Below are 57,671 nucleotides of genomic sequence, written 5' to 3' on the forward strand. Positions count from 1 at the left end.
TATTGGAGCACACCATGACGAGATTGAGATGAATTCGCTGCTCTCCCCCATCGTACAGGTTTGTGACGCGATTAGCGGAGCAAGGCCGGGAGCCAGAAGGCAGGTGCTGGATTCTTATATTCAGCGTCTAAAAGACCTTGAAGATATCGCTTTTGGATTTGGTGGCGTGAAGAAAGCTTATGCCATACAGGCCGGGCGAGAGCTAAGGGTAATTGTGGAAAGTGAAAAGGTAAATGATGATAAAGCATCCAATCTTTCTTTTGACATTTCCCAGAAAATCCAAACAGATATGACGTACCCCGGGCAGGTAAAAGTTACCGTAATCAGGGAAACCAGAGCTGTAAATATTGCAAAATAGGAGTCAGTAGAATAAATTAAAAAATCCCGCAGAATTTGCGGGATTTTTTGTTTTATAGTAGTTGTTCATAATTATGCTTTGTAGTCGGCATCATCATAGATGTTTTCATAAGAATTGCCTTTGGTTACAAAGAATTCTCCGGTAACATATCTAAAGTGGCGGTCCAGTGCAGCAATTTCTTTAAGATCGTCTTCATCAAGATTTACTCCCGTGCTTTGGAGGTTCTCCTTAATTCGCCCCTCGTTAGTACTTTTAGGGATCACAGCAGTTCCCCTGATTTCGCTCCATTTAATAAGAACCTGTCCTGCAGAAGCGCCGTGCTTCTTCGCGATTTTCCTGATGGTTTTATTTTCCAGCAAAGAAGGTTCATTTTCCGCCTTCATAGCATCTGCTCTATCCCCGCTGCCTAAGGGAGAGTAGGCTGTAACATTAATATTTTTGCTACTACAGTACTCCAATAATTCGTTTTGCTGCAGATAGGGGTGGAGTTCCACCTGGTTCATTTCTGGATGTTCACTGGTTTTTTCCATAAGGTCTTCCAGCTTCATGATGCTAAAATTAGAAACCCCAATATGTTTTACCAGTCCCTGTTTTTTGGCTTTAATCATAGCTTTCCAGGTTTCAATAATAGGCACTTCTTCCAAAGAGTAGTAATCTTCATCATTTTCAGGAAATCCTGTGCCTTTCTTAAATGCAACTGGCCAGTGAATCAAATAGAGGTCCAGGTAATCCAGTTGTAAATCTTTCAGGGTTTTCTTCAGGGCAGGAATAACGTCTTCCTCTTTATGAGAATCGTTCCAAAGTTTTGAAGTAATCCAAACCTCTTCACGTTTTATTTTTCCTTCTGAAAATATTTCTGAAAAAGCCTCGCCAATCTCAGCTTCATTACCATAAGTCGCTGCGCAGTCTATATGGCGGTAGCCACTGTTAAGGGCTGTTTTCACTGCTTCTCCCACTTTGCCTTTATCAGATTTCCATGTGCCGAGACCAATGGCAGGCATTTGGTCTCCGTTCTTAAATTTTAAATATTTCATAGTCGATTCAATTTTTCCGCAATTTACCAATAAAACAAGCCTTTTGAGAGAGAGCAGGCAGGTTTAGCAGAATTTTAATACCCTTCTCTTGGCTTAAGATCCTCTATACAATAATTTATGGTTTATTTCGAGCTATAAACTGCCACAACCACGGGGAATACCCTGAAATCATTTCTTTTGCCTTAGGGGTTGTTTTTCTAATTGGGCAGGTTAACGCAGAAGGAATGCCCTTTAAAGTTATGGCTTAAGCCTTTTAGGAATAAATGCTTACTTTGATTACTCCCTGTTAATTTTGGTGAAAATTACGCCTTTGGTACGGCCGTTGGAAGCCGAAAAACCAGATATTTCTCCCTTTTCGTTTCTTTTAAAGGAAACGCCGGAAATAGGAAAACTAGATCCAAAAGAATCTTTATCTGCCGGATATAACGGCATAGGTTCAGCGATTTGGTAATTGCGCAATACTAATTCCTCCTCTTCCATTTCTATGCTATACATGGTTTCAATTTCTTTGCTAAAGTAATGGCCGGTATATTCTTTGAGTGTTTCGGCGTCTGGTTTCCATTGGAGTTTTTTGGCCAGGTGTTTTCCATGTTGATTGAGCGTAAGGGAATCGGCAGTACCCTTATTGTTAATATGAAAATTAATTTCAGCATCTACTCCCTTCAGCTTAAATAAAGAATCAGAAACGGCATATAAATCCACTTCTCCCTGTCCCGTGGCCTGGGTATAAATGCGGTCCCCGTCTCTTGAAAAAGTAAGTATAAAGCCAGGTGCTTCAGCAAGTTCATACCTTCCTGTAAGATCGTCGAACCGGGCTACATCATAATCATAAGATCTTCCGGAGAACTCTTCTTTGTTATTTTCTTCCTCTTCTACTGCTTTCATGTAATCCGAAAAAAATGCGTCAGAAATTTGATAGGCCAGGTTTTCCGCAAAACCGGCATTATTGCTTTGGGTAACCACTGCCGCGTCTATTTCAGGAAAATACATGAGCATGGAACGATGGGCAACGTCTGCGCCTCCATGTTGAATTTGCTTTAATCCGCGGTAGTTGGTTATAAATAATCCCAGCCCATACTGGGTAGTATCGCCGTTTTTAAGCACAAATGGAGTGGTCATTTCTTTTATTATTTCTTTATTTCCCACCTTTGGATCTTTTAAATTTCTTATCCACTTAGCAAGGTCTTCCATAGTGGTATAAATTCCACCTGCACCCATAGCTCCACCTAAATCCTGTACTTCCTGAAAGTTTCCACCTTCTGCAATATTATACCCAACAGACCTGTTTTTTACCACTTCATACTGGTTTTTACGAACAAGGGTGTGATTCATATTTAAAGGCTTAAACACATTTTTTTCCATCCATACGGGAAAAGCTTCATTCGTAACGCGTTCTACCAAAGCTGCCAGAATAGCAAATCCGGTATTATTATAATTCCACTGTGCGCCAGGTTCATTTTGAAGTTCCGGCTGATTTTGAATGATTTTCAATATCATTTTTTGATCTAATGGGCTTGTTAGGTCTCTTCCGGTCATGGCGAGCGTGTTCAAAAATTCCCTGTAACCACTGGTGTGGGTAAGGAGATTGCGAATGCTGACCTTATGCTGAAATTCCGGAAATTCCGGAAAATATTTTCTAACATCGTCATCCAGGGAAAGTTTTCCCTGCTTTGCTAAAAGTTCTATGGCAAAAGCGGTAAATTGTTTGGAGGTGGATCCTATATTGGTAGGAGTATCTGTTGTAAAAGGTATATTGTAAGCAAGGTTTGCCATGCCATATCCTTCAGAAAAAATAATCTTACCATTTTTCATAAGCATTACGGCAGCCCCAGGTACATTTTTTCCACTAAATTCAGCCATTAGCTGGTCTACACGCTCTTCGGGCTTTATGGCAACTGGTTCTGCAGTTTCAATTTTAATTTCGTAAAGCCCTGTGGCTTCTTTAAAAGGTTTCACCTTAATTGTATAGTTTCCGGGACGTTTACTTTCAAATCTAAAATTTTCAGGACCACGGGCAGGGCCATCAAAAGATGCAATTTCCTTATTTTCGGGATTAATAACAGATACCACCACATCCAGTGTTTTCTGGTACACATGGCCGAACACGAACTGGGAAGAATCCAATTTTAAAATGTATTGATGTACGCCCTCAGGAGGAAGAGAATCCCGGTAAGACTGGCCTTTTGTAATTTCTTTAGCGAGTACGCTTTGTGCCTGCGTGCTGTTCAGCATAAGAAGAGCAATGAAAAGTATTACGTATTTTTTTATCATTATGATTTTTTTAGCTGGTTTAATTAAGATCTGGAAAAATAAAGCAGCGGTTGATGATTGTTTCTGAATATAGGACGCCATGGATTGCTGTAGGTTACAAAAAATATTCTTTTCCTTTCCTGCGTATGGAAATATCCAGGAAAAAAGTAGAATGCGGATTTTTTGAGAATTATAAAAAAGGCAATTTCATTTTATCGCGCCGTATGCAGCAAAACAAAGGTTTTTATGTAAAATCTCAATCTTGCTAAAACCTGTTCTTTTCATTAATTCCAGCTGATAATTTAAAGATCGGGGAGAATCTTCTTTTTCTATATATGCCATAACTTTCTCCCTGTATTCTTTTCCTCCGGATCTTTCCAGATACTCCCCATACAATTCCCAGGTGTAATTATTCAGGATTTCAGTTTCCTGTATAATTAAATCTGATATCATTAAACAGCCCCCAGGTTTGAGCAAGCGGTATAGTTTAGAGAAAGTAGTTTCCCAGTCATTATCATCTCTTAAATGATGTAGCACCGCACCGGCGAGGATAATATCAAAATGTCCTTCTTCTAGATCAATAGTTCTAATATCACCCTGTAGTATCTCAACCTTCACTGTAGTTTGTGGAGAAATTCTTTCAGAAGCTTTGTCCAGCATGGCTTTACTTAGATCTACGAGGGTGCAGTTTAACTCTGGCTTTTTAGAGAGCATCCTTAAAGTAAAATTTCCCGCGCCACAACCTACGTCGAGCAAATTTCTGGCATCAGGGCAAATTCGCGCTGCGGCTTCTGTAATAAGTTCCAGAGAAAGTTTCGCATCAATGGTAGAAACCTGGCCGGTATTTAGATTGGAAAAACGTTCCACGTCTTTATCAAACCTTTGCCGTATTTCATCTGTTGAAGATTTTTTCATGCTTTAATTTATTTCAGTAAAACTATTTATCTGGAGAGGGAATTTAAATCATTTATAAAGAGATAGGTGATTCAATATAAAAACTTCTTGCAATTCATTAACAGCTATTATGGCCTCATCTTCTAATATAGGAGGTATATTTCTTAATTTAAGTTACCTATGCAATAGGTTTTTCTTCTACAGCCAATAGAATTTAACTATCTTAAAAGTTATTGCATTGCTAAAAATTATCATAATTTTACTATAATTAATAATCAAATAAAACTACTAAAGATGGCGGAGAACATACACGAAAAGCCAGGCAATCATAAAGTCTGGGAGGTAAATGAATCCAGCAGATGTCCTTTTATGGGCGGATCCCTGAACTTTACTGCAGGCACCGGTACTTCAAATGAAGACTGGTGGCCAAACCAGTTAAACTTACGAATTCTGCGTCAGCATTCTTCCCTTTCCAATCCTATGGATAAGGACTTTAATTATGCAGAGGAATTCAAAAAGCTGGATTTAAAAGCAGTAAAAAAAGACCTTTTTGACCTGATGAATGATTCTCAGGAATGGTGGCCTGCAGATTACGGACATTACGGTCCGTTTTTTATACGTATGGCCTGGCACAGTGCAGGTACTTATCGTATAGGAGATGGTAGAGGTGGGGCCAGTTCCGGATCTCAACGTTTTGCACCACTTAACAGTTGGCCAGATAATGCAAACCTGGATAAAGCGAGATTGCTGCTTTGGCCTGTAAAACAAAAATATGGACGTAAAATTTCATGGGCAGATCTTATGATCCTGGCAGGAAACTGTGCTCTGGAATCTATGGGCCTGGAAACTTTTGGTTTTGCCGGTGGACGTGAAGATATTTGGGAGCCTGAAGAAGATATATACTGGGGTTCTGAAGGCGAGTGGTTAGGAAATAAAGAACGTTACGCTAGCGGGGACGATTTGGAAAATCCGCTTGCTGCTTCCCATATGGGCCTTATATATGTGAATCCTGAAGGGCCAAATGGAAATCCTGATCCTGTAGGTGCCGCACGTGATATTCGTGAAACCTTTGGGCGTATGGCAATGAATGATGAAGAAACCGTAGCTCTTATTGCCGGGGGACATACCTTCGGAAAAACGCACGGAGCCGCAGATGCTGTAGAATATGTAGGGGCAGAGCCTGCCGGAGCAAGTATAGAGGAAATGGGCCTTGGCTGGAAAAATTCCTTTGGAAGCGGTAAAGGGGAACACACCATTACCAGTGGAATTGAAGGTGCCTGGACAGATACACCAACCAAATGGAGCAATAAATTCTTTGAAAACCTTTTTAATTACGATTGGGAATGTGAAAAAGGTCCAGGAGGTGCTTATCAGTGGAAGCCAAAAGATGGTGCCGGTGCCGGTACAGTGCCAGATGCGCATAACCCTGATAAAAAGCATGCACCGTTTATGCTTACCACAGATCTTGCACTAAAAGAAGATCCTGCGTATGAAAAGATTTCTAGGCACTATTATGAAAACCCAGATGAGTTTGCTAAAGCATTTTCCAGAGCTTGGTATAAATTGACGCACCGCGATATGGGCCCCAAAGAAAGATATTTAGGTCCTGAAGTTCCAAAGGAAAAACTAATCTGGCAGGATCCTATTCCTGAAGTAGATCATAAATTAATTGATGATAAAGACGTAAAAGAGCTCAGGTCTAGGATTTTAGACTCAGGACTATCTGTTTCCCAGCTGGTTACCACCGCATGGGCATCAGCTTGCACCTTCCGGAATTCAGACAAGCGTGGAGGTGCCAATGGGGCACGTATTCGTCTGGAGCCTCAAAATTACTGGGAAGTGAACAATCCTCCGGAATTACAAAAAGTGATTATGAAACTGGAGGATATTCAGGAAGAATTTAATAAAGCCCAATCCGGAAATAAAAGAGTCTCTTTGGCAGATCTTATTGTACTGGGAGGATGTGTAGGTTTAAAGAAAGCTGCAAAAGATGCCGGTTTTGATATAGGCATACCATTTACTCCAGGCCGTGCCGATGCCCTTCAGGAAGATACAGATGTAGACGCATTTGCCGTACTTGAGCCTGTGGCAGATGGCTTTAGAAACTACGTAAATAAGCGCAGTGAATTTTCTACCCAGCCGGAAGAATTGTTGGTAGACCGCGCACAGTTAATGAACCTTACTCCTCCGGAAATGACTGTTCTTATAGGTGGTATGCGCGTTCTGCATACCAATTTTGATGGTTCAGATCTTGGAGTATTTACAGATCATCCAGGTACCTTAACCAATGATTTCTTTAAAAATCTTTTGGATATGGGAATTACCTGGAAAGCAAAATCTGAGGATCAACAGGAATTTGAAGGCCGTGACCGTAAGACAGGAGAAGTAAAGTGGAAAGGAACACGGGTAGACCTTATCTTTGGATCCAATTCAGAATTAAGAGCACTCGCTGAAGTTTATGGAACCAGCGATGGGCAGGAGAAATTCTTAAAAGACTTTGTTGCAGCATGGACAAAGGTTATGGAAAGTGACCGGTTTGACCTGAAGTAAACAGAGTTACATTGTAGTTGAAAAAGGTGAGTCTATCTAGGCCCACCTTTTTATTCTTATGTATATTCTAATAAAAAGCAGAAAATGCCAAGGTTATAATTTTATTTTAAATTTTTACAGATCTCTTGATATGGGTATGCCAGCTGAATAAAAATACCCATACTTTTAAATGCACCCGCATTTATCAAAAAGAAAAAGAGTAAGAAGGTACTGTACGTTTTAATTTGCAATCTGGCTGTTTTGTTGAGAATTTAAAGTTTGTTTTTTTGATACTCATTCAGAGTCATATAACTATTACAGGCCCAGTTTGAGCTGCTTTGCTAAAGAAAAAAAACAAACTTTTTTGTTAATATACCCGAACCTGGATGCAGTTATTTTGTACTTGAGGATTTTCTGTAACTACTTTACGGTAAGGCTAGAAATTTAAATATTCTGAAATTTAAGAGCAGAATAATAGTTTCTATTTTTTCAAATAGAAGCTTTCGTTAAGCTATTGGCTTTTGGACGTTAGAGATAAATTTTTTGATAGAAAAGGTTTGGCTAAGAAATTTCAAAGTGTTTAAGGAAAGAGAGGAAATTTTTCAAATTAAAAGAAGATCTTTTCAGGCTCATTAACTATCAAATTTAATTTGTATTAAGTTGAATAGGTATAGGCTAAACACTACACTCTGTTTATGGAAAATTCATATAGAATTCCCTCTAAAACCCACATTGGGCATGTACATCTAAGAGTAGCTAATCTGGACAAATCTCTGGAATTTTACCATGGACTTCTGGGTTTTGAAATTACTGAGAAAGTGGGGGAAGAAGCAGCTTTTCTTTCTGCAGGTGGTTATCACCACCACATAGGCCTTAACACGTGGAACAGTAAAGGCGCTCCAAAGGCTTCCCGCCACGGAGTGGGATTATATCATACCGCAATTGTTTTTCCGTCTAGAAAAGATCTGGCGAAGATACTTAACAGGTTATTAGAAAAAGATTACCCCTTATTGGGTGCCGCAGATCATGGTGTTTCTGAAGCTATATACCTGGATGACCCAGATGGCAATGGGGTGGAACTGTACTGGGACCGTCCACGTGAGGAATGGCCTCAAAAATTAGATGGTTCTGTGAAAATGTATACCCGCCCTCTTCACCTGCGGGATTTACTTAAGGAGTTAAGTTGATTTCTTTGTATGCCCTGGTTCAATGATAAAGCAGATCAAATTGCTTTCCCTAACCCCGGCTTCTTGGATTAACTGGAATATCTGAATGAGCCGTATACTGCCTCTAATTTTAATAAAAATCTACTTTTTTTGGAAGCGGGACATTCTTGATTTTTTTCCCAGCTATCGTAACAAAACTTAAAATAACATTTTGGTTATCAGCTAGTTAAATAAGTTTAACTTTTTTTGAAAGTAATTTCCATTGTTTTTAGAAACATAGGGTCTTCTTATAAGAGCTTAACTTTAATTTTTATATGTAAAATCTAAAATAGCGAAGCAGCAAAGGAATGAACAATAAATATAGTCAGATTTTAACCCAAAATGATTCTCAACCCGCCGCACAGGCGATGTTACATGCAATTGGATTAACAAAAGAAGATTTTAAAAAGCCCTTTGTAGGGGTGGCAAGTACCGGCTACGAAGGTAATCCCTGTAATATGCACCTAAACGACCTTGCAAAACTGGTTAAACAGGGATGCAACGAGAGCGAACTTGTCGGGTTGATTTTTAATACTATTGGGGTTAGTGACGGTATTTCCATGGGAACCCCGGGCATGCGGTATTCCCTCCCTTCCCGGGATATTATTGCAGATTCTATGGAAACTGTGGTAAATGCAATGTCTTACGATGGGATGGTAACCGTAGTGGGTTGTGATAAAAATATGCCCGGAGCTTTAATGGCGATGTTGCGTATTAACCGCCCGGCCATATTGGTGTATGGTGGTACTATAGCATCAGGATGCCATAAGGGTAAAAAACTGGATGTGGTTTCCGTTTTTGAGGCCTGGGGTTCTAAGGTTTCTGGCGATATTAGTGATGAAGATTATAACAGCGTGATTGAAAAAGCCTGTCCCGGCGCAGGTGCCTGCGGTGGGATGTACACGGCAAATACCATGGCTTCGGCAATAGAAGCTTTGGGAATGGCATTACCCTATAATTCTTCAAATCCTGCAGTGGGGGAAGAAAAGAGTACAGAAAGTGTAGCTGCCGGAAAGGCAATGCGCCTTTTAATTGAAAAAGATATAAAACCCCGGGATATTGTTAACAAGAAATCTATAGAGAATGCCATCAGGCTGTTGACCGTTCTAGGTGGTTCTACCAATGCGGTGCTGCATTTTCTGGCTATAGCAAAGACTGCGGAAGTGGATTTTACTTTAACCGATTTTGAAAAAATATGCGACAGCACCCCTTTTCTGGCAGATTTAAAACCAAGTGGAAAGTACGCCATGGAAGATGTGCACAGGGTGGGAGGAATACCTGCTGTTTTAAAATATATGCTGAAAAATGATATGCTTCATGGCGATTGCTTGACCGTAACAGGTAAAACTTTAGCTGAAAATTTAGCTGATTTACCAGATTTGGATGCTGGCCAGGATGTGATTAGGCCTTTGGATAATCCTATTAAAAAAACCGGACATATCAGGATTCTTTATGGCAATTTAGCTGAAGAAGGTTCCGTGGCGAAAATTACCGGAAAGGAAGGCCTTCAGTTTACCGGGAAAGCAAGAGTCTTCAATAGCGAATATGATGCGAATGATGGTATTTCTGAAGGAAAAGTAAAAAAAGGCGACGTGGTGGTTATTCGTTACGAAGGGCCAAAAGGAGGTCCCGGAATGCCAGAAATGCTTAAACCAACGGCTGCCATAATGGGAGCCAAACTGGGAAAAGATGTAGCCCTGATTACCGATGGAAGATTTTCCGGCGGAACTCATGGTTTTGTAGTGGGGCATATTACTCCTGAAGCCCAGGAAGGCGGATTAATTGCTTTTCTAAAAGACGGTGATGAGATTACCATTAATGCAGAAACTAATAAAATTGAAGTGGCACTTTCAGCAGAAGAGATTGCCGAAAGAAAGAAAAACTGGGCGGCTCCTGCCCTAAAATTTAAAAAAGGAGTGCTTTACAAATATGCGAGAACGGTTTCTTCGGCTTCACAAGGCTGTGTGACCGATGAATTTTAATATGGTGAATTATGGAAGTAAAAACAGCTAGTTTTGAAAAAAAGGCAACAGAAACCACTACCAGGGTTTCCGGGGCCGAGGCGGTAATAATGTGTTTGCTGGAAGAAGGAGTGGATACTATTTATGGATATCCTGGCGGCGCAATAATGCCGGTTTATGATGAATTGTATAAGTATCAGGATAAGCTGCATCACGTCCTCACCAGGCATGAACAGGGAGCTACACATGCCGCCCAGGGTTATGCCCGGGTAAGTGGAAAAGTAGGGGTTGCCGTGGCTACTTCCGGCCCGGGAGCCACCAATCTGGTCACCGGTATTGCCGATGCTCAAATAGATTCCACACCAATGGTTTGTATTACAGGCCAGGTAGGCTCACATTTATTGGGAAGCGATGCTTTTCAGGAAACCGATATTGTGGGGATTTCCACTCCTATTACTAAGTGGAATTACCAGATTACAAAGGCCGAGGAGATTCCGGAAGTGATGGCAAAAGCTTTTTATATCGCCAAATCGGGACGTCCCGGTCCGGTTTTAATAGATATTACTAAAGATGCACAATTTGCTGCATTAGAGTTTAGCTATAAAAAATGTTCAGGAATACGCAGTTATAAACCACTGCCGGAAGTGAATCTTGTGGAGGTTCAGGACGCTGCCGAGGCTATTAATAATGCCAAAAAACCCATGATTGTTTGGGGACAGGGAGTAATTCTTGGAGGCGCTGAAGCTTTGCTGAAGCAGGTGGTTGAAAAAGCAGGTATTCCCGCAGCGTGGACTATCCTGGGATTATCTGCCTTGCCTACCGAACATCCGTTAAACGTTGGAATGGTTGGGATGCACGGCAACTATGGTCCCAATATGCTTACTAATAAATGTGATGTGCTTATCGCAATCGGGATGAGGTTTGACGACAGGGTTACTGGGAATTTGGCACATTATGCAAAACAGGCTAAAGTGATCCATTTTGAAATAGATCCTGCCGAGATTAACAAAAATGTACATGCCGATATTCCTGTACTTGGCGATGTAAATGAAACTTTGAAGCTCCTGCTTGAGCTGTTGAAGCCTAATAAGCACGAAGCCTGGCATCAGCGGTTCAAAGACCATTATAAAATTGAGTACGATAAAATTATAAAAAACGATCTTAATGCTGAACGTGGAAAAATAGGGATGGCAGAGGTGATTGATGAAATTAATAAAAGCTCCAAAGGCGACGCCGTAATTGTTTCTGATGTTGGGCAGCACCAGATGGTCGCCTGCAGGTATTCAAAATTTAATCAAACCAGGAGCAATGTGACTTCCGGTGGATTGGGAACTATGGGCTTCGCACTTCCCGCGGCTATAGGTGCAAAAATGGGAGCTAAGAACCGCGATGTGGTGGCTATTATTGGAGATGGCGGTTACCAGATGACTATCCAGGAATTAGGTACTATTTTCCAGACTAAAGTGCCGGTGAAAATTGTGGTTTTAAACAATGGATTTTTAGGAATGGTAAGGCAATGGCAGCAATTGTTTTTTGATAAGCGATATGCTTCCACAGAAATGACAAACCCTGATTTTGTTGCTATAGCGAAAGGATATCATATTAAAGCAAATCAGGTGACCGAAAGGGCGCAATTAAAAGATGCTGTTAAGGAAATGATGGAATCTGAAGAAGCCTATTTCCTTGAAGTAAAAGTTGAACAGGAAGAAAACGTGTTCCCAATGATTCCAACCGGGGCATCAGTTTCAGAAATACTATTGGAGTAATGGAAAAGAAAACCTATACCGTATCTATTTATACGGAAAATAACCTTGGCTTATTAAGCAGGATTGCCGCAATTTTTCTGAAAAGGCATATTAATATAGAAAGTATTACGGCTTCCCAAAGTGAAGTGAACGATGTAATGCGTTTTATTATTATAGTTAATGTAACTGAAGAGCAGATAAAGAAAATCGTCGGGCAAATCGAAAAGCAGATTGAAGTAATAAAAGCTTTTTATCATACAGATAAGGAGACCATATTTCAAGAGACTGCACTTTATAAAATAAAATCAGAAGATTTTCTGGATGATCATAACATCCAGGATTTTATTAAAGAAACCAATGCCAGGATCGTAACAGTTACAAGGGAATTTTTTGTAATTGAAAAAACAGGAAAACGTCATGAAGTAGATCATCTGTATGGAATTTTGAAACCATACGGATTAATGCAGTTTGTAAGATCGGGCACCATTGCTGTAACAAAAAACGAAATGCCAATTTCAGGAATACTAGAAAAATTTAATACAACAAACTCAATATCATGACAAACTATTTTAACAGCCTTTCTTTACGTGAACAATTAGCCCAGCTGGGAACCTGCCGGTTTATGGCGCTGGACGAATTCAGTGACGGGGTGGCTGCCTTAAAAAACAAAAAAATAGTTATTGTGGGCTGTGGCGCCCAGGGACTTCACCAGGGTTTAAATATGCGGGACAGTGGTCTCGATATTTCTTATGCGCTTCGCGAAGGGGCAATTAAGGATAAGCGCCAGTCGTACAAAAATGCATCAGAAAATAATTTTAAAGTCGGTACCTATGAGGAAATGATTCCGCAGGCAGATTTGGTGATCAACCTTACCCCAGACAAGCAACATACCGCTGTGGTAAATGCCATTTTGCCTCATATTAAAAAAGACGCCGTCCTTTCTTATTCCCACGGATTTAATATCGTGGAAGAAGGAATGCAGGTGAGAGATGATATTACCGTAATTATGGTTGCTCCTAAATCTCCGGGCTCTGAAGTACGGGAAGAATATAAAAGAGGCTTTGGCGTACCAACACTTATCGCGGTCCATCCAGAAAATGATCCTCAGGACATTGGTTTTGAATGGGCTAAAGCCTATGCCGTGGCAACGGGAGGGCACAAAGCCGGCGTTTTGGCTTCTTCTTTTGTAGCTGAAGTAAAATCTGATTTAATGGGAGAGCAAACCATTTTGTGCGGAGTACTTCAAACCGGGTCTATTTTAACTTTTAACAAGATGGTTGCAGATGGAGTAGAAGCTTCTTACGCAGCAAAACTTATTCAGTATGGTTGGGAAACCATTACTGAAGCTTTAAAACATGGTGGAATTACCAATATGATGGACAGGCTTTCCAATCCTGCCAAAATTAGGGCTAATGAGATTTCTGAAGAATTAAAGGAGCAAATGCGCCCCCTTTTCAGAAAACATATGGACGATATCATTTCAGGGGCATTTAGCAGCCGCATGATGAAAGATTGGGCAAATGACGATAAAGAATTGCTGGAATGGCGGGCTGCTACAGAGAATACCGCTTTTGAAAAAACCGAGGCAACTTCCGAAGAAATTAAAGAACAGGAATATTTTGATAAGGGGGTGCTATTGGTTGCTTTTGTGAAATCTGGCGTAGAACTTGCCTTTGAAACCATGGTGGAAGCAGGAATTATAGCAGAATCTGCATATTATGAATCCCTTCATGAAACTCCTCTAATCGCCAATACTATTGCCCGTAAAAAATTATATGAAATGAACCGGGTAATCTCAGATACTGCCGAATATGGGTGTTATCTTTTTGATCATGCCGCCAAACCTCTTATCAAAGATTATGTAAATAATCTGGAACCGGAAGTGGCAGGAAAATCATATGGAACCCATTATACCGGGGTGGATAATCAGGAATTAATATCGGTTAATGATAGTATAAGGAATCATCCTGTGGAAAAAGTTGGTGGCGTACTCAGAAAGGCCATGACTGCAATGAAAAAAATATATCAATAATGGAGACTTTGCTGGCGAACAAGAAAACATATAAACCCACAATGGAAGCGGTGGAAAAAGCCGCGGAACGAATTTCAAAAGTGGTGGTGAAAACCCCGCTTGCAGATTCTTTTACTTATAGCAAAAGATACGATTCGCGTATTATGCTTAAAAGGGAAGATTTGCAACAGGTACGTTCGTATAAAATCCGGGGGGCTTATAACAAGATTTCAAGTTTGCCGCAGGACCAGCTGGACAAAGGAGTAATTTGCGCCAGTGCCGGAAACCATGCACAAGGGGTTGCCTTTGCCTGTAATAGATTACGGGCAAAAGGCATCATCTATATGCCCATTACCACACCGCGGCAAAAAGTGGAACAAACCCAGATGTTTGGTGGGCATTGGGTACAAGTGGTTTTAAAAGGAGACACTTTTGATGATTCCTATAAGAATGCGCTAAAGCACGGAGATAAATTTGGGCTTGTTTTTATTCATCCTTTTGATGACGAAAAGGTGATTGAAGGCCAGGCTACCATTGCCCTGGAAATCCTGGAACAGGCCGATGCCCCCATAGATTACGTTTTCGCTCCTCTTGGAGGTGGCGGATTGTTGGCAGGTATATCTTCGGTGTTTAAACAACTTTCTCCGAACACTAAAATAATAGGGGTGGAGCCGGAAGGTGCTGCTTCCATGACTTCTTCCTTAAAAGAAGGAAAAGTAATTGAACTTCCTCATATTGAACGTTTTGTAGACGGTGCCGCAGTTCAGAAAGTGGGCTCGAGGAATTTTGCAATTTGTAAGGAGAACCTGGATAAGATGGTTACCGTTCCGGAAGGTAAAATATGCCAGACCATTCTAGATCTTTACAATCAGGATGCGATTGTGGTAGAGCCGGCGGGTGCAATGGCTATTTGCGCCCTGGATTATTTTACTGAAGATATAAAAGGTAAAAATGTGGTTTGCATCGTGAGCGGCAGTAACAATGATATTACAAGGACTGCAGAAATCAAGGAACGGGCACTGCTTTATTCCGGATTGAAGCATTATTTTATTGTAAGTTTTCCGCAGAGAGCGGGTGCTTTAAAAGAATTTGTGGCTAAAGTCCTCGGGCCACATGACGATATTACCCATTTTGAATATTCTAAAAAACACCACCGGGAAAATGGTCCTGCCGTGGTGGGAATTGAATTAAAAGACCCTGCCGACTTTGGGCCGTTGGTAGAAAGGATGAAAAAAAAGAACTTTTATGGAGAGTATTTAAATGATAAACCAAATTTATTTCAATTTTTGGTCTGAAGGAGTTTGTGGGAATAAAAAAAAATGTATTTTTATATTATGATTTTGAAGCACAACATAATATTATCCGATTTTTGCCGCTGCCCGCGTATTTGCAGGTAAGCTAAAATCATTTATATTTTTAATATTATTGAAATCACTACATTGAAAAAATCAAGCGACATATTACTAATCAAAGTTTTCAGAATCACTTCTGAATTAACTCCCATGCGCCGCTTTTTCCCCCGCACGTAAGTGCGTATATTCCCTTATGGAACTTAGGTGAGTCCGGTTCCCCTTCAGAAAACAAAAATCGATTTAATTTTTTCTCAACTTAATTTCTTAGCACATGAAAATTGTCATTGCTAATAAATCTCATGCTTCTTACGCAGAGATTATTTGTACAACTATAGAAGAATCGGCTAAGGTACGCGGTACGGGTATCGCGCGCCGTACCCCGGAGTACATTATCAGCAAAATGGAAAAAGGAAATGCTGTAATTGCGCTGGATGGTGATAAATTTGCTGGTTTTTGCTATATAGAAACCTGGAGCCATGAGAAATATGTGGCCAATTCCGGGCTTATTGTACATCCCGATTATAGAAATCAGGGACTTGCCAAAGATATTAAGCAGGTGATCTTTAAATATTCCAGGGAGAAGTATCCTTCAGCGAAAATATTTGGAATTACCACAGGGCTGGCGGTCATGAAAATTAATTATGAACTGGGATACCAGCCGGTAACTTTTTCAGAATTAACCGATGATGAAAGTTTTTGGAAAGGTTGCCAAACCTGTAAAAATTACGATATCCTTACCAGGACAGAACGTAAAATGTGCCTTTGTACCGGAATGATGTATGATCCTGAAAAAAAGAAAAATATCAAAGAGAAGAAAGACAGCCTCAACGATAAGGCTTTTCAAAGGTTGAAAAATATAAAGCAAACGCTTTTCTACAAAAAAGAAAAAAGCGAAAACTGATTTGCTCCTTTCCTTTTTTTAAGGGAAGGTGGCGCTCCCATAGAGCGCCGGAAAGGTTAAACACGCTCCTTAAAAAAGAAGAAGAGCAAAACCAATAAAAATTATTCGCGTATTCGTAGCGAAAAAATATTTAAAAATGAAAAAAGTAGTTATAGCATACAGTGGAGGTCTCGATACTTCTTACTGCGCGAAATATTTGTCTAAAGAAGAAAATTTTGAAGTCCATGCGGTAAGCGTGAATACCGGTGGATTTTCTCAGGAAGAAATCGAAAAAATAGGCTCCAATGCACAAAAAATTGGCGCTAAAACCTATAAAAATATTGATGCCGTTACTTCCTTTTATGATAAAGTGGTGAAATTTCTCATTTTCGGGAATGTGCTTAAAAATGATACATACCCGCTTTCGGTAAGTGCAGAGCGTATTGTACAGGCGATTGAAATTGTGAATTATGCAAAAGAAATTGGCGCTGAATATATTGCGCATGGGAGCACCGGCGCCGGGAATGACCAGGTGCGATTTGATATGATCTTTCAAATTCTGGCCCCAAAAATTAATATTATCACTCCCATTAGAGATAAGCAATTAACCCGGCAGGAGGAAATTGAATACTTACAGTCCAACGGCGTAGAAATGAACTGGGAGAAAGCCAAATACTCTGTTAACCGCGGCTTATGGGGAACCAGTGTGGGAGGATCGGAAACGCTGACTTCAGAAAAGCCTCTTCCCGAAGAAGCTTATCCTTCACAATTAAAGGAAAAGGAGCCTAAACAAATACGCCTTCATTTTACAAAAGGGGAACTTACCGGCGTAAATGGCAAAGAAAATATGCCGGTGAAAAATATTGAAACCCTGGAAGGCCTGGCTTCAAAATATGCCATTGGACGGGATATTCATGTTGGGGATACTATTATAGGCATTAAAGGAAGAGTTGGTTTTGAAGCTTCCGCAGCATTAATTACCATAAAAGCGCACCATCTTTTGGAAAAGCACACTTTAAGTAAATGGCAGCTTCAGCATAAAGATTATATCGCCAACTGGTACGGGACACATCTTCATGAAGGGCAATATCTGGAACCCGTGATGCGCGATTTTGAAGCTTTTTTACAAAGTTCCCAAAAACAGGTTACGGGAGAAGTATTTGTAACGCTGCATCCTTATCGTTTTAGCCTCGATGGAATAAAATCCAAGTTTGATTTAATGAATAGCAGCTTCGGAAAATATGGTGAGGAAAATAAAGCCTGGACTGCTGAAGATGCGAAAGGTTTTATTAAGATCCAGGCAAATGCCGGAAAGATTTATCAACACGTAACACAGGAGCAATGATAGAAGCCGGAATTATAGGAGGAGCGGGATATACCGCCGGGGAACTTATCCGGATATTATTAAGGCATCCCGCGGCCAGGCTTAATTTTGTTTACAGTACTTCTCAACCTGGAAAACCTGTGGCAGCGGTTCATCAGGATTTATTGGGAGAAACCGATCTTACATTCAGCGGGGAAATCAATAAAGATGTGGATGTTGTTTTTCTTTGCCTGGGACATGGCAATTCCATAAAATTCCTTTTGGAAAATCAGTTTTCAGAAAATACAAAAATTATAGATTTAAGTACCGATTATCGAATGGAAGACGGGAAGCATTCCTTTGTGTATGGCCTTCCGGAATTTAAAAAAGAAGAAATTAAGCATGCCAATTTTATTGCCAATCCCGGGTGTTTTGCCACGGCCATAAGCCTGGCAATTCTGCCGCTTGCCAAAGCAAATTTGTTGAATGATGAAATTCACATTAATGCCGTTACAGGTGCAACGGGAGCGGGAACATCACTTTCGGAAACCACTCATTTCACCTGGCGTGACAATAACTTTTCGGCTTATAAGTCCTTTGAACATCAGCATTTAAATGAGATAAAACAAAGCCTGGAATTGTTGCAGCCAAATCATTCGGTAGAAGTGAATTTTATTCCGAACAGGGGAAATTTTTCCCGCGGAATCCATGCAACTTCCTATACAAGGTTTTCGGGCAGTCTGGAAGAAGCAAAGGAGCTTTATCAGGAAACCTATAAAGATGCTGCTTTTACTTTTGTAGTGGAAGAGGAGCTGCATTTAAAACAAGTGGTAAATACCAATAAATGCCTGCTGAAATTGCAAAAATTTGGGAATAAACTCTTAATTACCAGTATTATTGATAACCTGCTGAAAGGGGCATCGGGCCAGGCGATTCAAAATATGAATTTAATTTTCGGCTTTGAAGAAACCGCAGGATTAAAGCTGAAGGCAAATTATTTTTGATAACGTTAATGAGGTAAAAAGTCAGGGTTAAAAGTGAAAAGTGAAAAGTGAAAAGTGAAAAGTGAAAATTTTGATTATGGAATATGAAAAAATAAGGGTTAAGAGCCCCCCTACTTTTAAAGGAGGGGTGGCCGAAGGCCGGGGTGGTTTTTTTGAAGTTGGAAGCTGTAAAGTTGAAGATGAAGTTCTTGTTTTTCTACGGAAATCTGTGGGAGAAGAAGTGGAGAGTGAAAAGCGAAAAAAGAAGTGAAAAATTCTGCGGAAATCTGCGGGATCTGCGGGAGAAATGAGTGAAAAGTGAAAAGTAGAAGAATTTGAAAATCCGGTGGACAAAAATTTAAAATTCATCATTCAAAATTTAAAATAATAAATAATGAAAATAGCCATTATAGGAGCCGGAAACCTGGGAATCTCTATCGCTAAAGGATTAATATTCAGCAATGCCTTTACCACACTGTACCTTACCAAAAGAAAGATTGACGACATTAAGGAATATGAAGAATATCCAAAGGTAACGGTAACTACAGATAACCTGGAAGCCATTAGAAAGTCTGATATCCTTATTTTTTCGGTGCAACCCACGCAATTGGAGCGCATCCTTGAAGAAATAAAAGAAGAACTTACAGATAAACATGTGCTCATTTCAACGGTTACAGGATTTAAAATTCCGCGTATGGAAGCTATTGTAGGAGAAGAACATTTTATTATTCGTTCAATGCCCAACACTGCCATAGCTGTGGGAAAATCGATGACCTGCCTTTGCAGTAATGAAAAAGGCGAAAAAAGGATCGCTATAGCCGAAGCTATTTTCAACCGCCTGGGAAGCAGCATTATCATTACCGAAAATAAGATGCAGGCCGCAACGGTGATTTGTGCCAGCGGGATTGCATTCTGGATGCGCCTCATCCGCGCTACAACCCAGGGAGCAGTGCAGCTTGGTTTTGACGCGAAAGATGCGCACGAGCTTTCTATGCAAACCTGCCTGGGCGCAGCAAGCCTGCTAATAGAATCTGGCAATCATCCAGAGGAAGAAATAGATAAAGTTACCACCCCGCGCGGCTGTACTATTGAAGGATTAAATGAAATGGAGCATAACGGGCTTAGTTCCTCACTAATTAAAGGAATCCAGGCATCGTTTAAAAAAATCAATAATATATCTGACCAGTAAATATGGAATTATTTGATGTTTATCCCCTTTATGATATTACTCCCGTAAAAGGAGAAGGCGCTTACGTTTCTGATAAGGAAGGCCATAAATACCTTGATCTTTATGGTGGGCACGCGGTAATTTCTATAGGGCATTCCCATCCGGCTTATGTAAAAGCTTTGTGCAATCAGGCTAGAAAACTTGGATTCTATTCCAATTCGGTTAAAAATCCGCTGCAGGATGAATTAGCAGAGAAACTGGAAAAACTTTCCGGAGTTAAGGATTACAGCCTGTTTTTGTGTAATTCTGGGGCTGAAGCGAATGAAAATGCTTTAAAGGTGGCCTCCTTCCATACGGGAAAGGATAAAGTGATTTATTTTGAAAAGGCTTTCCACGGAAGGACTTCCGGAGTGGTGGCTGTTACCGATAACGAAGCTATTAAGTCCCCTTATAATCAGGGCCACAAGGTGGTAAAACTGAAGTTTGACGATATTGAAGCTTTAGAAAAAGAATTACAGAAGAATGATACTGCAGCTGTTATTTTGGAAGTGATCCAGGGCGTAGGTGGCTTGGATGAAGCCGGCACCCAATTTTATAAAGAAGCTTCGGAATTATGTGAAAAACACAATACTGTTTTTATTGCAGATGAGGTCCAGGCGGGCTATGGCAGGACAGGCGAATTTTTTGCTTTTCAGAAGCATGGCATCAGGCCTGATATTATTTCTGTAGCCAAAGGAATGGGAAATGGATTTCCTGTCGGTGGAATTTTAATAGATCAAAAAATTGAGCCAAAATACGGAATGCTGGGGACCACCTTTGGCGGGAACCATCTTGCCTGTGCTGCCGGCATTGCTGTTCTTGATATTATTGAAAAGGAACAGTTGCTTCAGAATGCAGCAGCGCTTTTTGATTATGTAAAGGAAAAAGCGGCTGAAATTCCGCAGATTAAAAAGATAAAAGGAAGAGGTTTGATGATTGGGCTGGAGTTTGATTTTGAAGTAGCCCAGCTCAGGAAGGATCTGCTGTTCAAGCAACAGGTTTTTACCGGCGCTGCTTCAAACAAGAATTTACTGCGAATTTTACCTCCTCTGAATATTAAAAAAGAACACTTCGATGTGTTTTTTAAAGCTTTGAAAACCGCATTGAAATAAATTCCTGCAAGGTTTATAAAACCTTATAAGTCTAAAAAGAAGATAAGAATATAAACCTACAAGGCCTTGAAGACCTTGCAGGAAACACAAAAGAAGATGAGAATAATGAACAATTATATCACTTTATCTGACATAGAAAACCTGAAAGAATTAATTGAAGAGGCGATTCAGCTTAAAAAGGAGAATACTTTAGCTGAATTAGGTAAAGGAAAAACCCTGGGAATGCTGTTTTTTAATCCGAGTCTTCGTACCCGCCTCAGTACCGAAAAAGCTGCGAAATTATTGGGAATGGAAGTAATGGTAATGAATGCCGATAAAGATGGCTGGGCACTGGAATTTGAAGATGGTGCGGTGATGGATTCAACAAAAGCTGAACATATAAAAGAAGCGGCGGCGGTACTTTCTCAATACTGCGATATTATTGCAGTGCGCGCTTTTCCCGAGTTGAAAGATAAGGAAAAAGATGAAGCGGAGCTGGTCATTAAGAGTTTTCAGAAATATGCTTCAGTACCTGTTGTTAATCTTGAAAGTGCAACGGGCCATCCGCTGCAGGCGCTTACTGATGCCATCACCATTTCAGAATTAAAGAAAACCAAAAGGCCAAAGGTGGTGCTTACCTGGGCGCCTCATCCCAAGGCATTGCCACAATCTGTGCCTAATTCTTTTGCTGAAATTATGCAGAAATCAGAAGTGGATTTTGTTATTGCAAATCCTGAAGGTTACGATCTGAATACTGAAATTACCAAAGAGGTTCCAGTGGTTCACGATCAGGAAGAAGCGCTTAAAAATGCTGATTTTGTCTATGTAAAAAACTGGAGCAGTTATTCAGATTACGGCGGCAAACCAAAAGTTAAAGAAAGCTGGACCTTTACTGAAGAAAAGCTTAAATTAACTAACAATGCTAAAGTGATGCATTGCCTGCCGGTAAGAAGAAATGTGGTAATTGCCGATGAAGTTTTGGATAGTTATAATTCGGTTGTCATCCACCAGGCAAATAACCGGACTTTTGCAGCACAGGCCGTTTTGAAGAGACTACTGGAAAGGTGAATAGTGAAAAGTGAAAAATGAAAAGTGAAGAGTGAAGAGAATTTAGTTGTGCATCATTTTAGAAACGTCGGTTAAGTTTGGCTTCTTTGCGAGCGGAGTAAAACGGAGCGAAAAAAAAGCTTATGTAAAAACTTCTGCTTCTGTTCATTATTTCAAGCAGGGACGGATTAAATTCAGAAAAAATGGAAAAACAAATATTAAAAGTTGTCAAAATAGGAGGGAAGCTTATTGAAGATGAAAATAAGCTTAGGGAGTTTTTGAAAGATTTCTGCGCTTTGCCTTTTCCGAAAATTCTGGTCCACGGGGGTGGCACAATGGCCACAAAACTGGCTGAAAAATTAGGTTATGAAACCAAAATGGTAGAGGGTCGCAGGATTACAGATGCCAATTCTATGAAAGTAATTACAATGGTGTACGGTGGCCTCATCAATAAAAATATTGTGGCAAAATTACAGGCTATTGGCACCAATTCTTTGGGGCTTTGTGGGGCCGATGCCGGAACGATTATTTCCAATAAAAGAGAAATAGGGGAAGTGGATTTTGGTTTTGTTGGAGACATTGAGCGGGTGAACACGGGCTTTATTTCGGCTACATTACAACAAAATATCACGCCTGTTTTTTCCGCGATTTCCTATGACGGCAGGGGAGAATTGCTCAATACCAATGGTGATTCTGTCGCTGCTGAAATTGCCAAGGCCATGGCCGGAATTTATGATACCGAGCTTTACTACTGTTTTGAAAAAAAAGGAGTGCTTACCGATGTTGAAAATGACGAATCTGTTATTGAAGATATAGATGAACAGCTTTATAAGCAGTTATTAAATCGTGGAATTATAAGCGATGGAATGCTGCCTAAACTACAAAATTGTTTCGAAGCGCTAAATAATGGAGTGAGTAAAATATTTCTGGGAGATTCCAACCTGCTCAAGAAAAATGCTATACATACAAAAATTATAAAGTAAGATGGAAATTGGCAATTTACAGCAGGAAGCTTTAGCGCTGCTCAAAAATCTTATTGAAACCCGGTCTTTTTCAGGAGAAGAAGAGGGCACTGCAAGCCTGCTGGAAAACTGGTTCAAGAAAAATAATATTCCCTTCTACAGGCATTTAAACAACGTTTGGGCGTGCAATAAAAATTTCAGCAAAACCAAACCAACCCTTTTGCTAAATTCCCATCATGATACCGTAAAGCCAAATTCTGGTTACACCCGGGATCCTTTTAAAGCAGTGGTTGAAAATGACAAATTATATGGCCTGGGAAGTAATGATGCCGGTGGCTGCCTGGTTTCGCTGCTGGCAACTTTCACCCATTTTTACGCTGCGGAAGGCCTTGGATACAATATTGTTTTTGCGGGTACTGCCGAGGAGGAAACCAATGGGAAAAACGGAATTTCCTGCCTGCTTCCAAAAATGCCAGATATCAACGTGGCAATTGTTGGCGAACCAACGCTGATGAACCTGGCCATTGCCGAAAAAGGACTGGTGGTTTTTGACGCAGTCGTTAAAGGAACGCCTTCTCATGCGGCACACCCCAATAATAATAATGCTATCTACAAATCCGCAAAGGCATTACAGTGGTTTGAAAATTTCAGTTTTTCTGAAAAATCTGAAGCTTTGGGCGAGGTGAAGCTTACCGTGACCCAAATTAATGCCGGCAGCCAGCATAATGTGGTGCCTGCAAAGGTAGATCTTGTAATAGATGTGCGTGTAAATGATTGTTATACTAATGCTGAGGTTGCCGAAATTTTGCAAAAACAGGCACCGGTAGATGAAATTATTCCGCGCTCGCTGAGGTTGAATTCTTCCTCTATCCCGCCGGATCACGATCTCGTAAAAGCGGGCATTGATTTAGGAATGGAAACGTACGGTTCTCCAACCCTTTCCGACCAGGCAATGCTTAAATGCCCTTCTTTAAAACTTGGACCAGGAGATTCCACCAGGTCACATTCTGCAGATGAATTTATTTATGTGAAAGAAGTTGAGGAAGGAATTGAAAAATATATAAAACTGCTTGAAAAAGCATTAAAAATTAGTTACTAATCAAAGCTTCCAGATTTCAAAAGCTGGGAGTTTCTGGTATATATAAAATATGAAACTCTGGGACAAAGGCATTTCAATAGATAAAAAAATAGATAAATTTACGGTGGGTAATGACCGGGAACTGGATATGTTTTTAGCCGAATACGATCTGAAAGCTTCTAAAGCGCACGCTAAAATGCTTGGTAAAGTTGGAATACTTGAAGCTGAAGAAGTCAGCGAAATTGAAGCTGAACTGGAGAAAATACATCAACAGCTTAAAAATGGGCAGTTTCATATTGAAGAAGATTTTGAGGATGTACATTCCAAAATAGAATTTGAACTTACCCAAGCGTTAGGAGATACCGGAAAGAAAATCCATACGGCACGTTCCAGGAACGATCAGGTTTTGGTGGCCATGCAGCTTTATTTCAAAGAAAACCTTCAGGAGATTTCCACTAAAACAAAGAAATTAATCGATGTGCTTCTAAATCTGTCCAAAGAGCACCAGGAAAAATTGCTCCCGGGTTATACACATCTTCAGGTAGCCATGCCGTCTTCTTTCGGTTTATGGTTTTCGGCTTATGCCGAATTGCTTATTGACGATCTTTATTTACTGGAAGCAGGACTTAAGATTGTAGATCAGAATCCGCTGGGTTCTGCCGCAGGTTATGGTTCCTCTTTTCCTATAGACCGGGAATTTACAACCAGGGAATTAGGTTTTTCAGCATTAAAATATAATGTGGTTGCCGCGCAAATGAGCAGGGGGAAATGTGAGAGAACGGTAACTTCTAATATTGCTTCGGTAGCAAATACTCTTTCCCGCTTTGCTATGGATATTTGCCTGTATATGAGTCAGAATTTCGATTTCATTACTTTTCCTGATGAACTCACTACCGGCTCCAGCATTATGCCTCACAAAAAAAATCCTGACGTTTTTGAACTCATCAGGGGAAAATGCAACAAACTACAAAGTATTGCTAATGAGATGATCCTTATCACCAATAACCTGCCCAGTGGTTATCATCGCGATTTTCAGCTTATAAAAGAGAACAGTATTTATTCCGTAGAAAATATAAAGGAAATCCTGGATGTTTTTATTCATTCCATTTCCCTGATAATAGTAAAAGATGTTGATCTTCATGATGAAAAATACAAATACCTGTTTACGGTAGACAGTATTAATGACCTGGTGATGCAGGGGAAATCTTTTAGGGAAGCATATAAAGAAATAGGAGAGCAGGTACAAAACAATACATATAAGCCTGCGGAAGGTAAGAAACATACGCATATTGGCAGTAAGGATAATCTTGGACTTGAAGAAATAAGGAAGAAAAAGGAAAAGCTTTAAATTACAAACCAGTTATTCGCTTCCAGTTCCTACAATTTAAAAACAAAAAAAACCTCCCGCTAAAACCACACAATAAGCGAGAGGTGCAAAAAATGAATAAAAGAAATTTTGGATATTTTTTATATAATGGTCATCTGCCCAAAATTGAGATTTTCATTATTAATATTACTGTTATCAGGATCTCCTATAACTCCTTCAAGGAAATCCCCCACTTTTGTAGTGGAATAATGGTTGTCCTTATTAAGATCCTGAGTACATACATTCATTTGTATACTAATTTCCACGGCTCTGCGAACTATTTCCGCTTCTTTCTTTAAACCGAAATGATCCAGCAGCATAGCAGCGGAAATAATGGAAGCAACGGGATTGGCGATCCCCTTGCCCGTGGCCTGCGGATAGGAACCGTGAATAGGCTCAAACATGGCGCTTTCTTCACCTACAGAAGCAGATGCCAGTAAGCCAATACTTCCGCCAATTACGCTCGCCTCGTCAGAAAGAATATCACCAAACATATTTTCAGTAAGAATTACATCAAATTGGGTGGGATTAAGGATCATTTGCATGGCTGCATTGTCCACAAAAAGAAAATCCAGTTCTACATCATTATAAGCCCGGGCCACTTCTTTTACTGTTTTTCTCCATAATCTTGAAGTTTCCAGCACATTTGCTTTATCTACCAAAGTTAATTTTTTACGGCGTTGCTGTGCGGCTTTAAAAGCCAGGTGGGCGATTCGCTCAATTTCTTCTACGGAATACGTGCAGGTATCGGTGGCGCTTTTTCCATCTTCAGCGGTGGTTTTTTCACCAAAGTATATTCCACCCGTTAGTTCCCGGTAAATCACCATATCTGCCCCGGCAATACGTTCCCGTTTAAGCGGAGATTGGTCCAAAAGTTTTTCATAGGTGTTCACCGGCCGGATATTTGCGAAAAGGCCAAGGCCTTTTCTAAGTCTTAACAACCCCTGCTCGGGCCTTACTTTTGAATCTGGATTATTGTCAAATTTTGGATGGCCTATGGCGCCAAAAAGAACGGCATCAGATTTTTTACATAAATCTAAAGTAGCTTCAGGTAAGGGGTCTCCAACAGAATCTATGGCCGCGGCACCAACCACGGCATTTTCAAAATAGAAATCGTGGTCAAACCGGTCTGCAATGGCTTTCAGTACTTTTATAGATTGTTGAGTGATCTCCGGGCCAATACCGTCTCCGGGTAATACTGCTATATGTAGTTTCATTTTTTTGCTTGTATTTGTATTCTGAATAAAATTTCAGAATTTAAACTCCTACCGAAGCAGGTGTGGTTTTTTTATCCTTTTCGTAATTTTTAATAGCATCCAGTTTGCTAACCAAAAAATCTATATCGTCAAATCCATTGATCATGCAGGTTTTCTTATAGGGATCTATATTAAATCCTTCTGATTCTCCTGTACTTTCAATGCTGATTTTCTGGTGTTCCAGGTCTACTTTAATTTTTTCTTCGGAATTTTTCTGAATGGCCAGAAACAGTTTTTCCAGGAATTCAGGAGATACCTGAACTGGTAGCAAACCGTTGTTTAGAGAGTTTCCTTTAAAAATGTCGGCAAAATAACTGGAAACAACCACTTTAAAACCATAGGCTTTTAACGCCCAGGCGGCATGTTCCCGGCTGGAACCACAGCCAAAGTTATTTCCTGCCACAAGAATAGAACCTGTGTATTCTTCTTTATTCAGTGTGAAATCGGGATTAGGTTCGTCATATTTATCAAATCTCCAGTCCCTGAACAGGTTTTCGCCAAATCCGGCTTTATCTGTAGCTTTTAAAAACCTGGCCGGGATAATTTGGTCTGTATCCACGTTTTCTATATCTAATGGAACAGCGGTGTCTTTAAGTGTGGTAAATTTTTCCATTAGTTTAATTGTTTTGTGTAATCTGTTAATTTTCCTGCTACTGCTGTTGCCGCAGCGGTCAACGGGCTTGCCAGAATGGTTCTGGAACCCTGTCCCTGCCTGCCTTCAAAATTCCTGTTACTGGTAGAAACGCAATATTCACCTGCGGGAATTTTATCATCATTCATGGCAAGGCATGCAGAACAACCGGGTTGCCTAAGGGTAAAACCAGCCTCTTCAAAAATGGCACGAAGCCCTTCTTCTTCAATCTGGGCAGCTACCTGCCTGGATCCGGGAACAATTAGAGCATTTACATTATCTGCTTTCTTTTTGCCTTTTATGTACGCAGCTGCAGTCCTGAAATCTTCAATTCTGGAATTGGTACAACTGCCAATAAAAATATAGTTAATGGGTTTATCCAGAAGGATTTCTCCCGGTTTAAATCCCATATATTCCAAAGCTTTAGCATCGCTTTTTCCCCCTTCCACAGGGATAGCACCACTTAATTTTATGCCCATTCCGGGGTTGGTGCCATAAGTGATCATGGGTTCAATATCTTCGGCTTCAAAGGAATATTCCTGGTCAAAAACAGCGTCTTCATCTGTTTTAAGCGTGCGCCAGTAGCCTTTCAGTTTTTCCAGTTCTTCCCCTTTTGGAGCGAATTCCCGGCCTTCAATATACTCAAAAGTGGTTTCATCTGGAGCGATCATTCCGCCGCGTGCACCCATTTCAATACTCATATTACAAACGGTCATACGGCCTTCCATAGACATATTTTCAAAAACATCTCCCGCATATTCGCAAAAATAGCCTGTCCCGGAGTTAGTACCCAGTTTACTGATGATGTAAAGTATTACATCTTTAGGCAACACCCCGTTTTTTAGCTTTCCGTTCACGTTTACACGAAGTTTTTTAGGCTTTTCCACCAACAGGCACTGGCTGGCGAAAACCTGGGCAACCTGGCTGGTCCCAATCCCGAAGGCAATGGTGCCAAAAGCACCGTGTGTAGATGTATGGCTGTCCCCGCAAACAATAGTCATTCCCGGCTGCGTAATCCCCAACTCAGGCGCCATTACGTGTACAATTCCGTTATATGGATGGCCCAACCCATAAAGAGTAATATTGTTGTCTTCGCAATTTTGGGTAAGTTCCTTCAACTGCTTTCTGGACAGTAAATCCTGTACCGGCAAATGCTGGTTTTGGGTAGGGGTATTATGATCTGCTGTGGCCACAGTTTGTTGCGGGCGAAACAGAGGAATTTCCCTTTCTTTTAATTCATTAAACGCCTGCGGACTCGTAACTTCATGGATAAGATGTTTATCAATATACAAGATGTCTGGCCCGTTAGGAATGGATTCTACTATATGTGAATCCCATATTTTATCAAAAAGTGTTTTCTTCATTATGCAATAGCCATATTTTTTCGGGACAACTTCATAATTTCATGAATATCGTTATCTACCACTTCTTTTCTGCAGTCTGCGTAGTTTAAAAATTCATTATAAACACAATCCAGCTGAAGTTTGGTTAACTCGTATCCCATTTTTTTGGCGCGATAAGCCAAAGCAGCCCTTCCGCTTCTGGCGGTAAGTACAATGGCCGATTCAGTCACGCCCACATCAGCAGGGTCTATAATTTCATAAGTTTCCCTGTTTTTAATTACGCCATCCTGGTGAATCCCGGAGCTGTGGGCAAAAGCATTCGCCCCAACAATAGCTTTGTTGGGCTGTACAAACATTCCCATTTCCCTGGAAACCATACAACTGGTATCGTAAAGGAATTTGGGATTGATAGCGGTAGTTAAATTAAGGGTAGGATGCTGCCTAAGGATCATCACCACTTCTTCCAGGGCAGTGTTTCCGGCACGTTCTCCAATACCATTTATAGTACATTCTATTTGTCTTGCCCCATTGGAAACTCCTGCAATGGCATTGGCAGTGGCCATCCCCAAATCGTTATGGCAGTGGCAGGAAATGCGCACATTTTCAATTCCCTTTACGTTCTCTTTAAGGTACTTTATTTTCTTCCCGTATTCTTCAGGAAGGCAGTAGCCTGTGGTATCGGGAATGTTCAGTACCGTTGCGCCGGCTGCCACGGCAGCAGTACAAACCTTAGCAAGAAATTCATTATCTGTACGCCCGGCATCTTCAGCATAAAACTCCACGTCCTCCACAAAAGTTTTAGCGTATGCCACAGCTTCTTTCGCTCTTTCAATAATCTTTTCCCGTGTGGAATTGAATTTGTATTTAATATGGGAATCTGATGTGCCTATCCCGGTGTGAATCCTTGGTTTTTTTGCATATCGCAGCGCTTCGGCTGCAACCTCTATGTCTTTCTTCACCGCACGTGTCAATCCGCAAACCGCAGCATTTTTAACCAGTTTCGAAATTTCAGAAACCGACTTAAAATCGCCTGGGCTGGAAACAGGAAATCCTGCTTCTATCACATCTACACCCAGTTCATCAAGCCGGGCAGCAATTTTCAATTTTTGGGCAGTATTTAATTTACAGCCTGGTACCTGTTCTCCGTCTCGTAACGTGGTGTCAAAAATTTCTACCTTTTCTGTACTCATAAGAGATTTTTTTTGCTTTATCTTTAACTAAATTATGATTATATCCACTCTTTAGCACGGTTGCAAATTACACGTTACGATAATTAATCTGGAAATTAAACTGTAATTATACTGATAATCAGGTGCTTAAAAAGCTTTTTGTTACAATGACTAACGATTTGTCTGACAATCTTTTTTCTTTAATAAAGTCTCTTTCCCCTTCAGAAAAAAGACAATTTTCCCTTTACGTGGGAAGGATTGGGGTAAATACCGACAGTAAATTTCTCAATTTATTTAAGGTTATGTCTAAGCTGAAGAAGTATGATGAGGAAACGATCTTAAAAAATACTAAAATTAGCAAGCGGCAATTATCCAATGTTAAAGCACACCTGTACCGCCAGATTTTAATAAGCCTGAGGTTGAATCCTTCCCATCAGAGCATGCCGGTGCAAATAAGGGAACAGCTGGATTTTGCCATTATCCTTTACAGAAAAGGCCTTTATAAGCAAAGTTTGAAGCTGTTGGATAAAGTGAAGGCAACCGCTATTTATTACGAAGAGAAAAATATAGCTTATGAAATTCTGGATTGGGAAAAGATCATTGAATCCCAATACATCACCCGCAGTATTAATAATCGTGCTGAAAGTCTAATTGAACAAACTGAGGAACTTACTAGCCTGAGTGTTGTGGCCAGTAAATTGTCTAACCTTTCTCTTCATTTATATGCCATTTTCCTTAAAATGGGGTACGCGCGTACTGAAGAAGAAGCGCTGCAGGTGAAGAAAGATTTTGAAAAAGGCTTGCCAGATTATAATTTCAGCGAACTGGGATTCCGGGAAAAACTTTGGCTTTATAAGGCTTATCTCTGGTATAGTTTTATTCGGCAGGACTTTCTGGCCTGTTTCAGGTACGCTTCAAAATGGAACGAGCTCTTCAATGAAAACAAGCATTTAATTCCCGTTCACCCTGTATCTTATTTAAAGGGAAACCATTATTTGCTGGAAGCACTTTTTTATCTTAACCACGTAAGTTTATTTGAAAAAGTGCTTAAAGATCTTGAAAAAAGCCTGAAAGACCCTCGTGTGCCGGATGATGATAATATCGCCGCGCTTTCTTTTCTTTATTTGTATTCTAATAAACTCAATTTGAGGTTTATGAAAGGCGATTTTGCCAACGGGGATAAACTCGTGGAAAAAATTCAGAAGAAAATAAAGAAATATAAGAGCAGGATAGATGAGCATCACATAATGGTTTTTTACTATAAAATTGCCTGCCTTTACTTTGGGGATGGTGATAATAAGAAATCTATTGAATTTTTAAAGAAGATCATCAATAACAAGTCTTTGGAAATGCGGGAAGACCTTATGTGTTTTGCCAGGATCCTCAATCTCGTGGCACATTATGAAGCGGGGCTGGATTACCACCTGGAGCGTCTCATTAAGTCTACCTATAAGTTTTTAATCAAGATGAATGACCTTCACGAGGTGCAACTGGAAATGATTAAATTCTTAAGGCATCTTCCGGATGTTTCTCCTTTGGAAATCAAAGCGGAATTCCGCAACTTGCACGCCACCTTGAAGTCTTATGAAAATCATCCATACGAGCGGAGAGCGTTTTTATATCTTGATATCATTTCCTGGCTGGAAAGCAAGATAGAAAACCGGCCGGTAGGGGAGGTGATAAAAGAAAAAGTGCTCCAGGCGTCCCGTTAATTTGCTAATTTGACTATAAAAAACCAGCATTTAAAACATATTCTTGAACTTAACCTTGCGGTTATACTCATTAGTACGTCCGGAACTTTGGGGAGGTATATTACCCTAAGTCCTTTTGTGATTATCCTCTTCAGGGCGATAATGGCAGGAACGGTATTATTTATTTTCTGCAGGTTTAAAAACTTCAGGATAAAAATTGCCAATAAACGGGACCTGTTAAAAGTAATCCTGGGAGGTTGCCTAATGGGAATCCATTGGATTACTTATTTTTTTTCGCTGAAGTTTTCAAGTGTGGCAGTGGGAATGCTCTCCATTTATACCTACCCTGTAATTACTACCTTTTTAGAACCATTGCTGCTAAAGACAAATTTCAGCAAAATGCACCTGGCGCTGGCGGTGCTGGTCCTCTGCGGAATTTATTTTCTTGTGCCGGAATTCAGCTTTGAAAATGACCAGACCCTGGCCGTTGCTTTTGGAGTGACTTCAGCATTCTTTTATTCCCTGCGGAATATTCTCATGAAACAGGAAGTGGAAAGATATAATGGTTCAGTCCTCATGATGTACCAGATGATTATTATCAGCTGCCTGCTAATACCGGTTTTCTTTATTTTTGACCTTTCCGGCGTAGTTTCTCAACTGGTGCCAATTTTTGTTCTGGCGCTGGTAACAACCTGTCTTGGCCATACGCTATTGCTGATGAGTTTCAGGAATTTTTCGGTTACCACTGCAAGTATCATCAGCAGTGCGCAGCCCGTCTATGGAATTTTGCTGGGATTGCTCTTTTTAGGAGAATACCCTGCCATGAATACAATTATTGGAGGATTGCTAATTATTTCTGCTGTTTTTGTGGAAATAAGCCGAAGCATGAAAAGGCACAATTAAGAAGTGCAGGCTTTCCAGATGCTATCTTCTGGCGGTGGGGCAAGAATATGTACAGGCTCCTTTTTAACAGGATGCACAAATTTAAGTTCTCGCGCATGTAAATGGATACTGGCATCCTTATTACTCCTGTCAAAACCATATTTCAGGTCTCCTTTAATTGGGCAGCCAATTGCTGATAACTGACTGCGAATCTGGTGGTGCCTTCCGGTATGTAAATCTATTTCCAGCAGGTAATAATTGTCAAGGTTTTTAAGAACCTGGTAATCCAGGATGGCTTTTTTGCTATCCGGCACTTCTTTTATATGCGCGTAAGATTTATTTTGTTTCGGGTTGCGTTTCATATAATGAACCAGCGTGTCCTTTGGTTTGGGAGGTTCATTTTTGACTATTGCCCAATAAGTTTTTTGGGCATCTTTTTCTTTAAAAAGTTTATTGAGCCTGGGAAGGGCTTTGGAAGTCCTGGCGAAAAGCACTATTCCGCTGGTGGGCCGGTCCAGCCGGTGCACCACGCCCAAATAGACATTCCCCGGCTTGTTATATTTTTCTTTCAGATAAGATTTTACCACCTCGCTTAACGGTTTATCCCCCGTTTTATCCCCCTGTACGATATCTCCCGGCCTTTTGTTAACCACAATAATGTGGTTGTCTTCATAAAGAACCTGAAGATTATTTTTATTTGAAATGGTTTTTTCTGAATTCAATTCGCGGATAAGTTTTGTAGAAAAAATTGTTCTAATACTTTGAAGAAAACCCGCAAGTGATAATTTCTTCTAACTTCTAACTTCTAACTTCTAACTTCTAACTTCTAACTTCTAACTTCTAACTTCTAACTTCTAACTTCTAACTTCTATTAGTATTGTTCTTCATCTGAAGGGAAATCACGGCTTTTTACATCTTTAGTATAATTTTCAAAAGCGCTGGTCATTTGCGAATGTAAGTCGGCATATCTTCTTAAAAACCTGGGATTAAATTCATGGGTCATTCCCAACATATCATGCACCACCAGCACCTGGCCGTCCACGCCGTTTCCGGCTCCAATTCCTATTACGGGTATAGTAAGGCTTTCGGCTACTTCTTTCGCCAGTTTGGCCGGTACTTTTTCCAGTACAACCGCAAAACACCCCATTTTCTCCAGGAGCAAAGCATCAGATTTTAATTTTTCGGCTTCCTGTTCTTCTTTTGCGCGAACTGTATAAGTCCCAAATTTGTAAATGGATTGTGGCGTTAAACCCAGATGTCCCATTACCGGAATTCCGGCGTGCAGGATTCGCTTAATGGAATCTTTAATTTCCTTTCCACCTTCCAGTTTAACCGCATGGGCACCGCTTTCTTTCATTATGCGAATTGCCGAGCGCAAAGCTTCTTTAGGGTCGCTTTGGTAGCTTCCAAATGGCAAATCTACCACCACAAGTGCGCGGTTAATTGCCCGCACCACGCTGGAAGCATGGTAGATCATATGGTCCAGGGTAATGGGAAGGGTGGTTTCATGCCCCGCCATTACATTGCTGGCAGAGTCACCCACCAGAATTACATCTATGCCCGCGCCGTCAACAATTTTGGCCATGGTAAAATCGTAGGCGGTAAGCATGGCAATTTTTTCACCATGATTTTTCATATCTACAAGGGATTTTACCGTAATTCTTTTGTACTCTTTCTTAGCAACAGACATCAGATTCTTTTTTGTTGGAGTAAAAGTAGTAAATTAGTTGGCCACATTCAAAGTGAAACCCGGAAAGGCCAGAATTATTAGGCTCTTATTTTTCGGAATTCTCAGAATAATAAGTAAAAACTCAAATTATGAAAATCAATCTAAGCATTCTCACGCTGTTTTTCTTCGGAATAATGTTCGCTCAGCAACCTGAAAATAAAAACACTTCTGCAGAATTCGACTTACAGGATAATATGGATGCCAAAGCTACAGCTGAAGCCGAAGCTAAAGATGCCGCGGTAAAACTGGTTGAAGATTTTTTCGTGGCATTTCATAAAAAGGACACGGCAGCGCTAAGGCAGTTTGCCCATCCCGATATTGTAATGCGTTCTGTAGCAGTAGATACAGCGGGTGGCAACACGGTAACGGCAGAATCTTATACTGAATTTTTAAAATCGATGGCTTCTATTCCAAAATCTACAAAATTTGAAGAGCGATTGCATTCTATTGCCGTACATGCTTCTGGAGAACTGGCCAGTGTACTGGCTCCTTATTCGGTTTATGTAAATGAAGAATTAAGACATTGCGGGGTAGATTCCTTTCAATTAGTAAAAGTAGGGGAAGACTGGAAAATTTTGTACCTGGCAGATACCCGTAGAACTGAAGGATGCGAAGAATTTGAAGCCAGGGAAAGAGCAGGAGGAGAAACCAAACGCGTTATGGACAAAGCGCCTGATTTTGATGATAATTAAGATCTGTCCAAAGGAACATGGATAAAGTGCCAGCTCGAGCGAAGTCGAGAGCTTGTGGAAAAAAGTACTTCCAATATTCTCGATTGCGCTCGAACTGACGAACTTATTCTTAAACAGCCTGTAATTTTGTGTTTTAAGGCTTTAGTTTTATGGTCTTAACACCACTCTGAACCTGGCTTTGTTGTTAATCATCTTATCATAAGCTTTATTCACCTGGTCCAGCGGAAATTCCTCTATCATTGGAGTGGTTCCGCTTAAGGCGCTAAAGTTAAGGGTGTCTTCAGAATCCATGGCGGTACCGCTCGCCCATCCGGCAGCGGTCTTTCTACCCATTAGCAGCTGCATTGGAGAAACTTCTACAGGTTCTCCCGTTGCGGCAACCATTACTATTTTACCGTTCACGCCTATTCCGTCAATTACAGAGCTAATGGCTTTACTGCTTGGGGCAGTAGCCAGGATAAGATCTGCTCCGCCTAATTTCTGCAATTCTTCAGCCGCATCCTGTTCCCCGGCATTAATAAAATGATGGGCTCCAAGTTCTTTGGCGAGGTCTTTTTTATCATCGCTGGTGGAAATCGCTACAGTACGCATTCCCATTTTAGCGGCATATTGCACGGCAAGGTGACCCAGGCCACCAATTCCCTGGATTGCAACGGTATCTCCTGCGGTAACCCCGGCGTTTCTTATGGCATTAAAAACAGTGATTCCCGCGCATAAAAGCGGTGCGGCATCTGCTGAAGACAACTCGTCTGGAACGCTGGCCACCGCTTCATGAGGGGCAGTCATATATTCAGCATAACCGCCGTCATAAGAAATGCCGCTGATTTTAGCATTTTCGCAGTTGATAAAATCTCCGCGGCGGCAGGGCTGGCAGGTAAAGCAATGGCCGCCATGCCATCCCACTCCCACGCGCTGTCCTTTTTTCCATTTTGTAACCCGTTCCCCAACTTCTTCTACAACTCCCACCACTTCATGGCCTGGAACGCGCGGATAATCAATAGGAAAAATACCTTCTTTTACAATGGCATCACTATGGCAAATTCCGCAGGCTTCCACTTTAATTAAGACTTCATTTTCTTTGGGAGACGGCTTGTCGATATCTACAACCACAAAATCTCCTCCTTTTTCTTTTACTTGTACAGCTTTCATAACTTATTTTTTTGGTTTTTGAAGTTACAAAAATGAACAACTTTCTTTTTTAATGCTTTGTTAAACTTGAATTTTTAAAAGAGCTTTGGAAGCAGGAAAAAAACAATAATACTGTTGTTCATGCTATGCATGAGAATAGGCCATAAGAGGCTGTTATTTTCAATCTTAATTTTTCCGAAGAAATATCCGGCAATAATACGCGGAAAGATGAGAAGAAAAAGTACAAGGTTTAACTCAAAGACTTCCACGTAATTGTAAATATGTACCAGCCCGAAGAGAAAGGCAAAGAGCAGCCAAAACGGCTTATAATATTTATGAAGAACACGCTGCAATCCTGAAATTAAATTTTGAGGAATAACTTCTTTCAGGAATAAAAAGATCAGGATAGCTGAAACCAGTAAAAGCGCGAAGCTGATGAGCCAGTAAACACCTTCGGGGATAAAAAAAGCTCCAAAAATTACAAACCAGCTGCAAATAAAGAAAAAGATGTCGTTGGACGATGGTTTTATAAGGCTCCTGAAAATTCCTTCTTCCAGTACCGGCGCTACAATTAATGCCATGATGGCAAACCGCAGCGGACTTTCATCCAGCATCTGGAAAAGTTCTGTTTGTTGATACTGTTCCAGATCTATACTGGGAAATGTGCTGTTTAAAATACCAATTATTGCAAAAAAGCAAAAATAACACGCCACCATGAACCCATAGTTGCGGATAAGATTTCTTAATTTATCTGCTGAAGTTTCCAGGGCCAGTAATTTAGGGTATTGTTTCAGGTTTAACAGTCACTCAGATTCACTTTTACAGCCAATCCACCTTCTGAAGTTTCCTTGTACTTGGAATTCATATCTTTAGCGGTATCCCACATGGTTGCAATTACCTTGTCTAATGGAACTTTTGCTTTGGTGGCATCGCTTTCTAGGGCAATTTCAGCGGCATTTATGGCTTTAATCGCGCCCATGGCATTTCTCTCTATACAGGGCACTTGCACGAGCCCGGCGATAGGATCACAGGTGAGGCCAAGATGATGTTCCATGGCGATTTCGCTGGCCATTAAAACCTGTTCCGGCGTGCCTCCTAAAAGTTCACAAAGCCCGCCCGCAGCCATAGCGGAAGAAACACCAATTTCAGCCTGGCAGCCACCCATAGCGGCAGAAATGGTTGCGCCTTTTTTAAATAAGCTTCCAATTTCCCCGGCCACCAGCATAAATCGCTTTAAATCTTCAAAAGTGGCATCATGATTTTCAATTACTATATAATACATCATCACTGCCGGAACCGTTCCTGCACTGCCGTTGGTAGGAGCGGTAACCACTCTACCCAGCGAGGCATTCACTTCGTTCACGCTCAGCGCAAAACAACTTACCCATTTGAGGATCTGGCGAAATTTTACTTCAGTATTTCTAATGGCAGTTACCCATTCTTCAGGAGAATTGTATTTGCTGTCGCCCATTAGCCGCTGGTGCATTTCAAAAGCACGGCGTTTTACATTTAGGCCACCGGGAAGTGTGCCTTCGGTATGGCAGCCAATGTACATGGATTCCAGCATCACGTCCCATATTTGTCTTAATCCTGTATTAATTTCTTCCGGAGACCTGAGGGATTTTTCATTCTCCAGAACGAGTTCTGAAATCTTTTTGTTTTCAGCATGGCAGTAGGCAAGGAGCTCTGTTCCTTTTTCTATAGGAAATGGAAACTGGTCAAATTCGGCCTTCTTCTTTTTGGCATTTTTGCGCTCTTTTTTTACTACAAATCCGCCGCCTATGGAATAAAATGAAGAGGAGATTTTTTTGCCGTTTTTCAGCGTGGCCCTGAAGGTCATTCCGTTAGGATGAAATTCCAGGAATTTCCGGTTAAATTTTACATCTTCTTTTATGCTGAAAGGAATTTCCCTTTCGCCATTAAGCGGAAGAATATTACTGTTCCTTATATTTTCAATTTCCTGATCAATAATGCTGATGTCCATAGTGACAGGATCATGCCCGCAGAGGCCCAGAACCGTTGCGATGTCTGTGGCATGGCCTTTACCGGTTAAAGAAAGGGAACCATACAAATCTATTTGAAGATGTTCCACATCATTAAACTGGCTTTTTTCCTTCAACTCCTTTATCCAGCGCTGAGCAGCTCTCCATGGCCCCAGCGTATGGGAACTGGAAGGGCCAACGCCAACTTTAAGCATATCAAATACGCTAATACATTCCATATTATGCAGTGTGGTTTAAGCGCAAAGGTAGAGATTAGGTTACAGATTGTAAAACAATAAAATGGTATAGCCAGAATTGTTTTTGGTATATTTATAGGTTGTTTATTTTTGTTATGGTGAATTTAAATGTTGAATTGATCCTGAGCCTTCTGCAGGGGACACCCTGAACTCCGAACTAGAAAAACCTCCCGGCCTGGTTTTTATTTTGAATGCTGAATTTTGAATTGGTTATTATATAACTTGTCCATTGTCCATTTTTCATTCTTTCCTCTTTTCCTCATTAACTTTTTTCCTCTTCATTTTTTGCATTAGGGATAGGAGCGGCATCCCGCGAAATTTTTTTCGCGGATACAGCGGATAGCCCGGCCCCGCAATGAAATGGAGGGGAATGCCATAAAAACTGCAATTATGACAACCTGTCAGAAATTTTTCGCTGGCACAGAGATTGACTTTAACACCCCGAGAAATTGAAACAATAACAAAAATCAACGTATAAAGTTATGAGTAAAATAATTGGAATTGACTTAGGTACTACCAACTCCTGCGTTGCCGTAATGGAAGGTAACGAGCCTACGGTTATACCTAATGCCGAAGGAAAAAGAACCACGCCTTCTGTGATTGCCTTCGTGGAAGGTGGCGAAATAAAAGTAGGAGACCCTGCAAAACGCCAGGCGGTAACCAACCCACAAAAAACAATATCGTCTATTAAACGTTTTATGGGGAATAAATATTCTGAATCTTCCAGAGAGGCAGATCGTGTTCCTTACAGCGTGGTAAAAGGAGATAATGATACTCCGCGTGTAGAAATAGATGGAAGAAAATATACTCCGCAGGAACTTTCTGCAATGGTGCTTCAGAAAATGAAGAAAACCGCAGAAGATTATCTTGGACAGGATGTAACCGAGGCGGTAATTACCGTTCCGGCATATTTTAACGATTCCCAGCGCCAGGCTACAAAAGAAGCCGGTGAAATTGCAGGATTAAAAGTTAGCCGAATCATTAATGAACCAACCGCGGCTGCACTTGCTTATGGGCTGGATAAAAAATCCCAGGACCAAAAGATTGCTGTATATGACCTTGGTGGGGGTACCTTTGATATCTCTATCCTTGAACTGGGAGATGGAGTTTTTGAAGTGCTTTCCACAAATGGTGATACTCACCTTGGTGGTGACGATTTTGATGAGGTAATTATCGATTATCTAGCCGATACTTTCCAGAAAGCGGAAGATATCGATTTAAGGAAAGACCCAATGGCACTTCAGCGTTTAAAAGAAGCTGCTGAAAAGGCGAAAATCGAGCTGTCTTCTTCTTCTCAAACCGAAATTAATTTACCTTATGTAACGGCAACTTCAAGCGGGCCAAAACACCTGGTTGAAACTTTAACAAGATCTAAATTTGAGCAACTTGCCGATACTTTGGTGAAACGTTCTATGGATCCGGTGCAGAAAGCACTTAGCGATGCCGGTCTTTCAAAAAGTGATATCGATGAGGTAATTTTAGTTGGTGGTTCTACCCGTATTCCTAAAATTCAGGAAGAGGTAGAGGCTTTCTTCGGAAAGAAACCTTCTAAAGGAGTTAACCCGGATGAGGTTGTGGCAATTGGTGCTGCTATCCAGGGGGGTGTACTAACAGGAGATGTAAAAGATGTATTGCTTCTTGATGTTACTCCGCTTTCTCTAGGTATTGAAACTATGGGAGGAGTTAACACAAAACTGATCGAAGCGAACACTACCATTCCAACCAAGAAATCCCAGACCTTCTCTACCGCGGCAGATAATCAGCCTTCTGTAGAAATTCACGTGTTGCAGGGTGAGCGTCCAATGGCGGCAGATAATAAAACAATTGGTAGGTTCCACTTAGACGGAATTCCACCAGCGCCAAGAGGAACTCCTCAAATTGAAGTGACTTTTGATATTGATGCCAATGGGATTATTAAAGTAAGCGCTACAGATAAGGCTACAGGTAAATCTCAGGATATCCGTATCGAGGCTTCCTCAGGATTAACCGAAGAGGAAATCGAGAAAATGAAGAAAGAGGCTGAAGCGAATGCCGAAACCGATAAAAAAGCCAAGGAGAAAGTTGATAAGCTTAATGAAGCTGATGCGATGATCTTCCAGACTGAAAAGCAGCTGAAAGAGTTTGGTGATAAGATTTCTGCCGATAAGAAAAAGCCGGTGGAAGATGCACTAGCCGATCTTAAGAAAGCCTATGAAACCAAGGAGCTTGAGCAAATCACCCCTGCTTTGGATAAATTGAATGAAGCCTGGAAAACAGCTTCTGAAGAAATGTACAAAGCACAGGCCGAAGCCCAGGGTGGACAGGCCGGAGGACCACAACAAGGTGCTACCGGAGCCCAGGGAGGACAAGCCGGAGGTGGTGAAGCCAAAGGTGGAGACGATGTTGAAGACGTAGACTTTGAAGAAGTGAAGTAAGCACTTCAACCTTCTTTCCTTTCTAAAATGGGAGGAATAATTTAAAAGCGCGATCATTAATTTGGTCGTGCTTTTTTGTTTTTTATACGCAACCATTCCGGGAATTTAGTATCTAATAGGTAAACACCCACAGTATGAAAAGAATTTTTATGATTTTTTGTCTCTCGATTTTTGTTTATTCCTGTTCATCAGATGATGATGATATGGCGAATGCAATTACTGTTGATTTTTCAGAATTTAAAGAATTCGAGGAAGAAGATGTTCAGCCTTACCCTCGTAATATAGAATATCCCTCAGATGTTAGCTTTGTGGGATTTGCTACCAGGGCTGAAAATGGTAATTTATATTTTGAGGAAATTTTTGGAGATTGTGATATGCCTGAACCAGAAGATTGTTTCGATATTGATGCTCTGGATCCGCGAACAGGATTTCAGGCCTGTAAAGGATTATATGGATACGATTGCCATGATTTTCTAATTGCAGTGCGTAGTGGAGAAGTTGAGGTGATAAATAATATTTCAGAATTTAGAGATTTAACGGGAGGAGAGATTGATACTCTGCCAGAAGTTTTATTCGTCCTAAGAGCAGATAGTTTTCGGGTAGAAACAAATAATATAGAGACCGGGGCATATAAAGAAGTGAATGATGGATTTGAAATCATTGCCACAAAACTAATATCGGACTGTGCTCCTATTGTAGCAAATAGATATCATCTTAAAGTCCTGCATTCAGGAGAAATTAAAGTTTTAGCAGAAGAGGAGTATTTTCGCAGTGAATATTGTATCTAATAAAATAAAATTTTTTACACCCGATAAGCCCAACAATAATGAAAAAAATCAATGTTCTTATTTTAATAATCTCTATTATCATGGTTTCCTGTAGTAATGATGATCAGGAGACAGCTGCTGATGTACAAGTTAAAACACAAAATGCCTGTACCGCAGAAAACCCCTTAACATTAGATTGGATGCAGGATTTAATTGGAGAACTAAATTGCGGCGAATATGCCTGTAAAATAGCTATTTTGAAAAGTGAATATAATAGCGAAACAGTTTTTTACATTCAAATGACAGATCCTGTCTGTTTTGGATTTGATGAAATAGACTTGTACAACTGTATTGGAGAAAAAGTAAAAGAATTTAATCTTGAAGAAAGCAGGGAATTTGTAAATAATCCGGCTCATGAGCCAGAGGAAATATTTAGCTGTAACGGATAGCCTTATTTGTACTTACTCTAAAAACTAATATTTAGATAACCTTGATAACCTCAAGTTGAAAATTAATTAAACTAAGGACTAATTAGCCTTAACTGTATTTGGCTTTTTCGCAGGTAGATTTGTTGAAAACTAACATCAATAAATTTAATTACATGAAAACCATGCGAAAATTTACATTTAGAATTTTTCTTCTTTCAGCGGTATTCTGTTTTTTTACTTCATGTGAAGTAGAGGACGGAGCTGATGGAATAGACGGTGAACAGGGAGAACAAGGTCCGCAAGGGCCAGAGGGGCCGCAGGGGCCACAAGGTGAGGCCGGGGAAGACGGAGAAGATTTTACTCCGGAACCAACAATGTTTGCCAATAAATCTGCACTGGAACCACTGGTGCTTATCAATCCTTCTTTCGGTCAGGTTAAGGCATACTCTCTTTTAAGTACTACAGATGATATTGATGGATTTCATCTTGCAGGATCTGCCGATGGTGCAGGTTTGCTTCAGGATCCCGATAGCGACGGGTATATCTACGTGGTGAATAACGAAGATCATTACGCCGTATCCAGGGTTTTTTTAGATAAAAACCTTATTCCTTATAAAGGAGACTATCTCCTCAATTCCGGGGTTGCAGATTATGCGAGGCAGTGTTCCGGGACTATGTGGGAGGCAGCCATACATGGAGGCTCTAAAGATATGTTTCTTTCAGCTTCTGAAAGTATTCATTATGATGTTAAAGGTATAGATCCTTATGTGGCTACTCCAACTCCTACGGCCGATTTTGGCCTTGATGCACTTGGGGAATTTTCATGGGAAAATGCGGTACCGCTTCCACAGGGGGCATTTAGCGGAAAAACTGTAATTATTGGAGGGGATGATGATTCCAGTGGTTCTGAAGGCCAGGTGAGCATGTACCTTTCTGAAAATGGGGATGCAGATCTTGAAGGAGGTGAAATATTAGTGCTTCGTTTTAAAGAAATTTCAGATGGCGCAGGTGGAACAATGCCCGTAGGTGATGGTATGACTTACAATGAAGGTGATCTTGATTTTCAAACCGAATACGAAGTGGAATTTGTAGAAATTCCAAATGGTGCTTCCCTTACTAATTCTGAAATGGAAAATGCCTGCCTGAATGTAAACGCTTCCCAATTTATGAGAGTGGAAGATGTAGATTATGGGAAAGGTTCTGATGCGGCTGGAAGAAATGTTTATTTTAATGTAACCGGTCGTGGTCCCGGAGCAGGAACTTATAATGACTGGGGAACAGTTTACAGGCTGGTTTTAGATGAAAATGACCCAACCCAGGGAAAACTTACCCAAATCATCAGCGGGAATACAGATACCAACAATATGGATGGTAATCTTTCTGTACTACAGAGCCCGGATAATATCTGTGTGACTGAAAACTTTGTGTACTTTCAGGAAGATCCCAACTCCTTTAGCAGGGGCCATAATTCCTATATCTACCAGAGTGATTTAGAGGGTAATAATATTAGTGTTGTGCTACGGCTTATTGTAGACCAGACTTTAGCTGAAGATCCCGGAACACAATTTTCAGGGGAGTTTGGTTCTTTAATCGATGTTTCTGATAAAGTTGGTGTAGATGGAACTTTCCTTCTTGCCTTACAGCCACACTATTGGCAGGATCCTTTCTTCCAGGGCATCGACGGGCATTATAATTCAGATCATGAAGATAACCAGGGATCCCAAATTGTTCTTTTACAGGGGCTTCCAAGATAATTTCTGAATTATTAAAATTTATCTAAAGGCTTCCGCATAGACGGAAGCCTGCTTTTTTCCTGAATCAACTAAGTTCTCTTATGCGTTTATCAAAACTCCTGGCATTACTTGCTGTCATTATTCTTTGTTCCTGTGATCAGTCAACTTCAGATGAATATGTTATCAACTGGGAAGGCACCAGGCAATATTACCTGAAACATCTTAAAAAAGCTAAGGAAGGCCTCAGGCAATTGGAGTCCAAAGATCCGGAAGACACTGGCAATAAAGCTTTATTTGCTGAAATTAGGAATAATTTTAAAATTGCTGAGCCCTATGCCTCTTATTTAAATCCTGAAGTTGGGCACCGTGCCAATGGTCCGGCCCTGCCGGTTTTTCGGGAAGATAATGGCAAAGTGCTCGCGCCAATCGGCCTTCAGAAAATAGAAGAAAGCATCTATGAAGGCGGTGTTGAAAAAGAACAATTTCAGCAGGAAATTAAATATACCATCGGCTTGCTGGATGTACTTCAGGAGAATATCGAAAAAAGGGAATTAACGGCACAGCGTTTTTTCGTCGCCGTTCAGCAGCAATTAATGAGGCTGATTAGTTTTTCCATGTCTAATTTTGACACTCCCGTAAGCGCACAGGGGGTCAAAGATGCTGCACTTAGCCCTAAAAGTTTAAAAGCTGTATATGAAAAGACATTGCAGACTGATATTCAGAAGAAAAAACCTGGGTTGGATGAGCAGTTTTTAAAAAGTATGGATTCTGCCATAAAACAGGCCAGTGATTATTCCGGTAAAAATGAAGATTTTGACCGGTACACTTATATACGTGATTATCTAAACCCCGTATGCCGCAACTGGAAGCAAGTAAGGGATGCCAGTGGGTATTGGGAAGGTTCAGAAGATTACCCTTTTAATTTTGATGCCCCTACTTTTTTTGAACCTGATTCTTTTAACCTGGGTTACTTCACCCCATCGGTTAATAAGAATCCCACACAGGAACAGGTAGATTTAGGTAAAAAATTATTTTTTGACCCTAATCTTTCTGAAGGCGGAAAGGTGTCATGCGCATCCTGCCATATTCCGGCAAAAGCATATCAGGATGGATTGCAGACGGCAATGGACAATACGGGCAGGCCGCTGGAAAGAAATACTCCAACGCTTATAAATTCTGCTTATCAGCAAAGTTTCTTCTGGGATGGCCGTTCCCAGGACCTGCTTAGCCAGATTAACCAGGTTTTTACCAACAACAGGGAATTTAACAGCGAGGTGCATATATTTTCTAACAAAATCCTGCAAGACAGCAGTTATATCGAGCTTTTTAAGCAGACTTTCGGAAGGGTGCCGAGATCGAACAAAGAACTGGTAAAGGCTATTTCTTCCTATGTTTCTACTTTTAAAGGTTTCGATTCAAAGTTCGACAGGAATATCCGCGGAGAAGAAAATACCTTTACTGCTGAAGAAAAACACGGCTTTAATCTTTTTATGGGAAAGGCCCTTTGTGCCACCTGCCATTTTATGCCAATTACCAACGGCACTGTGCCGCCATTCTTTTCAGAAACAGAAAAAGAGGTGATTGGTGGTCCTGAAACTGCAGATAATGAACAATGGGATGATGATCCCGGGTTTTATATAATTTATAAAGAGCCCATCCATTGGGGAATGTTTAAAACGCCAACGGTGAGAAATTCGGCATTAACGGCGCCTTATATGCATAATGGTATTTATGAAAGCCTGGAACAGGTGGTGGATTTTTATAACAAAGGAGGTGGGGCAGGCCTGGGATTTGATATCCCTCATCAAACTTTGCCATTTGATGAACTAAATTTTACCGCGGAAGAAGAAAAGGCATTGGTAGCTTATTTAAAAACACTTTCTGATAACGAAGTTTTCAGCGAAAAAGATGATGCTTTGCTGGTGAAGAATTAACACCGGTTATATTTTCAATAAATGCGAAGCGCGGTCTGCTACAGATTGCGCTTTTTAAAAGTGAATATCCACCTGCAGCCTGTACATTAATCCATCTTCAGCATCTTGCTGAAAATCATTAAAACTCAGGTCTGTTTGTACTTTCAGTTTATGGCCAACAATATATTTTGAAAGTCCGAGGGTATATTGCTTTTCAATGCCCTGGTTAAAATACCTGTTTTCCAGGTTGATACCTGTATATCGGCCAACTACTTCATAATTATTCTTGAAAACATAGCCTGCCTGTACGTTAAAACCATCGCCCACCTGCACAATTTCTCCTGTTGGCGTGCCGTCAGAATTAACGGCTACGGGATCATCGGCTGTGCGCCTGGCAGCTTCAGCAAGAATATTCAACCCACGGTACTTAAACATCAAATCCAGGAACCAGGTATTGATATTGGTATGGTACAATCCGGTGTCATTCAAAATATAAGCTCCGGCAACCGATCTGGTTCTTACCGCGTCTTCATTATGGCTAAAGCTGGCTCCTACAGAGAGTTTTGGATTTTTTTCCCGATGGAGATCGGCCCCGGAATAGTCGTTGAAATTGCCAAAAGGAAGAATTTCAGCTCTTGCCGCATAATGGTAACCGCCAAAATTACCTGTGGTAACATTTCGCCCTTCTCCCTGGGAGACTGAAATTGCTTCCTTAAAAAGCACATTTTCGCCAAGGTAGAAAAAGTGGTGCAGCTGTATTCCCGTTTCCCTGTCTATATTAAAGCGGCTGTTTACCAGAGACCGGTCTACCGTTTGCATATTGGCTGAAGAAATAAGCCTCTCCCGGTTACCGGGTAATTTTGCCTGGCCCACCCACAGCTCAAAATTTCTATAAAAATTCCAGAAGAGCACCGCGTCCAGGATATACCTGGGAGCATTTCCTGTATATTCTGAAGCTCCGGATATATCGTTGTTGGATAGACCCAGTTCAATTTTATATTTAAGCTTTGGAGAGTAAGCAAATCCTGAAAATTTTAATCGCGCCCTCCTGATGAGAATATTGGAATTGCCGTTTTTAAGGCTGTAATCTTCGGGAAAATCCCATTCTGAAGTATAGAGAGACTGGAAACGTGCCGCAAATTTAAGGCTATAGGAACTATCCCGTGCAGTGATGTTTATAAGGCCATTGCCAAAGCTATTATTTACAATCTCCTGTGCATAAATACAAGTTGAGGCCAACAGCCAAATAGCCGGTAGCAGCTTCCATTTAAATTTCATTACCTCTTAGTTTTTGTCGCTGCAAAGAACCAATGGCTATGTTAAGTTAATGTTACTCAGATGTTATGCTTAGATGAAGTTGAAAAAAAAAGCCGCCCCGAAGGACGGCTCATTCATAAATCAAGTCGACAAAAACTAATGATTATGAAACTGCTCAAAGAGCACAGCAAAATTGAATTTTTCCTGTAAATGTTATATGAAATTAAAATTAAGAAATGGTTACTTCTTGTAGTGAAGCGGTCTTTAAATCTTTAACCGGACACTACTGATTTAATATGAAAAAAGATGCTTTATCTCCGGCTGCTTCTACAACAGGAAAGTATAGTATAGATAGATAATATTGAAGATCACCAGGCATAAAAGACATAGCAAACTAAAGATCCTGTAATTTTTTCCCGGTTGAAATTTTAAAGGCATTTGTTCTCCTGTAACCAGTTGATAATTAAACCAGGCCAGGAAGGGAGCGGAGAGAAAAGATAAGCCTGCCGCGAAATCCACCAGGATCGTAAAGGACCCGGAAAGGAAATACAGTATGGAAAGCGAAAGCGCCGGAATGATAAAAATGGAATATTTGTAAATACGCCATTTGTTTTTTACCTCTTCGGTTCTATCCCTTTCAGGATGTTTTAATTCTGAAATTACCCGTGGGTAAGCATCGGTTACGGTAAGTACGGTACTTAACATGGTGATAAAAGCAGCAACAGCAATTAAGGGTTTGCTCCAGTTGCCAAGGGTCCTTCCGTAGAGATCTACCAGCTGGGCAGAAAATTCGATACTGTTATTTGAAAAGGAAGTGCCGCTGCCAAACATAACCAGCACTCCAAGGAGGAAAAACAGAAGTCCGATAAAGGCTGCCGATAAATATCCTACATTAAAATCTATAAAAGCCCCTTTAATGGAAACCTGCTGTTTTGTTTGCAGTGATTTCTCCCGGGTCCAGATGCTGTGCCATACAGAAGCATCTAAAGGAATAGGCATCCAGCCCATAAAAGCAATCATAAAACCAATGCTGGCGGTGGTCCATAATGAAGGTGGCCGGGTTTCCAGCGCACGGCCTACAGTTCCTGCCCCAAAAGCCATAATTACGGCAGCAAGAGTGGCAACAGCTAAGAAAGTGACAATTATTTTCATGCTTTTGTCCAGGCCGGGATATTTTCCAATTAGAAGAAGGGCAATACAGGAGCCAAGGATAATAAAACTCCAGATAAACGGAGACCAGCCAAATTTAAACAAGCGTTCTGCCAGTCCTGCCGTGACTATGGTAACGGCGGCCTGTATAATAAACATGCTTCCCAGGGTGATCACGATGTAGGCCCAGTAAGGAAATTTCCCCATTCTTTTATAGCCGGAAATAAGGTGCCTCCCCGTACCTGCGGCAAAGCGCGGGCCAAACTCCAAAAATGGATATTTTGAGATGCACGCCAGCAATAAAACCCAAAAAAGTATAAAGCCATAATCTGCGCCAGCCCGGGTTGCCTGTACCAGATGGGAAACTCCAATTGCGGCTCCGGCCAAAAGAAACCCGGGGCCTATTGTTTTAAGAATAGATGTTTTAGAAGAGTGGTTTTGTTTCATAGAATTTTCTCATTATTCAACTCTCTACAAGCGATGCGAATCATATATCAAAAATTGCACTGATCGTTAAGAAAACTAATAGCTCAAATTAAGCAAATTTCGAGATCAATTCTGTATTCACTTCATGGCCGCTATCAAATGAAAGAATTTCCAATTTCTGCGGAAAAAGTTTATAAAGCCGTTTCTCTTCCACTTCAATAATTCCTTTTTTCAGGTATTTGTCTTCTGTTCCATAAATAAAGCTGAAACTGGTATTTTTCAGAAAGAGGAAATCTTCCGCTTTTAATTCCTGCGGAACTTTTCCTGAATGCATAATCAACCTGTCGCATTTAATTTTTCTGCGTGCAACCCATCTTGTTGCTACCGAAACTCCCTGGGAATACCCCAAAATGTTCAAATTTTGGACATTGCTTAAATTTTCGGCTTTATAAACTTCATCTAAGTAATTCAGAACATTCTCAATTTCAGCTTCGGTATTTTCCCGGGTTAGCCAGGAGGCACCCACATGTTTATATTCGTTGTTGAGATAATATTTTGATTGCGCCTGTGGAGCGATGATGTAATTTTCTTCAGGATTCAAATGAGTAAAATGCCTTAGGAAATAGCGGCTTAAATATCCGATACCGTGGCAAACCAGCCATACGTTTTTAGTTTTGGAAGTAAAACTGTTCAGGACGCTGTACGTATTGGTAGCGCGGTAAGAAAGCTGCTTTTCGGTACTCATACTTCTGATGTGGTTTCGTATTTTTACAAAGAAACCAAATATTGCTATGACCAAAGAAGAAATTCTGGAGCTTTCCAGGAAAGTGTGCAAAAATACCCTGATGGAGACTCTTGATATCGAATTTACCGAAGTTGGGAAAGATTATCTTGTCGCCAAAATGCCGGTAACCTCAAAAGTGCACCAGCCAGACGGGGTGTTACATGGAGGGGCAAGTGTGGCCCTGGCAGAAAGCGTTGGCAGCATGGCGAGTTATGTATTTCTGAATACGGATGAATTTTTTATCCGCGGAATTGAAATTTCTGCCAATCACCTTAAAAGCGTTTCTGAAGGTTATGTTTTTGCGAGGGCGGAATTTATCCATAAAGGACGTACCACCCAGCTCTGGAACATCAGGATTACCGACGAGGAAGAAAACCTGATATCTTTGGTGAAACTTACCACCATAGCACTACCAAAAAAGAAGCAGCATGATTAAGGATGAATTTTTTACGGTCCTGGAGCAGCAGCTGGATAAGGGATTTCCATTTGTAGCGTATCGCAAGTCTGGGGAAAATGGAGAAAAAGAGCGAACAAAGGCTTTGCTGCAAAGGGAGGCTAAAACCCACTGTGTAAAAGATTTTACGGAGAGCGGATTTGTTTTTGCTCCCTTTGAAGACCAGGAAAAAACTTTAATAATTCCGGCTGAGGTTTCTGATGAAATTTCAACGGAATATTTTTTTGAAGAAGAGCATAAAAATGTGAAGATGGAAGCACCGCCTTTTCCGCCAAATCAGTTGCGAAAACTGGCACGGGTAGAGCATGAGAACCTGGTGCAGAAAGCCCTTGATGCCATTAAGGTTGGAGAAGTTAGGAAAGTGGTGATTTCGAGGTCTGAGAAGGTGGAAACGCAGTTAAAGGTGGTTGAAATTTTTAAGAATATCCTTAAAAAATACGATGCGGCTTTTGTGTATTTATGGTTTCATCCCGAAACCGGGATCTGGCTGGGAGCCACGCCCGAAACTTTGGTTTCCGTAGAAAGGAACAGGTTTAAAACCATGGCCCTGGCGGGAACACAGGCTTTCCATAACACGGTAGAGGTGCAGTGGGGAGAAAAGGAGATAGAGGAACAGCAAATCGTGGCCGATTATATTGTGGGGAACCTAAAGAATTCTGAACTTATTGCCACCGAAAAACTTCAGGTATCCCAGGCTCATACCGCCAGGGCCGGGAACCTGCTTCATCTTCGCACAGATATTGAAGGGACCCTGCAGGCTGGCGCTTCAGCATTAAAACAGCTTATTGGCACATTACATCCTACTCCTGCCGTTTGCGGGCTTCCAAAGGATGTGGCCAGGGATTTCATCATAAAAAATGAAGGTTATAACCGCGAATTTTATTCCGGATTCCTGGGAGAGCTGAACATGAAAAAGGAAACCAAGCGTAACAGCAACCGCAGGAACCAGGAAAACCAGGCCTATGCAAGTATTTCGAGGAGTACCTCCCTTTTTGTCAATTTACGATGTATGAAGATTGAAGATGGAAAGGCCAGGCTTTTTATTGGCGGGGGTATAACCAAAGATTCCAATCCTTCCCTCGAGTGGGAGGAAACCGTAAATAAGTCGCATACTATGAAATCTGTTTTGGTGAAATAAGCTGTAAAAGCATATTCTTCCTTTCATAGAATTTGTAATTTTGAAATTCCGAAACTAAACCTCACAGGTTTCAAAAACCTGTGAGGTTTCTCGGCGAATCGGCCATCCCAGATTTTTAATATCAAAACAGAATTTGATTTATTTGAGGTGAGGTCATCTAAAAATTTACCTGTTTGTGAAATATTCAAAAATACCAGTAGCCCGTTCTATAGTAAGCCTTTGCGTGGCGAAAAATATTAACCATGTGGTAATTTCTCCCGGCTCCAGAAATGCGCCGCTTACCATAGGTTTTACCCACCATCCCCAGATTAAGGCCTACAGCATTGTCGACGAGCGGTGTGCGGCATTTTACGCTTTGGGAATGGCGCAGCAATTACAAAAACCGGTGGCTTTGGTGTGTACTTCGGGCTCGGCTTTGCTTAATTATTATCCTGCGATTGCCGAAGCATTTTACAGCGATATCCCGCTGGTGGTGATTTCGGCAGACCGGCCGGTGGAGCGTATCGATATTGGCGACGGGCAAACCATCAGGCAAAAAAACGTGTTCCAGAACCATATCCTTTACTCTGCAAATTTATATTCTGAAATCGTACTGGAGTCTGAAGCGACCGATAAAAAACTTCAGCAAAAGCAATTCGAATCCCAGCGCCACAATGAACGGGAAGTAAATCTCGCCCTTAACAAAGCCATAGAGGAGAAGGGGCCGGTGCATATAAACGTTCCTTTTTATGAACCGCTTTACGATCTTGTTGAAAACGTAGAGGTGAATCCGCTGCAGATTCTGCCGGAAGTTAAGGAAAGAACATATAGCGAAAAACAGTTGCACGCCTATGCCGGATTATGGAACAAGGCGAAGCGAAAAATGGTTATTGTTGGGGTGGCGCAGCCCAATGCCGTAGAACAGGAGTTTCTGGAAAAGCTGGCACAGGATGAGTCGGTTATTGTTTTTACAGAAACCACTTCAAATCTAAATCATCCTGAATTTTTCACAAGAATTGACACTATTATCGGGCCTATTGAAAAGGATGAAGACCGGGAAGCGCTTTTCCGGAAACTTCAGCCGGAGATCCTGCTTACTTTTGGCGGCATGATTGTTTCCAAAAAAATCAAGGCTTTTCTGCGCAATTACAATCCGCAGCAGCACTGGCATGTAGATCCTAAAAAAGCGTACAATACGTTCTTCTGCCTGAATAAACATTTTGAAGTTCCGGTAAATTCTTTTTTCAGCAATTTTTTTCCGTTAACAGTAAAGGGGGAGAGCGATTATGCCGCTTTTTGGAAGGCTGTTAAACAGAAGCGGCAGTCCCGGCATGAAGAATATATGGATGAGATTCCGTATTCAGATCTTAAAGCCATGCAGTTTATTGTTCCCAAAGTACCGGAAAATTATATCCTTCATTTGGGAAACAGCTCTACCATTAGGTATGCGCAATTGTTTAAATGGAAGGAAAGCCTGCGGATATTTTGTAACCGCGGCACCAGCGGGATAGATGGCAGTATTTCCACGGCTGTGGGCGCGGCCAGCGTGCACAAAGAACCAACCCTGATGATTGCCGGGGATTTGAGCTTTTTTTACGACAGCAATGCGTTGTGGAACAATTATATACCTTCAAATTTCAGGATTATTGTGCTGAATAATGGCGGCGGCGGAATTTTCAGGATCCTGCCGGGCAATAAGAACACCGAAAATTTTGATACTTATTTTGAGACCACTCATCACCTGAAAGCAAAATCTTTGTGCGAAATGTACAGTTTTGAATATGGGCAGGCATCTTCTTCCGAAGAAACAGAAGCAGCGATGGAGCAGTTTTTTGAGCTTTCAGAAAAACCAAAATTGCTGGAAATATTTACCCCGCGAAAAGTAAATGATGAGGTGCTGCTGGAATATTTCAATTTTATGCGATAAGTTGTGGAATTTTTCTTTTTCCTTCAGCTGTAAAATATAACTACCTTTGCCATTAAATTGAAGTTATGCTTAGAATTGGCGAATATCATGTTTTAACGATAGACAGGGAAACCGATCCCGGTCTCTTTTTACGGGATGAAGAAGGAAATGAAGTTTTGCTTCCTAATAAATACATTCCTGAAGAGTACGAGTTGGAGGGGCAAATAGAAGTCTTTGTTTATCTAGACCACGAGGAGCGGCCGGTGGCCACTACTTTAAATCCGTTAATTAAGCTTGATGAATTCGCTTTTTTGAAATGTGTAGAGGTTACTGACTTTGGTGCTTTTTTGGACTGGGGACTGGAAAAACATCTTTTTGTGCCATTTAAAGAGCAGGTCTATCCTATGAAAACCGGAGACCGATATTTGGTGTTTTGTTACCTGGACCTTGAAACCGACCGGTTAGTAGCTTCCAGTAAGGTGCATGCCTTTCTTGATAATTCTGAATTGACCGTGGAGCCCTTTGAGGAGGTAGACCTTATCATTAGCAACAAAACCGATCTTGGCTATAATGTAATTGTTAATGAACTGCATTTGGGCCTTATTTATAATGACGATATTTTTCAAAAGCTGAATATTGGCGACAGGATGAAAGGTTTTATAAAGAAAACCAGGCCAGATGGGAAAATTGATGTTACCCTGCAACGTCCCGGTTATAGAAGTATTGAACCCAATGCCCAGACAATCTTGGAAGAATTAAAGCGCAATAACGGTTATTTGAGGTTAACAGATAAATCCAGTCCTGTAGAAATTCAGCGTTTACTGGAAATGAGTAAAAAGAGTTTTAAGCGGGCCGCAGGCAATTTATACAAACAACGGCTGATCGATATTAGGGAAGACGGGATCTACCTTCAGCAGAATGCTTAAAAATAAATCCTGCGGTAATCGGAATAATGCCGGTTGTTGGGGTTACCATACCTGAGGTAGTTTTGGTTTCCAAAACCACGGGAATAGGGATAATAATAGTTTCTGGAAAAATCATCCCTGGCATAATCTGTATCACCGCTTACTTCAATGGTTTTTTTCTTTTTCTCCGGGAACCTGAAATCTATCTCCACAGTGGGCTCTCTTTCATTCTTCTTCTGTGCCAAAATAGCCTTTAAATCCACCGTTCTTCTTTCATAAGGATCTTTATTCATAAATTCCCCGCTGGGAAGGTTAAATTGTTTTTCCTGTACCCAGGCAAAACCAACTTCCATAAGCGCTGAAGAAACATTCCTGTTAGAAATCTCAAAATCTTCGCGATCCCAATATTCCTGGGCTTCAAGATTAAAAATTCCTGCAAGGAAAAAGAAAAATATAAGCAAGCGGGATTTCATAATTCAGTTTTTTGAATAACTATCAAAAAAGATGCTAGAACGAAGTAAAGATAAAATTTTGTAACAATAAATAAGAACACACCACTTATAAGATGATTAGAATTTTATATTCGTTTAAATATTCAACCTTTAAAAACAAAAAAAATGAAAAAAATAATTCTTGTTGCAGTGTTACTTTTAACCAGCATGTATGGTTTCTCGCAGGAAAGCAGTATACAGGAAAAAGCGGTTAAATTAATTAAAATGACTTCCGGGCAACAATTTGAAATAATGACTGAACCGGTGGTAAAAATGATCCCGGAAGAAAATCGCGAAGCTTTTAAAAAAGAGCTTTTAACCAGTATGGAAGATCTCTACGCCCAAATTGCCGAAGTGTATGTAGAAAACTTTAGTGAAGCCGAATTGGATGAAATACTTGCTTTTTACCATACTCCTGTAGGTGAGAAAATGGTGGCAATTACTCCTGAACTTACCAAAAAAGGAATGGAAATAGGGCAGCAGTGGGGAATGCAATTGCAGCCCATGATTGCTAAATATTCAAAATAAAGTAAAAACCAAAATTTAAGCCTGCACAATATCTGCAGGCTTTTTTGTTTGTTTTTTCTGAAATAGAGAGAAAGCTTTATTTTTACTTAAAAATATAAGAATGGCCAAAATTGAATGGAAAACCGCGAAGGAATACGAAGATATAACCTACAAAAAATCAAATGGGGTGGCACGCATTGCCTTTAACAGGCCAAATGTAAGAAACGCCTTCAGGCCCAAAACCACGAGCGAGCTTTATGATGCTTTCTATGATGCGCAGGAAGACACTTCTATAGGGGTTGTTCTTTTATCTGCAGAAGGCCCTTCCACTAAAGACGGTGTGTATTCCTTTTGCAGCGGCGGAGATCAAAAAGCCCGTGGGCACCAGGGGTATGTGGGTGAAGATGGCATGCACCGTTTAAATATTCTGGAAGTTCAGCGGCTTATTAGGTTTATGCCCAAAGCGGTAATTGCTGTTGTTCCCGGCTGGGCAGTGGGTGGCGGCCACAGCCTGCACGTGGTTTGTGATTTAACTCTTGCAAGTAAAGAACATGCTATTTTTAAACAAACCGATGCCGATGTCACCAGTTTTGACGGGGGTTACGGTTCGGCTTATCTTGCCAAGATGGTAGGGCAGAAGAAGGCGCGGGAAATATTCTTTCTTGGAAGAAATTACTCCGCCCAGGAAGCCTTTGAAATGGGAATGGTGAACAAGGTAGTGCCACATGAAGAGCTGGAAGACACTGCTTACGAGTGGGCACAGGAAATTCTTGCCAAATCCCCAACTTCCATAAAAATGCTGAAATTTGCCATGAACCTTACCGATGATGGCATGGTGGGGCAGCAGGTATTTGCAGGTGAGGCAACCCGGTTGGCTTATATGACCGATGAAGCCAAGGAAGGACGAAATGCTTTTCTGGAGAAAAGAAAACCGAATTTTGAGAAAAAATGGATTCCATAAACCAGGGAGAGTCCTTTAAAAATGAAATTATCGCACTGGATTCTTTACCGGGATTCCAGGAAGTTCCTTATAATCCCGTTTCGGGGGAGCTGCTCAGCAAACATTTAATTCAGCTTAGCAGCTGGTTGCTGGCCGTTGCTGCTTTTTGTATTTTTCTTTTTTACAACCAGCAGGAAGACTGGCTAACCGCGGGTATTGCCCTTGTTGCTTTTGTAATCTTTTGTTTTCTATATTTTAATGTATGGAAAATGCAGAAAGTCTATGGCTACTGCCTTCGTGAAAAGGATATTATTTACAGGCGCGGTTATATTATCACTAAAACAACGGTAATATCTTTTAACCGAATCCAGCATGTTTCCATTTCACGGGGGATTTTAGATAAGCTTTTTAAAATCGCCACCCTCAAAATATTTACGGCTGGCGGTAGTGGCAGCGATATTTCCATTCCCGGACTTAAGCCTGAACTTGCCCGTAATCTTAAGGAAGCTCTTGTCCGGAAAATTTCAGAAGATGACGGCGGAAGAGTTTAGTACCCCTCGGCGACAGTCTCTAGCAGGGGTATTGTTGATTTTCTCTGGGACACTTTATAAACTATTCCGCATGTTTTGGGCGCTGCTGTTTTATTTGCTAATAAAACAGCCCTCAGAGATTCCACTTCTTTATGTAAACATTAGCTTTGCAGTTATTTTGCTGGGGGTGGTTCTTTACAGCTATTTTAGTTACCGAAACTTTCAGTTTCATATAGATTACTCCAAAGAAGAATTTATTCTCAGGAAGGGAGTGTTTTCTTCAGATTATCTTGCCGTCCCTTTTGATAAAATTCAGCAGGTGAATTTTGAAAGAGGAATTTTACAAAGAATAATAGGTGTTTATTCCCTTGTGATAGATACGGCAGGAAGTGCCGCTAAAGAAGTTAAAATAAAAGCTATTAACAGGGAAGAGGCAGAAGCCCTTTCAGAAATCCTCATCAGCAGAAAAAAAGAGCACGTAAAACCTGATAGTGAAATTGAGCAGGAGGCGGAAGAAAAAAGTAGCTGGGAATACCGCCTGAGCTTAAGCACTTTGTTGAAGATTGGTTTGAGTTCTAACTTTTTCAGGGGATTTGGGCTTATCCTGGCTTTCTTTTCTACTATTTTTAATGAGCTGAATAACCTTTTTAACGAAGAAAAAGAAATGCTTCTGCAAGCAGCGGGAAAAGTAGCGGTGCCCACAGGTTCTGCGTTTATTTATGGAATTTTATTTCTGGTTCTCCTTTTTTTAAGCATTTTAATTACTGTTGCTGAAGTTTTTATTAAATATTACAATCTAAACCTGAAGCAAACTAAGGACCGGCTGTTACTGGAAATGGGACTTAGAACCAATACCAGGGTGGGACTACAGCCGAGAAGGGTGCAAATATTGAGTATTACCACGAATCCCATTCAGCAAAAACTGGACTTATGGGAAGCCCGTATCACTTTGGCCAGCAGCAGAAGCAAAAAAGGAAAAAACAAAGTAAATATTCCCGGTTTAACAGGAGAAGCGGCTTCCAGAGTAAAGGAATTTTTGTACCATAGGAGGGAGGAGATTACCCTTGCAAGTTACCGGCCGCATACTGTAGATTTATTCCGAAGGATTAATATAAGCCTTATCCCCGTTGGGTTGAGCCTTGTTTTTCCGTTAGCCATGGCAGAAGTGAATTTTGCGGAATGGGCTGTGTTTAGTTCTATTTATTTAGTGATAATTACCAGCTACAACTATTTGATGCACAAATCCCTGAGGCTGGAATTTTCTGAAGATTTTTTTGTTAAATCCTATGGTGTTTGGGATAAAACCGTCCAGACTTCAGAATTATATAAGCTTCAGGCGGTAAGCGTTAAAAGTCCTTTTTGGTATAAAAGGAGGGGGCTTGTAAATTTAATTTTTCATACCGCAGGTGGAGATATTTCTTTCAGGGCTGTTGATGAAGAGGTGCTGAAATTGATGAATTACAGTCTTTACAAAGTGGAAACTTCTAATCTTGCATGGATGTAAGTTAATAAGCTTTTTTAGCAAGCGCATCTATTTGAGCAGCGATTTCTTCCCAAACTTCTTCCTGGAGTAAATGCCTGGAGGAAAGCAGCGTTATAGTTTCTAAATTCGCGTACTCTTTTATTTCTTTTCCATAGCGCTCATAGGTTAAGCCGGGATCATCTTTCCCCCAGATTGCCTGAATGGGATAGGGCGTATTTTGTACCGCCTGCAGGCATAAGTTTTGGAATTCTTTAGAGCTGGCAAAATTGCGCATGATCTTTAGAAAAGCCTTTCCGTTATCTTCCCGTTTAAGCAAATCTACATAAGCTTTAATTTCATTCTCCGGAATTCCGGAAGCAGTAGAAACTGCCAGTGTAGAAAACATGAGCGGCCAGGTTTTGCGGGTAAGCATTTTTAATTCGGCTTGGCCAAGAATTTTCTTTTCGAAAGG

General features: G+C 40.8%; 51 protein-coding genes (2 of these 51 cut by a window edge). 34 read left to right on the top strand and 17 right to left on the bottom strand.

The genetic code is table 11. From position 1 onward, the window contains the following. Positions 1-358, top strand: partial view of a ribonuclease Y gene (rny, locus tag AB8M93_RS02535; protein WP_373056058.1) — the 3' end only. Its footprint begins 1,205 nt before the window's first position; only the last 358 of its 1,563 coding nucleotides appear in the window; the start codon falls outside the window, past its left edge; the stop codon is at positions 356-358. Positions 359-429: 71 nt separating this feature from the next. Here the strand turns inward: rny and AB8M93_RS02540 are convergent, their stop codons facing one another. The 3 genes from AB8M93_RS02540 to AB8M93_RS02550 form a co-directional block, all read right to left on the bottom strand. Continuing rightward, the gene (locus AB8M93_RS02540; RefSeq protein ID WP_373056059.1) at positions 430-1,392 is read right to left on the bottom strand and encodes an aldo/keto reductase; all 963 of its coding nucleotides are present in this window, start codon (positions 1,390-1,392) and stop codon (positions 430-432) included. Positions 1,393-1,668: 276 nt separating this feature from the next. Beyond that, complete coding sequence (locus tag AB8M93_RS02545; RefSeq protein ID WP_373056060.1) at positions 1,669-3,663, bottom strand: serine hydrolase; 1,995 nt, start codon at positions 3,661-3,663, stop codon at positions 1,669-1,671. A 186-nt stretch (positions 3,664-3,849) separates the two neighbouring features. Beyond that, positions 3,850-4,557 (bottom strand): class I SAM-dependent methyltransferase, encoded by a 708-nt coding sequence (locus AB8M93_RS02550; RefSeq protein WP_373056061.1) that lies wholly within the window; start codon positions 4,555-4,557, stop codon positions 3,850-3,852. 273 nt (positions 4,558-4,830) lie between these two features. Here AB8M93_RS02550 and katG point away from each other — a divergent pair, with 273 nt between their 5' ends. From katG to argH, 17 genes are all read left to right on the top strand, one after another. Next, positions 4,831-7,086 (top strand): catalase/peroxidase HPI, encoded by a 2,256-nt coding sequence (gene katG / locus AB8M93_RS02555; protein WP_373056062.1) that lies wholly within the window; start codon positions 4,831-4,833, stop codon positions 7,084-7,086. Positions 7,087-7,760: 674 nt separating this feature from the next. Continuing rightward, positions 7,761-8,252 (top strand): VOC family protein, encoded by a 492-nt coding sequence (locus AB8M93_RS02560; RefSeq protein WP_373056063.1) that lies wholly within the window; start codon positions 7,761-7,763, stop codon positions 8,250-8,252. A 326-nt stretch (positions 8,253-8,578) separates the two neighbouring features. After that, complete coding sequence (ilvD, locus tag AB8M93_RS02565) at positions 8,579-10,252, top strand: dihydroxy-acid dehydratase (protein WP_373056064.1); 1,674 nt, start codon at positions 8,579-8,581, stop codon at positions 10,250-10,252. 11 nt (positions 10,253-10,263) lie between these two features. Continuing rightward, a complete protein-coding gene (gene ilvB, locus AB8M93_RS02570) occupies positions 10,264-11,997 on the top strand; it encodes a biosynthetic-type acetolactate synthase large subunit (RefSeq protein WP_373056065.1) in 1,734 nt (577 codons plus the stop codon). After that, positions 11,997-12,536, top strand: a complete 540-nt coding sequence (gene ilvN, locus AB8M93_RS02575; protein ID WP_373056066.1) for an acetolactate synthase small subunit — start codon at positions 11,997-11,999, stop codon at positions 12,534-12,536. The genes ilvB and ilvN overlap by 1 nt, the downstream gene beginning before the upstream one ends. Continuing rightward, a complete protein-coding gene (ilvC, locus tag AB8M93_RS02580; RefSeq protein WP_373056067.1) occupies positions 12,533-14,008 on the top strand; it encodes a ketol-acid reductoisomerase in 1,476 nt (491 codons plus the stop codon). Before ilvN ends, ilvC begins: the two co-directional genes overlap by 4 nt. Further along, positions 14,008-15,282: a threonine ammonia-lyase IlvA gene (gene ilvA / locus AB8M93_RS02585; protein ID WP_373056068.1), complete on the top strand. Its 1,275-nt coding sequence runs from the start codon at positions 14,008-14,010 to the stop codon at positions 15,280-15,282. The genes ilvC and ilvA overlap by 1 nt, the downstream gene beginning before the upstream one ends. 328 nt (positions 15,283-15,610) lie before the next feature. After that, positions 15,611-16,240 (top strand): GNAT family N-acetyltransferase, encoded by a 630-nt coding sequence (locus tag AB8M93_RS02590; RefSeq protein ID WP_373056069.1) that lies wholly within the window; start codon positions 15,611-15,613, stop codon positions 16,238-16,240. A gap of 136 nt (positions 16,241-16,376) precedes the next feature. Further along, a complete protein-coding gene (locus tag AB8M93_RS02595; RefSeq protein WP_373056070.1) occupies positions 16,377-17,564 on the top strand; it encodes an argininosuccinate synthase in 1,188 nt (395 codons plus the stop codon). After that, positions 17,561-18,526 carry an N-acetyl-gamma-glutamyl-phosphate reductase gene (gene argC, locus AB8M93_RS02600; RefSeq protein ID WP_373056071.1) on the top strand — a complete coding sequence of 322 codons (966 nt, stop codon included), beginning with the start codon at positions 17,561-17,563 and terminating at the stop codon, positions 18,524-18,526. The genes AB8M93_RS02595 and argC overlap by 4 nt, the downstream gene beginning before the upstream one ends. A gap of 76 nt (positions 18,527-18,602) precedes the next feature. Then, positions 18,603-18,776 carry a hypothetical protein gene (locus AB8M93_RS02605; protein ID WP_373056072.1) on the top strand — a complete coding sequence of 58 codons (174 nt, stop codon included), beginning with the start codon at positions 18,603-18,605 and terminating at the stop codon, positions 18,774-18,776. A 123-nt stretch (positions 18,777-18,899) separates the two neighbouring features. Continuing rightward, on the top strand, positions 18,900-19,694 hold the full coding sequence (gene proC, locus AB8M93_RS02610) for a pyrroline-5-carboxylate reductase (RefSeq protein ID WP_373056073.1): 795 nt from the start codon (positions 18,900-18,902) through the stop codon (positions 19,692-19,694). 2 nt (positions 19,695-19,696) lie between these two features. Further along, the gene (locus AB8M93_RS02615; protein ID WP_373056074.1) at positions 19,697-20,824 is read left to right on the top strand and encodes an aspartate aminotransferase family protein; all 1,128 of its coding nucleotides are present in this window, start codon (positions 19,697-19,699) and stop codon (positions 20,822-20,824) included. A 105-nt stretch (positions 20,825-20,929) separates the two neighbouring features. Then, on the top strand, positions 20,930-21,871 hold the full coding sequence (locus tag AB8M93_RS02620; RefSeq protein WP_373056213.1) for an N-acetylornithine carbamoyltransferase: 942 nt from the start codon (positions 20,930-20,932) through the stop codon (positions 21,869-21,871). 182 nt (positions 21,872-22,053) lie between these two features. After that, positions 22,054-22,833, top strand: a complete 780-nt coding sequence (gene argB, locus AB8M93_RS02625) for an acetylglutamate kinase (RefSeq protein WP_373056075.1) — start codon at positions 22,054-22,056, stop codon at positions 22,831-22,833. A 1-nt stretch (position 22,834) separates the two neighbouring features. After that, positions 22,835-23,911, top strand: a complete 1,077-nt coding sequence (locus AB8M93_RS02630) for a M20 family metallo-hydrolase (protein WP_373056076.1) — start codon at positions 22,835-22,837, stop codon at positions 23,909-23,911. A 49-nt stretch (positions 23,912-23,960) separates the two neighbouring features. Continuing rightward, positions 23,961-25,238: an argininosuccinate lyase gene (gene argH / locus AB8M93_RS02635; RefSeq protein WP_373056077.1), complete on the top strand. Its 1,278-nt coding sequence runs from the start codon at positions 23,961-23,963 to the stop codon at positions 25,236-25,238. 119 nt (positions 25,239-25,357) lie between these two features. On the opposite strand, the gene leuB is transcribed toward argH, so the two are convergent. From leuB to AB8M93_RS02655, 4 genes are read right to left on the bottom strand one after another with little or no spacing between them, the layout of a single operon-like run. Further along, positions 25,358-26,473 (bottom strand): 3-isopropylmalate dehydrogenase, encoded by a 1,116-nt coding sequence (gene leuB, locus AB8M93_RS02640; RefSeq protein ID WP_373056078.1) that lies wholly within the window; start codon positions 26,471-26,473, stop codon positions 25,358-25,360. A gap of 40 nt (positions 26,474-26,513) precedes the next feature. Then, positions 26,514-27,125 carry a 3-isopropylmalate dehydratase small subunit gene (gene leuD / locus AB8M93_RS02645; protein WP_373056079.1) on the bottom strand — a complete coding sequence of 204 codons (612 nt, stop codon included), beginning with the start codon at positions 27,123-27,125 and terminating at the stop codon, positions 26,514-26,516. Beyond that, positions 27,125-28,507: a 3-isopropylmalate dehydratase large subunit gene (gene leuC, locus AB8M93_RS02650; RefSeq protein WP_373056080.1), complete on the bottom strand. Its 1,383-nt coding sequence runs from the start codon at positions 28,505-28,507 to the stop codon at positions 27,125-27,127. The genes leuD and leuC overlap by 1 nt, the downstream gene beginning before the upstream one ends. Next, a complete protein-coding gene (locus tag AB8M93_RS02655; RefSeq protein WP_373056081.1) occupies positions 28,507-29,676 on the bottom strand; it encodes a 2-isopropylmalate synthase in 1,170 nt (389 codons plus the stop codon). Before AB8M93_RS02655 ends, leuC begins: the two co-directional genes overlap by 1 nt. 146 nt (positions 29,677-29,822) lie before the next feature. Here AB8M93_RS02655 and AB8M93_RS02660 point away from each other — a divergent pair, with 146 nt between their 5' ends. Together AB8M93_RS02660 and AB8M93_RS02665 are read left to right on the top strand one after the other, a co-directional pair. Further along, entirely contained in the window at positions 29,823-31,367 is a 1,545-nt protein-coding gene (locus AB8M93_RS02660; protein WP_373056082.1) for a hypothetical protein, read from the top strand. A gap of 9 nt (positions 31,368-31,376) precedes the next feature. After that, a complete protein-coding gene (locus AB8M93_RS02665; protein WP_373056083.1) occupies positions 31,377-32,249 on the top strand; it encodes a DMT family transporter in 873 nt (290 codons plus the stop codon). Here the strand turns inward: AB8M93_RS02665 and AB8M93_RS02670 are convergent. Together AB8M93_RS02670 and panB are read right to left on the bottom strand one after the other, a co-directional pair. Continuing rightward, positions 32,246-32,950 (bottom strand): RluA family pseudouridine synthase, encoded by a 705-nt coding sequence (locus AB8M93_RS02670; RefSeq protein ID WP_373056084.1) that lies wholly within the window; start codon positions 32,948-32,950, stop codon positions 32,246-32,248. The genes AB8M93_RS02665 and AB8M93_RS02670 overlap by 4 nt on opposite strands. A gap of 149 nt (positions 32,951-33,099) precedes the next feature. Continuing rightward, positions 33,100-33,918 carry a 3-methyl-2-oxobutanoate hydroxymethyltransferase gene (gene panB, locus AB8M93_RS02675; RefSeq protein WP_373056085.1) on the bottom strand — a complete coding sequence of 273 codons (819 nt, stop codon included), beginning with the start codon at positions 33,916-33,918 and terminating at the stop codon, positions 33,100-33,102. A 128-nt stretch (positions 33,919-34,046) separates the two neighbouring features. Here panB and AB8M93_RS02680 point away from each other — a divergent pair, with 128 nt between their 5' ends. Continuing rightward, entirely contained in the window at positions 34,047-34,649 is a 603-nt protein-coding gene (locus AB8M93_RS02680) for a nuclear transport factor 2 family protein (RefSeq protein ID WP_373056086.1), read from the top strand. Between the two features lie 147 nt (positions 34,650-34,796). Here AB8M93_RS02680 and AB8M93_RS02685 read toward each other — a convergent pair whose 3' ends face one another. From AB8M93_RS02685 to AB8M93_RS02695, 3 genes are all read right to left on the bottom strand, one after another. Then, entirely contained in the window at positions 34,797-35,798 is a 1,002-nt protein-coding gene (locus AB8M93_RS02685) for an alcohol dehydrogenase (protein WP_373056087.1), read from the bottom strand. A 74-nt stretch (positions 35,799-35,872) separates the two neighbouring features. After that, on the bottom strand, positions 35,873-36,493 hold the full coding sequence (locus AB8M93_RS02690) for a CPBP family glutamic-type intramembrane protease (RefSeq protein WP_373056088.1): 621 nt from the start codon (positions 36,491-36,493) through the stop codon (positions 35,873-35,875). 80 nt (positions 36,494-36,573) lie between these two features. Further along, on the bottom strand, positions 36,574-38,007 hold the full coding sequence (locus AB8M93_RS02695; protein ID WP_373056214.1) for an L-serine ammonia-lyase: 1,434 nt from the start codon (positions 38,005-38,007) through the stop codon (positions 36,574-36,576). A gap of 491 nt (positions 38,008-38,498) precedes the next feature. Between AB8M93_RS02695 and dnaK the strand changes: the two genes are divergently transcribed. From dnaK to AB8M93_RS02720, 5 genes are all read left to right on the top strand, one after another. Beyond that, entirely contained in the window at positions 38,499-40,430 is a 1,932-nt protein-coding gene (gene dnaK, locus AB8M93_RS02700; protein ID WP_373056089.1) for a molecular chaperone DnaK, read from the top strand. A gap of 134 nt (positions 40,431-40,564) precedes the next feature. Next, positions 40,565-41,218, top strand: a complete 654-nt coding sequence (locus tag AB8M93_RS02705; RefSeq protein ID WP_373056090.1) for a hypothetical protein — start codon at positions 40,565-40,567, stop codon at positions 41,216-41,218. Positions 41,219-41,256: 38 nt separating this feature from the next. After that, complete coding sequence (locus AB8M93_RS02710) at positions 41,257-41,646, top strand: hypothetical protein (RefSeq protein ID WP_373056091.1); 390 nt, start codon at positions 41,257-41,259, stop codon at positions 41,644-41,646. A 152-nt stretch (positions 41,647-41,798) separates the two neighbouring features. Further along, on the top strand, positions 41,799-43,379 hold the full coding sequence (locus AB8M93_RS02715; RefSeq protein ID WP_373056092.1) for a PhoX family protein: 1,581 nt from the start codon (positions 41,799-41,801) through the stop codon (positions 43,377-43,379). Positions 43,380-43,459: 80 nt separating this feature from the next. Continuing rightward, the gene (locus AB8M93_RS02720; RefSeq protein ID WP_373056093.1) at positions 43,460-45,292 is read left to right on the top strand and encodes a cytochrome-c peroxidase; all 1,833 of its coding nucleotides are present in this window, start codon (positions 43,460-43,462) and stop codon (positions 45,290-45,292) included. Between the two features lie 54 nt (positions 45,293-45,346). Here AB8M93_RS02720 and AB8M93_RS02725 read toward each other — a convergent pair whose 3' ends face one another. From AB8M93_RS02725 to AB8M93_RS02735, 3 genes are all read right to left on the bottom strand, one after another. After that, on the bottom strand, positions 45,347-46,549 hold the full coding sequence (locus AB8M93_RS02725; protein ID WP_373056094.1) for a porin: 1,203 nt from the start codon (positions 46,547-46,549) through the stop codon (positions 45,347-45,349). Between the two features lie 306 nt (positions 46,550-46,855). Beyond that, positions 46,856-48,124, bottom strand: coding sequence for an NRAMP family divalent metal transporter (locus tag AB8M93_RS02730; protein ID WP_373056095.1), 1,269 nt, complete (start codon positions 48,122-48,124; stop codon positions 46,856-46,858). A gap of 88 nt (positions 48,125-48,212) precedes the next feature. Beyond that, the gene (locus tag AB8M93_RS02735) at positions 48,213-48,848 is read right to left on the bottom strand and encodes an alpha/beta hydrolase (protein WP_373056096.1); all 636 of its coding nucleotides are present in this window, start codon (positions 48,846-48,848) and stop codon (positions 48,213-48,215) included. 46 nt (positions 48,849-48,894) lie between these two features. Between AB8M93_RS02735 and AB8M93_RS02740 the strand changes: the two genes are divergently transcribed. The 4 genes from AB8M93_RS02740 to AB8M93_RS02755 all read left to right on the top strand — a co-directional run bounded on the left by AB8M93_RS02740 (position 48,895) and on the right by AB8M93_RS02755 (position 53,290). Beyond that, positions 48,895-49,323, top strand: coding sequence for a PaaI family thioesterase (locus AB8M93_RS02740; RefSeq protein WP_373056097.1), 429 nt, complete (start codon positions 48,895-48,897; stop codon positions 49,321-49,323). Then, complete coding sequence (locus tag AB8M93_RS02745; protein WP_373056098.1) at positions 49,316-50,479, top strand: chorismate-binding protein; 1,164 nt, start codon at positions 49,316-49,318, stop codon at positions 50,477-50,479. The genes AB8M93_RS02740 and AB8M93_RS02745 overlap by 8 nt, the downstream gene beginning before the upstream one ends. Before the next feature lie 175 nt (positions 50,480-50,654). Further along, positions 50,655-52,385: a 2-succinyl-5-enolpyruvyl-6-hydroxy-3-cyclohexene-1-carboxylic-acid synthase gene (menD, locus tag AB8M93_RS02750; protein WP_373056099.1), complete on the top strand. Its 1,731-nt coding sequence runs from the start codon at positions 50,655-50,657 to the stop codon at positions 52,383-52,385. Between the two features lie 65 nt (positions 52,386-52,450). Further along, complete coding sequence (locus tag AB8M93_RS02755) at positions 52,451-53,290, top strand: CvfB family protein (protein WP_373056100.1); 840 nt, start codon at positions 52,451-52,453, stop codon at positions 53,288-53,290. On the opposite strand, the gene AB8M93_RS02760 is transcribed toward AB8M93_RS02755, so the two are convergent. After that, positions 53,287-53,742 carry a hypothetical protein gene (locus tag AB8M93_RS02760; protein WP_373056101.1) on the bottom strand — a complete coding sequence of 152 codons (456 nt, stop codon included), beginning with the start codon at positions 53,740-53,742 and terminating at the stop codon, positions 53,287-53,289. The two genes, AB8M93_RS02755 and AB8M93_RS02760, sit on opposite strands and share 4 nt — an antisense overlap. Positions 53,743-53,886: 144 nt before the next feature. Here AB8M93_RS02760 and AB8M93_RS02765 point away from each other — a divergent pair, with 144 nt between their 5' ends. From AB8M93_RS02765 to AB8M93_RS02780, 4 genes are all read left to right on the top strand, one after another. Further along, positions 53,887-54,288: a DUF2059 domain-containing protein gene (locus AB8M93_RS02765; protein ID WP_373056102.1), complete on the top strand. Its 402-nt coding sequence runs from the start codon at positions 53,887-53,889 to the stop codon at positions 54,286-54,288. A gap of 100 nt (positions 54,289-54,388) precedes the next feature. After that, complete coding sequence (locus AB8M93_RS02770; protein WP_373056103.1) at positions 54,389-55,228, top strand: 1,4-dihydroxy-2-naphthoyl-CoA synthase; 840 nt, start codon at positions 54,389-54,391, stop codon at positions 55,226-55,228. After that, the gene (locus tag AB8M93_RS02775; protein WP_373056104.1) at positions 55,216-55,758 is read left to right on the top strand and encodes a PH domain-containing protein; all 543 of its coding nucleotides are present in this window, start codon (positions 55,216-55,218) and stop codon (positions 55,756-55,758) included. Before AB8M93_RS02770 ends, AB8M93_RS02775 begins: the two co-directional genes overlap by 13 nt. 70 nt (positions 55,759-55,828) lie before the next feature. Continuing rightward, on the top strand, positions 55,829-57,241 hold the full coding sequence (locus AB8M93_RS02780; protein WP_373056105.1) for a PH domain-containing protein: 1,413 nt from the start codon (positions 55,829-55,831) through the stop codon (positions 57,239-57,241). 1 nt (position 57,242) lies between these two features. On the opposite strand, the gene AB8M93_RS02785 is transcribed toward AB8M93_RS02780, so the two are convergent. After that, positions 57,243-57,671 carry the 3' portion of an alpha/beta fold hydrolase gene (locus AB8M93_RS02785; protein WP_373056106.1) on the bottom strand. Its footprint extends 456 nt past the window's final position, so only the last 429 of its 885 coding nucleotides appear in the window; its start codon lies beyond the right edge, outside the window; it ends in the stop codon at positions 57,243-57,245.

Source organism: Autumnicola aciditolerans (assembly GCF_041679265.1).
Lineage (GTDB): Bacteria > Bacteroidota > Bacteroidia > Flavobacteriales > Flavobacteriaceae > Autumnicola.

Bases quoted from the DNA above. Each gene is read 5' to 3' on its own strand.
- AB8M93_RS02540 (WP_373056059.1), bottom strand. From the start codon at position 1,392: ATGAAATATTTAAAATTTAAGAACGGAGACCAAATGCCTGCCATTGGT.
- AB8M93_RS02545 (WP_373056060.1), bottom strand. From the start codon at position 3,663: ATGATAAAAAAATACGTAATACTTTTCATTGCTCTTCTTATGCTGAAC.
- AB8M93_RS02550 (WP_373056061.1), bottom strand. From the start codon at position 4,557: ATGAAAAAATCTTCAACAGATGAAATACGGCAAAGGTTTGATAAAGAC.
- katG (WP_373056062.1), top strand. From the start codon at position 4,831: ATGGCGGAGAACATACACGAAAAGCCAGGCAATCATAAAGTCTGGGAG.
- AB8M93_RS02560 (WP_373056063.1), top strand. From the start codon at position 7,761: ATGGAAAATTCATATAGAATTCCCTCTAAAACCCACATTGGGCATGTA.
- ilvD (WP_373056064.1), top strand. From the start codon at position 8,579: ATGAACAATAAATATAGTCAGATTTTAACCCAAAATGATTCTCAACCC.
- ilvB (WP_373056065.1), top strand. From the start codon at position 10,264: ATGGAAGTAAAAACAGCTAGTTTTGAAAAAAAGGCAACAGAAACCACT.
- ilvN (WP_373056066.1), top strand. From the start codon at position 11,997: ATGGAAAAGAAAACCTATACCGTATCTATTTATACGGAAAATAACCTT.
- ilvC (WP_373056067.1), top strand. From the start codon at position 12,533: ATGACAAACTATTTTAACAGCCTTTCTTTACGTGAACAATTAGCCCAG.
- ilvA (WP_373056068.1), top strand. From the start codon at position 14,008: ATGGAGACTTTGCTGGCGAACAAGAAAACATATAAACCCACAATGGAA.
- AB8M93_RS02590 (WP_373056069.1), top strand. From the start codon at position 15,611: ATGAAAATTGTCATTGCTAATAAATCTCATGCTTCTTACGCAGAGATT.
- AB8M93_RS02595 (WP_373056070.1), top strand. From the start codon at position 16,377: ATGAAAAAAGTAGTTATAGCATACAGTGGAGGTCTCGATACTTCTTAC.
- argC (WP_373056071.1), top strand. From the start codon at position 17,561: ATGATAGAAGCCGGAATTATAGGAGGAGCGGGATATACCGCCGGGGAA.
- AB8M93_RS02605 (WP_373056072.1), top strand. From the start codon at position 18,603: ATGGAATATGAAAAAATAAGGGTTAAGAGCCCCCCTACTTTTAAAGGA.
- proC (WP_373056073.1), top strand. From the start codon at position 18,900: ATGAAAATAGCCATTATAGGAGCCGGAAACCTGGGAATCTCTATCGCT.
- AB8M93_RS02615 (WP_373056074.1), top strand. From the start codon at position 19,697: ATGGAATTATTTGATGTTTATCCCCTTTATGATATTACTCCCGTAAAA.
- AB8M93_RS02620 (WP_373056213.1), top strand. From the start codon at position 20,930: ATGAACAATTATATCACTTTATCTGACATAGAAAACCTGAAAGAATTA.
- argB (WP_373056075.1), top strand. From the start codon at position 22,054: ATGGAAAAACAAATATTAAAAGTTGTCAAAATAGGAGGGAAGCTTATT.
- AB8M93_RS02630 (WP_373056076.1), top strand. From the start codon at position 22,835: ATGGAAATTGGCAATTTACAGCAGGAAGCTTTAGCGCTGCTCAAAAAT.
- argH (WP_373056077.1), top strand. From the start codon at position 23,961: ATGAAACTCTGGGACAAAGGCATTTCAATAGATAAAAAAATAGATAAA.
- leuB (WP_373056078.1), bottom strand. From the start codon at position 26,473: ATGAAACTACATATAGCAGTATTACCCGGAGACGGTATTGGCCCGGAG.
- leuD (WP_373056079.1), bottom strand. From the start codon at position 27,125: ATGGAAAAATTTACCACACTTAAAGACACCGCTGTTCCATTAGATATA.
- leuC (WP_373056080.1), bottom strand. From the start codon at position 28,507: ATGAAGAAAACACTTTTTGATAAAATATGGGATTCACATATAGTAGAA.
- AB8M93_RS02655 (WP_373056081.1), bottom strand. From the start codon at position 29,676: ATGAGTACAGAAAAGGTAGAAATTTTTGACACCACGTTACGAGACGGA.
- AB8M93_RS02660 (WP_373056082.1), top strand. From the start codon at position 29,823: ATGACTAACGATTTGTCTGACAATCTTTTTTCTTTAATAAAGTCTCTT.
- panB (WP_373056085.1), bottom strand. From the start codon at position 33,918: ATGTCTGTTGCTAAGAAAGAGTACAAAAGAATTACGGTAAAATCCCTT.
- AB8M93_RS02680 (WP_373056086.1), top strand. From the start codon at position 34,047: ATGAAAATCAATCTAAGCATTCTCACGCTGTTTTTCTTCGGAATAATG.
- AB8M93_RS02685 (WP_373056087.1), bottom strand. From the start codon at position 35,798: ATGAAAGCTGTACAAGTAAAAGAAAAAGGAGGAGATTTTGTGGTTGTA.
- AB8M93_RS02690 (WP_373056088.1), bottom strand. From the start codon at position 36,493: ATGGTGGCGTGTTATTTTTGCTTTTTTGCAATAATTGGTATTTTAAAC.
- dnaK (WP_373056089.1), top strand. From the start codon at position 38,499: ATGAGTAAAATAATTGGAATTGACTTAGGTACTACCAACTCCTGCGTT.
- AB8M93_RS02705 (WP_373056090.1), top strand. From the start codon at position 40,565: ATGAAAAGAATTTTTATGATTTTTTGTCTCTCGATTTTTGTTTATTCC.
- AB8M93_RS02710 (WP_373056091.1), top strand. From the start codon at position 41,257: ATGAAAAAAATCAATGTTCTTATTTTAATAATCTCTATTATCATGGTT.
- AB8M93_RS02715 (WP_373056092.1), top strand. From the start codon at position 41,799: ATGAAAACCATGCGAAAATTTACATTTAGAATTTTTCTTCTTTCAGCG.
- AB8M93_RS02720 (WP_373056093.1), top strand. From the start codon at position 43,460: ATGCGTTTATCAAAACTCCTGGCATTACTTGCTGTCATTATTCTTTGT.
- AB8M93_RS02725 (WP_373056094.1), bottom strand. From the start codon at position 46,549: ATGAAATTTAAATGGAAGCTGCTACCGGCTATTTGGCTGTTGGCCTCA.
- AB8M93_RS02730 (WP_373056095.1), bottom strand. From the start codon at position 48,124: ATGAAACAAAACCACTCTTCTAAAACATCTATTCTTAAAACAATAGGC.
- AB8M93_RS02735 (WP_373056096.1), bottom strand. From the start codon at position 48,848: ATGAGTACCGAAAAGCAGCTTTCTTACCGCGCTACCAATACGTACAGC.
- AB8M93_RS02740 (WP_373056097.1), top strand. From the start codon at position 48,895: ATGACCAAAGAAGAAATTCTGGAGCTTTCCAGGAAAGTGTGCAAAAAT.
- AB8M93_RS02745 (WP_373056098.1), top strand. From the start codon at position 49,316: ATGATTAAGGATGAATTTTTTACGGTCCTGGAGCAGCAGCTGGATAAG.
- AB8M93_RS02755 (WP_373056100.1), top strand. From the start codon at position 52,451: ATGCTTAGAATTGGCGAATATCATGTTTTAACGATAGACAGGGAAACC.
- AB8M93_RS02760 (WP_373056101.1), bottom strand. From the start codon at position 53,742: ATGAAATCCCGCTTGCTTATATTTTTCTTTTTCCTTGCAGGAATTTTT.
- AB8M93_RS02765 (WP_373056102.1), top strand. From the start codon at position 53,887: ATGAAAAAAATAATTCTTGTTGCAGTGTTACTTTTAACCAGCATGTAT.
- AB8M93_RS02770 (WP_373056103.1), top strand. From the start codon at position 54,389: ATGGCCAAAATTGAATGGAAAACCGCGAAGGAATACGAAGATATAACC.
- AB8M93_RS02775 (WP_373056104.1), top strand. From the start codon at position 55,216: ATGGATTCCATAAACCAGGGAGAGTCCTTTAAAAATGAAATTATCGCA.
- AB8M93_RS02780 (WP_373056105.1), top strand. From the start codon at position 55,829: ATGTTTTGGGCGCTGCTGTTTTATTTGCTAATAAAACAGCCCTCAGAG.